This is a genomic window from Roseobacter weihaiensis (assembly GCF_020622345.1).
GTDB classification, from domain to species: Bacteria; Pseudomonadota; Alphaproteobacteria; order Rhodobacterales; family Rhodobacteraceae; genus Roseobacter; species Roseobacter weihaiensis.
This window is the reverse complement of sequence record NZ_JACNMO010000002.1, coordinates 340,802-391,062: the sequence shown is the minus strand read 5'-3', so window position 1 is coordinate 391,062 and position 50,261 is coordinate 340,802. Positions and strand designations below refer to the sequence as shown.

General features: G+C 60.2%; 50 protein-coding genes and 1 tRNA gene (1 of these 51 cut by a window edge). 30 read left to right on the top strand and 21 right to left on the bottom strand.

The genetic code is table 11. The features are described 5' to 3' along the window. On the top strand, positions 1-1,583 hold a 1,583-nt coding region (gene traG, locus H7847_RS04190; RefSeq protein WP_227268119.1), incomplete at its 5' end, for an IncP-type conjugal transfer protein TraG. 10 nt (positions 1,584-1,593) lie between these two features. Then, positions 1,594-2,013, top strand: a complete 420-nt coding sequence (locus tag H7847_RS04185; RefSeq protein ID WP_227268118.1) for a ribbon-helix-helix domain-containing protein — start codon at positions 1,594-1,596, stop codon at positions 2,011-2,013. Positions 2,014-2,135: 122 nt separating this feature from the next. On the opposite strand, the gene H7847_RS04180 is transcribed toward H7847_RS04185, so the two are convergent. After that, positions 2,136-2,696, bottom strand: coding sequence for a nuclear transport factor 2 family protein (locus tag H7847_RS04180; RefSeq protein ID WP_227268117.1), 561 nt, complete (start codon positions 2,694-2,696; stop codon positions 2,136-2,138). Between the two features lie 82 nt (positions 2,697-2,778). Further along, positions 2,779-3,564, bottom strand: a complete 786-nt coding sequence (locus tag H7847_RS04175) for an SDR family oxidoreductase (protein ID WP_227268116.1) — start codon at positions 3,562-3,564, stop codon at positions 2,779-2,781. 119 nt (positions 3,565-3,683) lie between these two features. Between H7847_RS04175 and H7847_RS04170 the strand changes: the two genes are divergently transcribed. The 12 genes from H7847_RS04170 to H7847_RS04115 all read left to right on the top strand — a co-directional run bounded on the left by H7847_RS04170 (position 3,684) and on the right by H7847_RS04115 (position 14,421). Then, positions 3,684-4,583 (top strand): LysR family transcriptional regulator, encoded by a 900-nt coding sequence (locus H7847_RS04170; RefSeq protein ID WP_227268115.1) that lies wholly within the window; start codon positions 3,684-3,686, stop codon positions 4,581-4,583. A gap of 275 nt (positions 4,584-4,858) precedes the next feature. Beyond that, positions 4,859-5,794, top strand: a complete 936-nt coding sequence (trbB, locus tag H7847_RS04165) for a P-type conjugative transfer ATPase TrbB (protein ID WP_264479457.1) — start codon at positions 4,859-4,861, stop codon at positions 5,792-5,794. Then, the gene (locus H7847_RS04160) at positions 5,791-6,123 is read left to right on the top strand and encodes a TrbC/VirB2 family protein (protein WP_227268113.1); all 333 of its coding nucleotides are present in this window, start codon (positions 5,791-5,793) and stop codon (positions 6,121-6,123) included. The genes trbB and H7847_RS04160 overlap by 4 nt, the downstream gene beginning before the upstream one ends. Continuing rightward, positions 6,120-6,389, top strand: coding sequence for a VirB3 family type IV secretion system protein (locus H7847_RS04155; RefSeq protein ID WP_227268112.1), 270 nt, complete (start codon positions 6,120-6,122; stop codon positions 6,387-6,389). Before H7847_RS04160 ends, H7847_RS04155 begins: the two co-directional genes overlap by 4 nt. A 4-nt stretch (positions 6,390-6,393) precedes the next feature. Continuing rightward, entirely contained in the window at positions 6,394-8,892 is a 2,499-nt protein-coding gene (gene trbE / locus H7847_RS04150) for a conjugal transfer protein TrbE (RefSeq protein WP_227268111.1), read from the top strand. Further along, positions 8,870-9,649 (top strand): P-type conjugative transfer protein TrbJ, encoded by a 780-nt coding sequence (gene trbJ / locus H7847_RS04145; RefSeq protein ID WP_227268110.1) that lies wholly within the window; start codon positions 8,870-8,872, stop codon positions 9,647-9,649. Before trbE ends, trbJ begins: the two co-directional genes overlap by 23 nt. A 6-nt stretch (positions 9,650-9,655) precedes the next feature. Next, positions 9,656-9,934 carry a putative entry exclusion protein TrbK-alt gene (gene trbK-alt / locus H7847_RS04140; RefSeq protein ID WP_227268109.1) on the top strand — a complete coding sequence of 93 codons (279 nt, stop codon included), beginning with the start codon at positions 9,656-9,658 and terminating at the stop codon, positions 9,932-9,934. A 3-nt stretch (positions 9,935-9,937) separates the two neighbouring features. Beyond that, positions 9,938-11,227, top strand: coding sequence for a P-type conjugative transfer protein TrbL (trbL, locus tag H7847_RS04135; RefSeq protein ID WP_227268108.1), 1,290 nt, complete (start codon positions 9,938-9,940; stop codon positions 11,225-11,227). Further along, a complete protein-coding gene (gene trbF, locus H7847_RS04130) occupies positions 11,221-11,910 on the top strand; it encodes a conjugal transfer protein TrbF (RefSeq protein WP_227268137.1) in 690 nt (229 codons plus the stop codon). The genes trbL and trbF overlap by 7 nt, the downstream gene beginning before the upstream one ends. Then, positions 11,907-12,947, top strand: a complete 1,041-nt coding sequence (trbG, locus tag H7847_RS04125; RefSeq protein ID WP_227268107.1) for a P-type conjugative transfer protein TrbG — start codon at positions 11,907-11,909, stop codon at positions 12,945-12,947. The genes trbF and trbG overlap by 4 nt, the downstream gene beginning before the upstream one ends. Positions 12,948-12,952: 5 nt before the next feature. Then, positions 12,953-14,176: a TrbI/VirB10 family protein gene (locus H7847_RS04120; protein ID WP_227268106.1), complete on the top strand. Its 1,224-nt coding sequence runs from the start codon at positions 12,953-12,955 to the stop codon at positions 14,174-14,176. Continuing rightward, positions 14,173-14,421, top strand: a complete 249-nt coding sequence (locus H7847_RS04115; RefSeq protein ID WP_227268105.1) for a DUF2274 domain-containing protein — start codon at positions 14,173-14,175, stop codon at positions 14,419-14,421. Before H7847_RS04120 ends, H7847_RS04115 begins: the two co-directional genes overlap by 4 nt. Here the strand turns inward: H7847_RS04115 and H7847_RS04110 are convergent. Both H7847_RS04110 and H7847_RS04105 read right to left on the bottom strand, forming a co-directional pair. Then, on the bottom strand, positions 14,372-15,310 hold the full coding sequence (locus H7847_RS04110; RefSeq protein ID WP_227268104.1) for a LysR family transcriptional regulator: 939 nt from the start codon (positions 15,308-15,310) through the stop codon (positions 14,372-14,374). The genes H7847_RS04115 and H7847_RS04110 overlap by 50 nt on opposite strands. 193 nt (positions 15,311-15,503) lie before the next feature. Then, positions 15,504-16,184 (bottom strand): isochorismatase family protein, encoded by a 681-nt coding sequence (locus H7847_RS04105; RefSeq protein WP_227268103.1) that lies wholly within the window; start codon positions 16,182-16,184, stop codon positions 15,504-15,506. Between the two features lie 505 nt (positions 16,185-16,689). Here H7847_RS04105 and H7847_RS04100 point away from each other — a divergent pair. The 6 genes from H7847_RS04100 to H7847_RS04075 are packed head-to-tail and all read left to right on the top strand — an operon-like array spanning position 16,690 to position 20,455. Next, positions 16,690-17,571 carry an NAD-dependent epimerase/dehydratase family protein gene (locus H7847_RS04100; protein ID WP_227268102.1) on the top strand — a complete coding sequence of 294 codons (882 nt, stop codon included), beginning with the start codon at positions 16,690-16,692 and terminating at the stop codon, positions 17,569-17,571. A gap of 9 nt (positions 17,572-17,580) precedes the next feature. Beyond that, positions 17,581-18,021, top strand: coding sequence for an AtaL-like protein (locus H7847_RS04095; protein WP_227268101.1), 441 nt, complete (start codon positions 17,581-17,583; stop codon positions 18,019-18,021). Next, a complete protein-coding gene (locus H7847_RS04090) occupies positions 17,981-18,859 on the top strand; it encodes an alpha/beta fold hydrolase (protein ID WP_227268100.1) in 879 nt (292 codons plus the stop codon). Before H7847_RS04095 ends, H7847_RS04090 begins: the two co-directional genes overlap by 41 nt. Before the next feature lie 11 nt (positions 18,860-18,870). Continuing rightward, positions 18,871-19,422, top strand: coding sequence for a nuclear transport factor 2 family protein (locus H7847_RS04085; RefSeq protein ID WP_227268099.1), 552 nt, complete (start codon positions 18,871-18,873; stop codon positions 19,420-19,422). Continuing rightward, the gene (locus tag H7847_RS04080) at positions 19,419-19,970 is read left to right on the top strand and encodes a hypothetical protein (protein ID WP_227268098.1); all 552 of its coding nucleotides are present in this window, start codon (positions 19,419-19,421) and stop codon (positions 19,968-19,970) included. Before H7847_RS04085 ends, H7847_RS04080 begins: the two co-directional genes overlap by 4 nt. Beyond that, entirely contained in the window at positions 19,967-20,455 is a 489-nt protein-coding gene (locus H7847_RS04075; protein ID WP_227268097.1) for a ferritin family protein, read from the top strand. The genes H7847_RS04080 and H7847_RS04075 overlap by 4 nt, the downstream gene beginning before the upstream one ends. Here the strand turns inward: H7847_RS04075 and H7847_RS04070 are convergent. The 11 genes from H7847_RS04070 to H7847_RS04020 all read right to left on the bottom strand — a co-directional run bounded on the left by H7847_RS04070 (position 20,452) and on the right by H7847_RS04020 (position 30,445). Beyond that, a complete protein-coding gene (locus H7847_RS04070; protein ID WP_227268096.1) occupies positions 20,452-21,342 on the bottom strand; it encodes a helix-turn-helix domain-containing protein in 891 nt (296 codons plus the stop codon). The genes H7847_RS04075 and H7847_RS04070 overlap by 4 nt on opposite strands. 545 nt (positions 21,343-21,887) lie before the next feature. Continuing rightward, positions 21,888-21,964, bottom strand: a tRNA-Arg gene (locus tag H7847_RS04065). A gap of 236 nt (positions 21,965-22,200) precedes the next feature. Then, positions 22,201-23,421 (bottom strand): cysteine desulfurase, encoded by a 1,221-nt coding sequence (locus H7847_RS04060; RefSeq protein ID WP_227268095.1) that lies wholly within the window; start codon positions 23,419-23,421, stop codon positions 22,201-22,203. Further along, positions 23,414-24,007, bottom strand: coding sequence for a YIP1 family protein (locus tag H7847_RS04055; RefSeq protein ID WP_227268094.1), 594 nt, complete (start codon positions 24,005-24,007; stop codon positions 23,414-23,416). Before H7847_RS04055 ends, H7847_RS04060 begins: the two co-directional genes overlap by 8 nt. Continuing rightward, on the bottom strand, positions 24,004-24,492 hold the full coding sequence (locus H7847_RS04050; protein ID WP_227268093.1) for a YIP1 family protein: 489 nt from the start codon (positions 24,490-24,492) through the stop codon (positions 24,004-24,006). Before H7847_RS04050 ends, H7847_RS04055 begins: the two co-directional genes overlap by 4 nt. Further along, positions 24,492-25,772 carry a SufB/SufD family protein gene (locus H7847_RS04045; RefSeq protein WP_227268092.1) on the bottom strand — a complete coding sequence of 427 codons (1,281 nt, stop codon included), beginning with the start codon at positions 25,770-25,772 and terminating at the stop codon, positions 24,492-24,494. Before H7847_RS04045 ends, H7847_RS04050 begins: the two co-directional genes overlap by 1 nt. Further along, positions 25,772-26,527, bottom strand: a complete 756-nt coding sequence (gene sufC, locus H7847_RS04040) for a Fe-S cluster assembly ATPase SufC (RefSeq protein ID WP_227268091.1) — start codon at positions 26,525-26,527, stop codon at positions 25,772-25,774. The genes H7847_RS04045 and sufC overlap by 1 nt, the downstream gene beginning before the upstream one ends. 73 nt (positions 26,528-26,600) lie before the next feature. Next, entirely contained in the window at positions 26,601-26,915 is a 315-nt protein-coding gene (locus tag H7847_RS04035; protein WP_227268090.1) for a YbjQ family protein, read from the bottom strand. Between the two features lie 331 nt (positions 26,916-27,246). Beyond that, entirely contained in the window at positions 27,247-28,785 is a 1,539-nt protein-coding gene (gene sufB / locus H7847_RS04030) for a Fe-S cluster assembly protein SufB (RefSeq protein WP_227268089.1), read from the bottom strand. Positions 28,786-28,800: 15 nt separating this feature from the next. Then, positions 28,801-29,931, bottom strand: a complete 1,131-nt coding sequence (locus tag H7847_RS04025; protein WP_227268088.1) for a cysteine desulfurase family protein — start codon at positions 29,929-29,931, stop codon at positions 28,801-28,803. Between the two features lie 40 nt (positions 29,932-29,971). Continuing rightward, a complete protein-coding gene (locus tag H7847_RS04020; protein ID WP_227268087.1) occupies positions 29,972-30,445 on the bottom strand; it encodes a Fe-S cluster assembly transcriptional regulator IscR in 474 nt (157 codons plus the stop codon). Positions 30,446-30,639: 194 nt separating this feature from the next. On the opposite strand from H7847_RS04020, the gene H7847_RS04015 reads away from it, so the two are divergent. From H7847_RS04015 to typA, 7 genes are all read left to right on the top strand, one after another. Beyond that, positions 30,640-31,293 (top strand): alpha/beta hydrolase, encoded by a 654-nt coding sequence (locus tag H7847_RS04015; protein WP_227268086.1) that lies wholly within the window; start codon positions 30,640-30,642, stop codon positions 31,291-31,293. A 4-nt stretch (positions 31,294-31,297) separates the two neighbouring features. Continuing rightward, the gene (locus tag H7847_RS04010) at positions 31,298-31,540 is read left to right on the top strand and encodes a hypothetical protein (protein ID WP_227268085.1); all 243 of its coding nucleotides are present in this window, start codon (positions 31,298-31,300) and stop codon (positions 31,538-31,540) included. Further along, a complete protein-coding gene (locus tag H7847_RS04005) occupies positions 31,533-32,117 on the top strand; it encodes an HD domain-containing protein (protein ID WP_227268084.1) in 585 nt (194 codons plus the stop codon). The genes H7847_RS04010 and H7847_RS04005 overlap by 8 nt, the downstream gene beginning before the upstream one ends. Before the next feature lie 107 nt (positions 32,118-32,224). Further along, positions 32,225-33,439: an NADP-dependent isocitrate dehydrogenase gene (locus tag H7847_RS04000; RefSeq protein WP_227268083.1), complete on the top strand. Its 1,215-nt coding sequence runs from the start codon at positions 32,225-32,227 to the stop codon at positions 33,437-33,439. Positions 33,440-33,558: 119 nt separating this feature from the next. Further along, positions 33,559-34,173, top strand: coding sequence for a YitT family protein (locus tag H7847_RS03995; protein WP_227268082.1), 615 nt, complete (start codon positions 33,559-33,561; stop codon positions 34,171-34,173). A gap of 180 nt (positions 34,174-34,353) precedes the next feature. Further along, positions 34,354-34,683, top strand: coding sequence for a DMT family transporter (locus H7847_RS03990; protein ID WP_227268081.1), 330 nt, complete (start codon positions 34,354-34,356; stop codon positions 34,681-34,683). A 107-nt stretch (positions 34,684-34,790) separates the two neighbouring features. Then, positions 34,791-36,608, top strand: a complete 1,818-nt coding sequence (gene typA / locus H7847_RS03985) for a translational GTPase TypA (protein WP_227268080.1) — start codon at positions 34,791-34,793, stop codon at positions 36,606-36,608. 13 nt (positions 36,609-36,621) lie between these two features. Here typA and H7847_RS03980 read toward each other — a convergent pair whose 3' ends face one another. From H7847_RS03980 to guaB, 6 genes are all read right to left on the bottom strand, one after another. Beyond that, positions 36,622-36,909: a DUF1330 domain-containing protein gene (locus H7847_RS03980; RefSeq protein WP_227268079.1), complete on the bottom strand. Its 288-nt coding sequence runs from the start codon at positions 36,907-36,909 to the stop codon at positions 36,622-36,624. 3 nt (positions 36,910-36,912) lie between these two features. Continuing rightward, entirely contained in the window at positions 36,913-39,606 is a 2,694-nt protein-coding gene (alaS, locus tag H7847_RS03975; RefSeq protein ID WP_227268078.1) for an alanine--tRNA ligase, read from the bottom strand. A gap of 141 nt (positions 39,607-39,747) precedes the next feature. Then, positions 39,748-40,827 (bottom strand): recombinase RecA, encoded by a 1,080-nt coding sequence (gene recA, locus H7847_RS03970; protein ID WP_227268077.1) that lies wholly within the window; start codon positions 40,825-40,827, stop codon positions 39,748-39,750. 450 nt (positions 40,828-41,277) lie between these two features. Further along, the gene (locus H7847_RS03965) at positions 41,278-43,608 is read right to left on the bottom strand and encodes an ATP-binding protein (RefSeq protein WP_227268076.1); all 2,331 of its coding nucleotides are present in this window, start codon (positions 43,606-43,608) and stop codon (positions 41,278-41,280) included. Between the two features lie 72 nt (positions 43,609-43,680). Next, positions 43,681-44,841, bottom strand: a complete 1,161-nt coding sequence (locus tag H7847_RS03960) for an RsmB/NOP family class I SAM-dependent RNA methyltransferase (protein ID WP_227268075.1) — start codon at positions 44,839-44,841, stop codon at positions 43,681-43,683. A gap of 50 nt (positions 44,842-44,891) precedes the next feature. Then, the gene (gene guaB / locus H7847_RS03955; RefSeq protein ID WP_227268074.1) at positions 44,892-46,340 is read right to left on the bottom strand and encodes an IMP dehydrogenase; all 1,449 of its coding nucleotides are present in this window, start codon (positions 46,338-46,340) and stop codon (positions 44,892-44,894) included. A 160-nt stretch (positions 46,341-46,500) separates the two neighbouring features. On the opposite strand from guaB, the gene speB reads away from it, so the two are divergent. From speB to H7847_RS03940, 3 genes are all read left to right on the top strand, one after another. Then, positions 46,501-47,511: an agmatinase gene (gene speB, locus H7847_RS03950; protein WP_227268073.1), complete on the top strand. Its 1,011-nt coding sequence runs from the start codon at positions 46,501-46,503 to the stop codon at positions 47,509-47,511. A gap of 121 nt (positions 47,512-47,632) precedes the next feature. Next, positions 47,633-49,678, top strand: a complete 2,046-nt coding sequence (locus H7847_RS03945; protein WP_227268072.1) for an ASKHA domain-containing protein — start codon at positions 47,633-47,635, stop codon at positions 49,676-49,678. Continuing rightward, positions 49,675-50,261, top strand: the 5' portion of a protein-coding gene (locus H7847_RS03940) for a class I SAM-dependent methyltransferase (protein ID WP_227268071.1). Its footprint extends 268 nt past the window's final position; 587 of the gene's 855 nt are visible here — the first part of the coding sequence; its start codon is at positions 49,675-49,677; the stop codon falls past the right edge of the window. Before H7847_RS03945 ends, H7847_RS03940 begins: the two co-directional genes overlap by 4 nt.

The window sequence follows — 50,261 nt, the reverse complement described above, 5'->3', positions numbered from 1 at the left end:
TCGGGCGCTACCAGTCCCGCTATCTTCGACACGATGGTCCCGAGCATGTGCTCTGCTTCGCGCCGACGCGGTCCGGCAAAGGGGTTGGGCTGGTTGTGCCCTCATTGTTGACCTGGCCGGGCTCGGCGATCATCCACGACATCAAGGGCGAGAACTGGCAGCTCACGGCGAACTACCGCTCCCGCTTCAGCCGCGTGCTGCTTTTCGATCCGACCGATCCCAGCTCAGCCGCCTACAATCCGCTGCTGGAAGTGCGGCGCGGAGACAGTGAAGTGCGCGACGTCCAGAACGTCGCCGACATCCTGGTCGATCCCGAGGGCCTCCTCGAACGGCGGAACCATTGGGAGAAGACCAGCCACTCGCTCCTCGTCGGTGCGATCCTTCATGTGCTCTACGCCGAAGCTGACAAGACGCTCGCTGGCGTCGCGGCGTTTCTCTCCGATCCGAAACGGCCCATCGAGTCGACACTTGCGGCGATGATGCAGACGCCACATCTCGGCGACCACCCGCATCCGGTCGTCGCACAGGCCGCGCGCGAGCTTCTGAACAAATCCGAGAACGAACGCTCGGGCGTGCTTTCGACCGCGATGAGTTTCCTCGGGCTCTATCGCGACCCGGTGGTGGCCAAGGTCACGCGCCAATGTGACTGGCGGATCGACGATCTGGTCACCGGTGGTCGTCCGGTGACGCTCTATCTCGTGGTTCCGCCATCCGACATCTCGCGGACCAAGCCACTCATCCGTTTGGTACTTAACCAGATCGGCCGTCGCTTGACCGAGGATCTGCATGCAGACCGAAAGCACCGCGTGCTGCTCATGCTTGACGAGTTCCCGGCACTGGGCAGGCTCGACTTCTTCGAAAGCCAGCTCGCCTTCATGGCAGGCTACGGCATCAAGGCGTTCCTGATCGCCCAGTCCCTCAACCAGATCGAGAAGGCCTACGGTCAGAACAACGCGATCCTGGACAACTGCCATGTCCGCGTCGCCTTTGCGACAAACGACGAGCGGACCGCCAAACGCGTGTCAGATGCGCTCGGAACGGCGACCGAGATGCGGGCGATGAAGAACTATGCCGGGCATCGGCTCTCGCCCTGGCTCGGGCATTTGATGGTCTCGCGGCAGGAGACGGCGCGACCGCTTCTGACGCCGGGCGAGATGATGCAGCTCCCGCCAACAGACGAGATCGTTCTGGTTTCCGGCGCGCCACCGGTGCGCGCGGAGAAAGCTCGCTACTATGCCGATCCGCAATTCAAGGCCCGGATCGGACCGCCACCGAACCGCACTGCCAGCGATGCTTCAGTTAGCAGCACGGCAGACGATTGGAGCGACCGCGAACCGATCGCCGCGCCACCTCCGAAGAAACGAAAGGTATCGAGCGAAGATGCCGACGGCGGCGTTCGGCGACAGCCTGATCTTCCGGAACACGAGGACATCGCACCCGAACCAGCGCCGCCGCGCAGCGAATTTGCCGATCTCGATGACGACCCGGACGACGATATGCAGCGGGCTAAATCCATGCGCGACCGGTTCGGAACCGTCGCGCGGCAGGCCTCGCTCGATCCCGATGACGGGATCGAGTTGTGAGGCATCCGGCATGAAGAAAGATCGCCTCAATGTGTATTTCGACCCGTCACTCAGCGCTGAACTCGACGCGCTGGCGGCGCGGCGGAAGGTCCCGAAGTCGCAGATTGTGGAGGCGGCGCTTGCCTCTTTTCTTTCGCCCGATGGAGCGGACCAACGCGAGGCGGCAATCGTCCGACGGTTGGATCGGTTGACCCGGGCGGTCGAGCGGCTGGACCGCGATGTTTCGATCGGCAACGAAGCCGTCGCACTGTTCGTGAAGTTCTGGCTTACCACCACGCCGCCCCTGCCGGAAGATATGCGCGAGGCCGCTCAGGCTACAGGCAAAGATCGGTATGGCGGTTTCGTAGAGACGCTTGGGCGTCGGCTGGCAAAGGGGCGCACGCTGACAAAAGAGGTTTTGGAAGACTTGGAGCCCAACGCCCACAAATGACCGCATCGAACTATAGTAACGAGTTACTTCAACGCAGCGAATGTCCGAAAATGCGCTGCACATGAAAAATCCAAGCACTGTTTCGTCTTCAAGAAAGTTTGATAGTTACCTTTGCCAAGTGCTTATTCACTAATTCCTGCCGCCTTTTCCACGATGTACCAGTTGCCTTCGTTCCATGTGATCGTCTGCACCATCTTGGTGATTTTCCAACCTGCATCTGTCCGCACCAGCCAGTTGTCGTAGTAGCCGATCATCGTCTGCACCGGCGCTCCCTTCGTGTTGGGTAGGTGATGCTGGGCATGGAGCATGGATCGGACATAGGCGGTGTCACCTTCGATGGTGATCGTCAGTGGCATCGCGATACGCTGCGAGCCTTCAAGATTGGCAAAGAACGGCTTGACCGCATCTACCCACTCATCGGCTGTCATAGTTTGCAGACCGCCGCCAAGCGATGCGGTAAAGTCCATCTGGATCTCGTCCGTGAATACGGAGCGATGCAGGTCCCAATCCTGCATGTCGAAGGCCAGCCCGTAATTCGTGATGACCTGGCCGATCTCTTCGCGATCCAGAAGGAGCTGCAATTTGACGTCCGTTGAGCTCGCGGGATCTACAATCGGGCCCTGTTGTGCGAGGGCGAAGGTCGGCAGCAGAGCGGCAGCAAAAAATGTGGCAATGCGGTGCATTGAATTTATCCTTGTGATGTGTTGGTGGAGGTCTCGGCGCGGCAACCTTGGTCGTCGCACCGAGTTTTGTGTGTCCGATCCATCAACGGGCCAGAAAGCCGCCATTGATGAACAAGGTCTGCGCGGTAACCCACTGGCTGCTGTCCGAGGCGAGAAAGTCGATCAGCGGTACGATGTCGGTGATCTCGCCCAGCCGACCAGCCACACTCATGTTGCTGAGGTATGCGGTGGACTGTTCAGTCTCTTCGCCGTGGAAGAACTCTGTGTTGATCGGTCCGGGGGCCACGACGTTCACGGTTATGCCTCGGGCACCGATCTCTTTTGCGAGCGCGCGGCTGAAATCCTCAAGCGGGGCCTTGGACCCGGCATATACGCCATACATGCCAGTCGTCGCACCCAGCAGGGTTGTGCCCATATTGATGATCCGGCCTCCATCCTCGATGTGCTTGGCCGCCTGCTGCATGGCAAAGAAGGCCGCCTTGGTGTTGATGCCGAAGGCCCGGTCAAAATCCGCCTCGGTGATCTCTGCAAAGGGCTTCTTGATGACGACGCCTGCATTGTTGATCACGATGTCGATCCGCCCGAATGCTTGCTTTGCATTGGCAAAGATCGCTTCTACCGCAGATGCGTCTGAAAGATCGCCGCTGGTGATCAGGGCCCGCACACCGTTTTCTTGAACCAGGCGTGCTGTTTCTTCAGCGTCGGTTTCGGATTTGGCTGAGTGGTGGTGCACGACGATGTCGGCACCGCGTGCGGACAAGGCAACGGCGAAGGCGCGGCCCATGTTGCGAGAGGAACCAGTGATCAGAGCGACTTTGCCCGTCAGGTCACGGCCATAGTTTGCGGATGTGTTTGTCTCGGTAATCATTGTCTTTCTCCATCTGATTGGAGGCAGGTTCTTTCCTGCCTCGATGAAGAAGATGGCGTATCGGCTGAGAATCATGTAGATATTGAATCTACATCAACTACATGCAAAATTCGCATTTAATGAACGAGACGAACGAACAACTCTTCCTGCGGGTCGTCGAGGCCGGAAGTCTCAAGGCTGCTGCCGAACAGGTAAACGCGGACCCGTCGGCCGTGAGCCGCAAGATCGCCGCACTCGAAGATCGTTTGCGTGTCAAATTGCTGCAACGCTCGACGAAGCGCTCTGTCCCGACCGAAGCAGGAACGGAATACTATGAGGGTATGCGTGCCCTGATCGAACAGCAGTCTGCACTCGAGGCAAGGATCGCCGGAGCCGTCGATACGCCAACCGGCAGGCTCCGGATTACGGCGCCGGTGGATTTTGGATCTGAGTTTGTCGCCCCGGTGCTGAGTGCATTGCAAGAACAGGCCCCGGACTTAAAAGTCGAACTCCTGCTGGGCAGCACGTTTTCCGATCTCGTTGAACAGAATATCGATGTCGCCATCCGCATTGGCCGCCTGCCGGATTCAAGCCTGATTGCGAGAAGGCTCGGGGCTGTGCCGAGAGTGATCGTGGCATCGAAGGGCTATGTGGAGAAGAACGGCGCACCAAAAACGCCCGATGAGGCAGAGGCGCATTCGTTCATCATCTACCGCCCGGACCAGAACAACACATCCATAAAGCTACGCCGAGACGGAAAACAGTTCAGTATGCCGATGTCGGGCAACCTGACTGTGAATAGTGTGTCGGCGATTCGAAAGCTGGTCTCCGATGGCAAGGGCCTACACATGGGCCCAACATGGGTATTCAAGGACGGACTTGCCGAAGGGTCTCTCGTGCAACTCCTGCCGAAGTACGCGTTGGAAGCGTTTCCTCTGCATGCAGTCTACGTTCCAACGAGCTATGTTCCGGCGAAAGTCAGGGCGTTCATTGACATTATGAAGACCTCGGTTCGTGCCAACACAGCAATTGCCGAGTGACAAACGAAATGAATGATTGACGGAGTGGTAAAAGCACACAATCGCGTGACCCAGTTAAACCCCAGTGCAGTCTGCCAGCCGGACATCTAACTTCGACAAAGGAAAGTGGATCCAATACGCCACAGCCTGCCTCTCCACGCCAGCATACTACTACGCTCAGTCCCCTGTTGCTAATGAAGTAATTCCGGTCTTCTTGATCGACCCCGTAACCAGATGCGGGGCCGCGAATGACCGTCCACACTCTCAAATCAGAAGCGATCGAGCGCGGTTCCCGCATGCTCCGGACGGCACTTGGCACCGATATCGCCGCCTGGCTCGACGAAGATGCGGTTGTCGAGGTGATGCTCAACCCGGACGGTCGGCTCTGGGTCGACCGGCTCGGCGATGGCCTCGGCGATACCGGCATTGGTCTGTCGCCCGAGGATGGCGAGCGCATCGTCCGCCTTGTCGCGCACCATGTCGGTGCCGAAGTCCATGCCGATGCGCCACGCGTGTCGGCCGAGTTGCCGGGAACAGGTGAGCGGTTCGAAGGCTTGCTGCCACCTGTCGTTGCGGCCCCGACCTTCGCGATCCGCAAACCGGCCGTCGCGGTCTTCACGCTCGACGACTACGTCCGGGCCGGAATCATGGATGGTTCCGCCGCCGGTGCATTGCGCGAGGCGGTCGCATCACGCGCCAACATTCTCGTCGCTGGCGGCACCTCGACCGGCAAGACCACGCTGACCAACGCGCTGCTTGCCGAAGTTGCCACGACCTCCGACCGCGTCGTCTTGATCGAAGACACGCGCGAACTGCAATGCACGACCCCTAATCTGGTCGCGCTGCGCACCAAGGATGGCGTAGCGACGCTCTCCGAGCTCGTGCGCTCCTCACTCCGCCTACGCCCGGACCGAATACCCATCGGTGAAGTCCGCGGACCCGAGGCGCTCGATCTCCTCAAGGCGTGGGGCACCGGCCATCCGGGCGGGATCGGCACGATCCATGCAGGCTCGGCCATCGGTTCCCTGCGCCGTCTCGAACAGCTCATTCAGGAAGCTGTCGTCACCGTCCCGCGCGCGCTGATTGCCGACACAATTGACGTGCTCGCGATCCTGAAAGGCCGCGGCTCGGACCGCCGGTTGGCCGAACTCGCGCGAGTCACCGGATTGACCGACGACGGCGATTACGCGCTCGAACCCATTCTCAGTAATGCGAAAGGAAACACTCGATGATCCGAACACTCCAGCTCCATCCACGCCTGCCGATTTACGCCTCGGCGCTCGCCCTAGGCTTCCTGCTCGTCGGCGGTCAGGCCGAAGCTGCGGGGTCCGGGATGCCCTGGGAGGCGCCCCTGCAGGCGATCCTGGAGTCCATCGAAGGCCCAGTCGCCAAGATCGTCGCGGTGATGATCATAATCATTACTGGTCTGACGCTCGCCTTCGGTGACACGTCAGGCGGCGCGCGGCGGCTCGTACAGATCGTCTTCGGTCTGTCGATCGCCTTCGCGGCTTCGAGCTTCTTCCTGAGCTTCTTTTCCTTCGGCGGCGGTGTGCTCATATGAGCGATCACACCGACATTCCCGGCTTCACCGCCCCTGTGCATCGCGCACTCACCGAGCCGATCCTGCTTGGCGGTGCCCCGCGCACCATCGCGATCGCGAACGGGACGATTGCAGCCGCCGTTGGTCTGGGTCTGCGCCTTTGGCTCGTCGGCATCGTTCTCTGGGCCGTGGGGCATCTGCTCGCGGTCTACGTCGCAAAGCGCGACCCGCAGATCGCCGATGTCGCGCGCCGTCACCTTCGCTATCCGACCTGGATGGGGGTGTGATGCGATGATGCGCCTCGCCGAATACCGTTCCAAAGCCGCGCTGCTGTCGGATTTCCTGCCTTGGGCTGCGCTGATTGCTGACGGCGTCATCCTCAACAAGGATGGCAGTTTCCAGCGGACGGCAGCCTTCCGTGGACCGGACCTCGATTCCGCGACGCCTTCTGAATTGGTCTCGACCGCGGCCCGCCTCAACAGCGCGCTGCGACGCCTGGGGTCAGGCTGGGCCGTGTTCGTCGAAGCACAACGCATCCCGGCGCGCGAGTATCCGCTCTCGGAGTTTCCCGATCCGGTCTCGGCGCTGGTCGATGCCGAGCGGCGCGCGCAATTCGAAGAGGCATCATCGCATTATGAGAGCCGCTACTTCCTGACGCTGACCTGGATGCCGCCCGCCGACGATACGAGCCGGGCGAGCGGATGGCTGTTCGAGGATACGCCCAACAAGGGGGCAAACCCGCGCGAGCATCTTGCCGCGTTCCGTTCTCGCGGTGATCGGCTGCTCGACCTCTTCGAAGGTTTCATGCCGGAAGCGACTTGGCTCTCCGACGACGAAACACTGACCTATCTGCATTCAACGATTTCGACCCGGCAGCAAACCGTAAGTGTCCCCGAGACGCCGATGCATCTCGACGCCTATCTCGCCGATGAGCCGCTGGTCGGCGGTCTCGCGCCGCGCCTCGGCGACACGTATCTGCGCACGCTCTCCATCGTCGGCTTCCCGACGTCGACCTGGCCGGGCCTGCTCGACGAACTCAACGCGCAAGCGTTCGAGTATCGCTGGACGACCCGCGCCATTTGCCTCGACAAAACCGACGCGACCAAGCTCTTTACCCGCATCCGTCGCCAATGGTTCGCAAAGCGCAAATCAGTGGCCGCGATCCTCAAGGAGGTGATGACCAACGAGGCCGCGACGCTCGTCGACAGCGATGCTGAGAACAAGGCGGTCGATGCCGATGAGGCGCTGCAAGAGCTCGGCTCAGATATCGTTGGGGCCGCCTGTGTTACCGCGACGATCACGGTCTGGGACGAGGACGAACGCGCGGCGGACGCGAAGATCAAAGCCGCCGAGAAAGTCGTGCAGGGCCGCGATTTCACCTGCATCCCGGAAACGCTTAACGCGGTCGAAGCCTGGCTTGGCTCGCTGCCCGGGCATCTCTACGCCAATGTTCGTCAGCCGCCGATCTCGACACTGAACCTCGCGCACATGATCCCGATCTCCGCCGTCTGGGCGGGACCGGCGCGCAACGATCATCTGGACGGCCCGCCGCTTTTCTATGCCGAGACGCAAGGCGCGACGCCGTTCCGCTTCTCGACGCATGTGGGTGATGTCGGCCACACGCTCATGGTCGGGCCGACTGGTGCGGGCAAATCCGTCCTGCTGGCGCTCATGGCTTTGCAGTTCCGACGCTATGAAGGTGCCCAGATCTTCGCCTTCGATTTCGGCGGCTCGATCCGCTGCGCGACCATGGCTTGCGGCGGCGACTGGGAAGATCTCGGTCTCGCGCTGTCGGACGACGAGGATGCCGTCCAGTTGCAACCGCTCGCCAGGATCGACGATCCGGCAGAGCGCGCCTGGGCGCAGGACTGGCTTGCCGGACTGTTGACCCGCGAAGGCGTAACGATTGAGCCTGTGGTCCGCGATCATCTTTGGTCGGCGCTGACCTCGCTTGCTTCCGCTCCAATCGAAGAACGCACGCTGACGGGCCTCTCGGTCCTCCTCCAATCGAACGATCTCAAACGCGCGCTCGCGCCGTTCTGCCTCGGCGGGCCGTTCGGGCGATTGCTCGACGCCGAGTGCGAAGCACTCGGAACAGCGGATATGCAGGCCTTTGAGACCGAAGGGCTGATAGGTTCCGCCGCAGCGCCCGCCGTGCTCGCCTATCTGTTCCACCGCATTGAAGCCCGCCTCGACGGACGACCCAGTCTCATCATCGTCGATGAAGGCTGGCTCGCACTTGATGACACCACCTTCGGGTCGCAACTGCGCGAATGGCTGAAGACGCTCAGGAAGAAGAACGCTTCCGTCATCTTCACCACCCAGTCGCTTGCCGATATCGACGGCTCCGACATCGCGCCCGCCATCATTGAAAGCTGTCCGACCCGCATCTTCCTGCCGAACGAGCGCGCCTTCGAGCCGCAGATCGCCGCGACCTATCGCAGTTTCGGGCTGAACGATCGCCAGATCGAGATCATCGCGCGGGCGACGCCGAAGCGGGATTATTACTGCCAGTCGCGGCGCGGCAACCGGCTCTTCGCGCTAGGGCTTGGCGAGGTCGCGCTTTCCTTCACTGCGGCGTCTTCCAAGTCCGATCACGCCGCGATCGACGCGATCCTCGAAGAGCATGGCCGCGACGGCTTCGCCGCTGCCTGGCTGGCCCGCCGCGATCTAGGCTGGGCGACCGAACTGCTCGTTCCCTCCGATGCCGTGATCGAGGCCACCCCATCCGCAATCCCAGAAGCAAACGACGAAAAGGAGAAGACTCATGTTAAGACCGAAAACACGTAAACTCGCGGGGCGCGCAGCCGCGACCCTGCTGCTGTCGAGCGCGATCGCGCTCTCACCGGTGACCGCGCCGCCTGCCCATGCGCTCTTCGGGGGCGGGTTTGGTGGGATCGTCTACGACCCCACCAACCACGCCGAGAATCTCCTGACCGCCGCGCGGACTCTTGAGCAGATCAACAACCAAATCGCCCAACTCCAAAACGAGGCGCAGATGCTGGTCAACCAGGCCCGCAACCTCGCGAGCCTGCCTTACTCGTCGCTGTCGCGGCTGCAATCTTCAGTTCAGGAAACGCAGCAACTCTTGGGCGAGGCCCAGCGTATCGCTCACGACGTGGCGACGATCGACGAAGCATTCACGCAGGATTACGGGTCAGCCGCCGCGCGCGGCGATTTCGACGAGATGATCGCGGGCGCGCAAGACCGCTGGCGCACCTCGGTCGCAGGATTCGAAGACGCACTCAAGGTCCAGGCCGGCGTGGTCGGCAATATCGAGACCGCGCGCGCCGAGATGCAGGCGCTCGTGGGCCGCAGCCAAGCCGCGACAGGCGCCTTGCAGGCGACCCAGGCCGGCAACCAGCTCCTCGCGCTCCAAAGCCAACAAATCTCCGACCTGACAGCGGCCATTGCCGCGCAAAACCGGGCGCAGTCGCTCGAAGCCGCGCGGGTCGCCTCTGCCGAAGCGCAGGCGCGCGAGAATCTCTCGCGCTTCCTCGATTACGGCTCCGGCTACGAGCCGATCACCGTTCGGATGTTCCGGTAGGTCGCGATGAAACTGAGCGCCGAGACCACCCTCAAAGGGATCGCCATCGCCATGGGCGCCATCGCAGCGCTCATGGTGGCGGTCGAGTTCCAGACCGTCCTTGAGACGCAGCATGCCGAACGCCCCGCTGCCGTGGTCTCGGACGATACACTACGGGCCACCCTGCAACTCTGTCGGACGCTGACCCCGGAGGAGTTGGAGACCGACACGACCTGCCAGGCGGCGTGGGAAGAGAACCGTCGGCGCTTCTTCGGCCTCACGCCCGATGATCTGGAGACGGAGTAAGCCATGGGCGATGTTGGCATCATCGATCGGTTCCTGGAGGTTTTTACGACCTATATCGACAGCGGTTTCGGGCTGCTGGGCGGCGACGTCGCCTTCCTCGCAACCACGCTGATCGTCATCGACGTCACGCTCGCAGCGCTCTTCTGGGCTTGGGGCGCCGACGACGATATCATCGGGCGGCTCGTCAAGAAGACGCTCTTCGTCGGCGTCTTCGCCTACATCATCAGCAACTGGAACACGCTCGCCCGGATCATCTTCGAGAGCTTCGCGGGGCTGGGCCTCGTCGCCACCGGCGGTGCCCTAGGCGCAGGCGAGCTGCTGCAGCCCGGACGCATCGCGGCGGTCGGGCTTGAAGCGGGTCAGCCCATCCTGGAATCTGTCGCCGACCTGATGGGCTTCGTCGCCTTCTTCGACAACTTCATCCAGATCATGATCCTGCTCTTCGCCTGGATCGTGGTACTGCTGTCCTTCTTCATCCTCGCGATCCAGCTCTTCGTCACGCTGATCGAGTTCAAGCTGGCGACGCTCGCAGGCTTCATCCTCGTGCCTTTCGGGCTATTCAACAAAACCGCCTTCATGGCCGAGCGCGTGCTCGGTCTCGTTATCTCCTCGGGCGTCAAAGTGCTTGTCCTCGCGGTCATCGTCGGTATCGGCTCGACGATCTTCAGCGAGTTTACTACGGGCTTCGTCGGCGAGCCGACCATCGGTGACGCAATGGCCGTGGTTCTCGCCGCCCTCTCCATTCTCGCGCTTGGTATTTTCGGCCCCGGCATTGCCAACGGTATCGTCTCCGGCGGTCCGCAACTTGGCGCGGGCGCCGCCGTCGGTGCTGGCCTTGCCGCAGGCGGAGTCGTCGCTGGCGGTCTTGCAGGCGCGAAGATGGCCGGGACGGCTGGCGGCGCAGCCTTGCGTGGCGGCTCTGCTGTCGCAGGCGGAGCCTCCACCGCGTTCCAGATCGGCGCCGCGTCCGGAGCGACAACGGCCGGAAAGGCTGCGAGCGGTATGGCCGCGGTCGGTCAGGCCGGGATGTCGGCTGCCGTCAGCCCGCTTAAGCGCGCCGTCGGCGACAGCTACCGCTCCGGCTCACGCGCCGCTTTCGAAGCCACCGGCGGCAAGTTCAGCAATTCCCCATCTTCCATGCCGACCCCTGCCAATGACGGCCCGCCCGCCTGGGCGCGCCGCATGAAACGCCAGCAAAGCCTGCAACACGGCACCGCCGTCGCCGCCCATGCCATCCGCTCCGGTGATGGCGGCGGTGCGGGCACGGCCATCAGCCTTTCGGAGAAATCATGAGATTCAAGCGACCCAGCGTGCGATACGCCAAGACCCCTGAGCCCGTGACCCCCTACCAGAAGGCCGCGCAAGTCTGGGACGAACGGATGGGCTCTGCCCGCATCCAGGCCCGCAATTGGCGGCTCATGGCCATCGGGTGTCTCGCTACGACAGCGACTTTCGGCCTCGCGCTTGTCTGGCAATCGACCCAGGGCACGATCGTGCCCTATGTCGTCGAGGTCGACCGGCTCGGCGCAGCGCAGGCGGTAGCGCCTGCCACGGCCAACTATCGGCCGACCGATCCTCAGATCGCTTTCCACCTCGCGCGATTTATCGAGAACGTGCGCCAGGTCCCGGCCGATCCCATCGTCCTGCGCGAGAACTGGCTGCGCGCCTATGACTTTGCCACCGATCGCGGCGCCGTCGCCCTCAACGACTTCGCCCGCGAGAACGACCCCTTCGCCCGCGTCGGCGAAGTTCAGATCGCCGCCGAGATCTCCAGCGTCATCCGCGCCTCAGACTCGAGCTTCCGCGTCGCTTGGATCGAACGCCGCTACGTCAACGGACAACTTGCCGGAACCGAACGCTGGACCGGCATCCTTTCCGTTGTCGTCCAGCCGCCGCGCGACGCGGAGCGCCTTCGCAAGAACCCCCTCGGCGTCTTCGTTCACGCCATCAACTGGTCCCGGGAGAACGCCCAATGACAAACAAATTTTGTTCGACACGCCTATTCGCCACCGTCGCATCCCTCGCGATCCTGAGCGGCTGTGCCACCTTCAAGCCACCCGAGATCAGCTACGACGATCCGGTCGAAGCGACGCTGATCGCAGACCCGCCAGGACCCGTTCGGATCGTCGAGCGGCCCGAGCCGCTCCCGCTTCCCGGCCAGCTGATGCGGGTCAATGCCGATGATCGCCCACCCGAGGCCGCAGAGCCAACGGAGCGCATCACCAATGCCAATGCGGCTGCGCGGATCGAACCTGTGCGCGACGGCTTCATCAACGCTGTCCAGCTCTATCCCTACAGCTCAGGCGCGCTCTATCAGGTCTATACTGCGCCCGGTCAGGTGACGGACATCGCGCTGCAGGCAGGCGAAAGCCTCGTCGGCTCCGGCCCCATCGCTGCCGGAGACACGGCCCGCTGGATCATCGGCGACACAGAGAGCGGGTCCGGAGACAGCCGCCGCATCCATGTACTGGTGAAGCCGACAAGGCCCGATCTGGTGACCAATCTGGTCATCAACACCGATCGGCGGACTTATCACCTCGAACTGCGCGCGACCCCGCAGGCCTATATGGCCTCGGTCTCCTGGCAATATCCGGAGGACGAATTGATCGCGCTGCGCCGTCAGAATGATCGCGCCGAGGCAAATTTGCCGATCGGCCGCAATGTCGATCTCGAAGACATCAACTTCCGCTACCGCATCACCGGCGACCGCGCCCCCTGGCGGCCGCGCCGCGCCTTTGATGACGGGCGGCAGGTCTTCATCGAGTTCCCGCGCGGGATTGACCAGGGCGAAATGCCACCGCTCTTCGTCATCGGACCAGAAGGAGAAGGCCAGTTGGTCAACTATCGCATCCGCCGCAATTACATAATTGTCGACAGGCTTTTCGCCGCCGCCGAGCTCCGTCTTGGTGACCGCCAGCGTGTGGTCCGGATCGTCCGGACGGATGGTGTACGGCGCAGCGCGCAGCGGGAGGAGCGTGTGGTGTCCGCGTGGCGCCCCGGCGAGGATCGGTGAGCGCGATGAGCGATAGTGAAGCAGACCCGCATGAGGAGAGCGGCGAAACGACGCCGCGCTCCGAGCAAGACATCGCCAAGGAGCTACGGCTGCGCCCGGACCCGCCGCGCGTCATGCGCCTCTCGCGCAAGGCGATCACGGTTCTGACCGTCGTTGGTGGACTCGGGATCGGTGCGATCCTCATCGTCGCACTGCAAGCCCCTGACCAGAGCGACGGGCCTTCGGAGCTCTTCTCCACCGAACGCGTGCAAGAAGCCGAAGGTCTGTCGCAATTGCCGCGCGACTACGGATCAATCCCGCAGCTTGGACCGCCGCTCCCAGGCGAATTGGGCCGTCCCGTCCTGTCCGCCCAGCGGCGCGGGGAGCCGGTGCCCGCCGTGCCTGCGACAGGTCCGGCCGTCGATCCCGTTGAGCAGTTGCGACTGCAAGAGGCCGAGGCCGCACGGCTCGCAACGCTTTTTGCCGATGCACAAACCAGCGGCGCAGCGACTGGCCCTCAATCAGCAAGGCCAGCGCCGCCGCCATCGTCCGGGCTGCAGGGATTGTTTCCAACTGCAGCGGGAGCGACGGATCGACCTGACGCCGTTGAGCGTCGAGAAGCGTTCCTGGACAGAGAGGTCGACCGTCGCACAACCGCGTCCGATCGACTCCAGCCCCCCGCTAGTCCGTATGTCCTGCAAGCGGGCTCTGTGATCGAAGCGGCGCTCCTCACAGGGCTGCGCTCGGACCTGCCGGGCCAAATCAGCGCGCAGGTCACCGCCAATGTCTATGACGGCCTGACCGGGCGCGTCCTGCTCGTGCCGCAAGGCGCACGTCTTCTCGGTGAATATGACAGCCGTGTCGCAACAGGCCAGCGGCGCCTGCTGCTCGCCTGGACACGGCTCATACTGCCCGATGGTCGCTCGATCGTCCTCGAACGCGAGCCAGGAACGGACGAAGGCGGATATGCGGGACTCGAAGACGGCGTCGACAACCATTGGAGGCAGCTGTTCCGCGCCGCAGGTCTCGCCACGATCCTGAACATCGGCCTCGAAGCGGGCGAGGACAATGGTGACGAGATCGCCCAAGCCATTCGGGACGGGACCCAAGACACGATTGGCCGCGCTGGTGAGGCTATCGTCCAGCGTCAGCTCGGCATCCCCCCAACTCTTACCATCAGACCGGGATTTCCGGTGCGCGTCATGGTGACACGCGACTTGGTAATCGAACCACACGGAGATGCGCGATGAGCAAGCTGAAGCTGGGTAATATCCACGACGACAAGCCGGTTAAATTGACTACTGAACTGCCTGCGCAGGTGCATCGGGATCTGACGATCTATGCGGAGCTTCTCGGTACCGAGCTTGGGCAAACGATTGAACCGGCAAAGCTTGTCGCGCCTATGTTGGAGCGTTTCATGAAAACCGATCGTGGGTTCGCGAAGCTCAGGAAAGAACGCCGTTCCGTTTCGCCTCAACCCGCGCCAGAGAGATGAAGCGTCTGAGGGCGGGATTGTCGTTCTCTGGACGCCAAATAAGAGAAAACGGGACCCTTTCAGTGAACGATCCTATCGGCACGAAACTTACGTTCGGATAGCGAATGCCTCGCCAATGATCGCAAACGAGGCTTACACCAAGCCCAAGCCCGACTAAATTCATGATACCGCCCCTTGAGAGGCGATGTCGCCTAACAACTGGCCTGCGAGCGAATGATCCCACTTTACTCATGATAAAATCATGGATCTCCGGACCAGGTTCTCGCGCGCCCACGACAAAAGTTTCAGTCCTGATGTCTTCCCAAGAGATAAGATCGCGTTCGGCAATTTGTCTATCACTCGGAACAGCAAGCCAAATCTTCTCCTCAGTCAAGATCAGTCCTTCACCGTATTCGGGCACTGGAGGACCTGCGGATATCACAACATCTATGCTTCGGTGGCTGAGCAGCGTCATGAGTTCACTTCGATCGGATTCAACTAGGCACAGATCAACGTCTGGATGTGCTTTTGCAAAACCTGCAAAAAGGTCTCTCGTCGCGCCATGTGAAAGCGACACGATCAATCCGATCCGAAGGTGTCCGTTCCCCGCGAAACCAGCAGCTTGAGCGGTCTCCATCGCCGCCTTGAAATCGTCGACAATTGTTCTGGTACGTGACACGAAACGTGATCCCGCGTTCGTAACCTTAGCACCTGATGGACGGCGCTCGAAAAGCGAAACACCAAGCGAATCCTCCAGTTTGCGAACACGGCGTGTAACGGCTGATTGACCAATCCCTATCGTTTGGCCAGCTTTGCGGAAGCTGCCAGTTTCTGCCACCGCCAGCAAAACGTGAAAGTCTTGCAATGAGAATGATTTACCCAACTCAAGTGAATCGTTTCGCTTCGACATGTCAGGATCCGAACCCAGACTTTCTCAGGGTATTCACGCCTATCCAGTCCACGTCTCATCCCTTCTTTAGCTGAGTGTTTACAACAAACGCTGATCCAATTCCTTCACTCCGAGACTTTGCATCACTTCTCGAGCCCGCCACGCAGTCATCATTGGTGTGAAGGCTGCGTGGCGGGGTCAGGAAGCATGCTGTTTACTTCGCCATTGGGATCGGGGGGTGCCCGGTAAGCCCAACACCCTTCGCAACATCATCAGCGGTGACGGCGCTGCCCAGGAAACTGTTCATGGCGGCGTAGTACTGCCCCATATGCTCACTCAGCAGCAGGCCGATGTGCTGACCATTCTCAGAGGTGTTTTTCGCAAGCTCTGCAAGCACAGCCACCCATGTCGTCACAATGACCCCGGCGGTGGCCAGGCGCGTCATTGTCACCTGCTGGATGAACGGATTGAAGTCAGCGCTCGCATCCATCACGACATAGACTTCATAGCCTTCGCGCAGTGCTGCAAGAGCTGGGAAGGCCGCACAGACTTCCGTCGCAAGACCGGAGATCACCAGCTTTTTCCGGCCCGTCGCCTCGACGGCTGCTTTTGAGTCCGCGTCATTCCAGAAGTTCACGAACGGTCGGTCGATTACATCGACATCTGGAAAGATTGCCTTGAGTTCCGGCATTGTCGGACCGTTCGGTCCAGTAGGCCAGCTTGTGCCCATGATGACGGGAATGTCGAATGCCTTCGCCGTCTTCGCGTGGCCGAGAATATTGTTCTTCAGGAGCATCGGATCGATCGATGTCAGGAAAGACATGAGACCGACCTGGTGGTCGATCATCATGAAGACGCAGTTGTCCGGTGTAAGTTCGCTGGAGGGCAGTGTCATGATTGGCTCCGTATTCTGAGATGTGAAAGCAGATGCGATCCGACCGGTAGGCCAGCAGGATCCTGCTGCTGTGTCTCATTTCAAAATGACACCGTATTCCATCAATGACCTCGATTCTGGATTCCTGACAGATGGCCGCTCCTCATGGGCAACGGGTTTTTCAGTTCCCGGTTATCAAGAAGATGTGTAATTCTTGCTGACCCATTCCTTCATCAAAGCCGGTTAACGCCACTGGTGAAGACGCTGAAACAGGCAAATACTGGCTGGATGGATTGCTGCCACTCGTCTTCGATGTGCCAGAATGGTCGACAGGTCGAGGCAAGTGTTGGACCACTCGGCGGTGGAACCTCGCATGACAGGCAGGTGACACTAAACCTAACGTTCGGTGTCGCCTTTCCAGAATCCGAGCAAAATCTGGAATACGCCAAAAACGTTGTCCTGCAGTTTGTTTGGCAGAAATGCGATGTCGACTGGAGGCATGTGCATCGAGAGTGAGGGATAAAGCGTGCGCGTTCTTCTGACCGGATCATCAGGATATGTCGGATCATCCGTCGAACGTGCGCTTCGCTTGCGCAACCACAAGGTACATCGTCTGCAGCGCCCCGGCAGTGATAGCGGCGGGGATGATCAAGTGATCTTTGCAGACCTGTCGGACACGGCGGCGCTTCGCGACGCAGCGCACGATGTAGATGCGGTCATCCACTGCGCAGCAAGCGATAATCCGTCATTCTGGCCAATCAGCCAGGCTGCGGCAGGGGCGCTCATAGCTGGCCTGCAGGCTGGCGGCGCTTTCGCGTCGCATAGCGGGACCATCGTGTTCGGGGATACCGGTTCAAACCCGTCCGACCCAGACAGGTTTGCACCCCCACCGCCGCTTGCCGGACGGGCGACGCTCGACGAGGCGATCCTTGAGCACGAGGGGAATGGTATCACCATCCATATTGGCTACGGCGCGTTCGTTTACGGTCGTGGCCGCGGGGCGGCACTCCCCACACTTTTGATTGGGGCCGCAAAGTCAGCTGGTGCCGCGCTCTATGTCGGGAATGGCGACCAGATTTGGTCAACTGTGAATATCGATGATTTCGGCGCGCTGCTTGTTGATGCCATCGAAAGTAAGTCCACCATCGGCGGCAAATGGTTCGCAGCGGAAACCGCCATTACCATGAAAGGTATCGCCGAGCGGATCGGCCAGGCGCTTGGGCTTCCCGCGCGCCCTGCGACGACTGAGGAAGCGCAAGGCTTGTTTGGTCCATTCGCTGGCGCGCTCGCCATCAACCAGAATTTCAGTGCTGCACGAACCAGAGAAGGTGTTGGCTGGGCGCCTCAGGCCAGCAGTCTGTACGCCCTCGATCAAGCGATCAACGACCTGATTTTGATGAACATCTAGGAGAGACTTATGCCCTTCACCAGCCACAAGACCCGGATCGACTGCGCGGCGGATAAACTCTGGGACATGATGAAGGACAAGATACGTCGACCTGACAAATATGTGCCGGGTGTCATCGATGTTGAAATCGTGCAGGAATTTGGCCCGGATTCTGTTGAGCGCCGCATGGTGGCCAAGGATGGTGACGGTCAGAAAACGGTGCATGAGACTATCACCGCAGACGACGCCACACGAACCGTCATTTTCAAGCTGAAAGACGATCCTGACTATACCGGATACGTCATCAATATGATCTTCGAAGAAGATGGTGTCGTGGAGCTTGATTACACCATGCACTGGACCCAGAAGGACCCGACCAAATCACTGTCGGAACCAGACTGGGCCAAGGCCATTGAGGGCGCCGTTCGGCATGCCAAAGACCTCGCCGAAGGCAAAGCCGGTGCAGCCTGAAAGCCATCGCATACCTGTCGAGGGCGGAACGATTCACGCCGTAGCGATGGGTGCAGGCGCGCAAACAATTGTGCTTTTGCACGGTTGGCCGCAAACGTCCGCCGAATGGCTGGAGGTGATGGCGCGGCTCGCCGACCGATATCGCCTGATCGCACCGGACCTGCGCGGATGCGGTGACAGCCTCAAGGCTTTCGCTGGCTACGACGCGACCGCTCAGTCCGAGGACATCACTAGGATCCTCAATCACTTTGCGATCGAAGACGCCCATGTGGTCGGGCATGATATCGGCGGGCCGGTTGCCTATGCTTTTGCCGCGACAAATCCTGAACGGTGCAAGTCTTTGGCCCTCTTCGAGGCACCGTTATGGGGCGTGACCAGCGACGAGGTTCCTGATCTGACGACACTTTTCTGGCACCTCAAGTTCCATCAGGATGTCGATCTGGCGACACTGCTGATCACATCAAACCTCCAGGCATATCTGGACCATTTCTACCGGGATTTTGCCTACACGCCTAATGCGATCTATCAGGAAGACGCAGCGCGTTATCATCGCGCCTACGCTGCCCCCGGCGCTCTTCGCGCAGGTCTGATGCACTACCAGGCGATACCCGAAACGGCCAAGCAACTGACCGATCTTGCCAAAACGAGGCTGGCCATGCCCGTCCTCGCCTATGGCGGATCGGCCGTGATGGGCGACTACGTCGTCAAGGCCGCACGACTGGTTGCAAGTAACGTAACAGGCGGGATCATCGACGCATGCGGTCACTGGGTGGCCGAAGAACGGCCCGATTTCGTTGCTGATGCTATTGCCACGCATGTTGCCGGGGCCACAACCTGAGGAGAGCGCCAATGAGCGTGAAATCCAAGACTCAGACAGGACATCCCGAAGCGAAAGACGCACTCCTCGATAGGTTGGCGATAGTGGAACTGGCAGCACGATTTGCCGATGCTGCAAACCGGATCGACACGGCTGTGTTTTCCGACCTTTGGACAAACGATGGCGTTTGGGAAATCGGGCCGCCAGTCAATCAACGATTTTCCGGCCGCGCGGCAATTGTTTCAGCCTTTGAACAGCTGCTCAAGGACAGATGGCAAGTGTTCATCCAACTGCCATCAGCATCCTACGTTGCCGAAGTCGATGGTGACCGGGCAACGGGCCGCGGCTATGTCAATGAAATTGCCAAATCCAAAAATGCAGAGTCCAACGACAACTTCAATCTGTCCATATACGAGGACATTTGCGAGCGGCAGTCCGGCGTCTGGCGGTTCCGACAGCGTCGCTACCGCGTGCTCTACCTCGATGAAACACAACTGGGCGGGCATGGAATTGAAGGACAACCCAGCACCTTAATGGAGCCGACGTCCGACCCTGTCGTTCCAAAAGACAGGGGGACGCAATGAACGATCAATCCTCCTCGCCCTACACGCGCGAACAGCTGGCTCGATACTGGGCCATCATCGGTACCTTTTTGCTTGTCGCCGCAATCGCACAGCCGATCGTGTCCAGCCAATTGCGTGATATCCCGCCGGAAGACCTGCTGCGCCCCATGACACTGATGACAGGTGGGGCGCCGTTGCCGGATGAAGTGACGTCTCTGTTCGCGGGCGTTTTTGCGAATATCCAGTTTTCGCTCGCCTTCGCCGGTTTGAAACTCGTCGTCGGAATTGCCGTCCTCGCAAGCGTCCGGGCGCTTAACCAAAACATCCCATGGCCAAGACAGGTTCTGCACGCTGTGGCAGCGGCTGGAGTACTCGCCTTTGCGGGGATTGGCGCATTTTTTGTCTATTCGACATTCGTCATTGCCACTGCGATGGATGTCCCCCTGATCCTGTCTTTGATCATGGCTGCGCTTGGCATTGTCTTCGCCTTCATTCCAGCAAGATGGCTGGTTCGAAACATCAAAAGTCTCAAGACGCTTGATCCTGCAAGTGTTAGCGAAGCGACATGACCGAAGCAGTTGGAGATCGCGATCGGATCATAGGCGGGGGTCTCCTGAGGCTCCTGGCCGACATTCTGGTCCTCGAGTTCAAAGTTCGCCACCTCGGATGGACGATGAGCGATGGGAATGATTTGATGAGGGGAACGCTACTCGTCTCGGCACGCCAGCACCTTGATAGCAGCGCAGATGAAATTGCGCGCCATGTCCACCTAAAGGCCGTTCGCATTCCGTCCATGTTCAATGATCTGTCAGTCATGTCATCGGTCAAACCAGCCAAGGCTGGTGAAGCCCTGGAGGCTGCGTTGCGGGAAATTGCCGAGGACCACGGTCAAATCGCGCAAGATGCAGAAACACTGCGCGTGACGCTCCCGATTGAGGAGGATCAGCCGACCTCGAGCCTTATCGAAAGCCTTGCGTGCTGTCATAGGCAGCGTTGCGATGAACTGCGGGAACTGCTTGATGTGGTTCACCCAGACCAAAGTGACCGGCACTAAGAGACGATCTGAGCTCTGTATCGGCCGGGTGTAATGCCCAATTTATCGCGGAAGACGTCTGTCATGTGGCTTTGCGAGCTAAATCCGCAGGCATAGGCAACGTCGACCAGAGACAGCTTTGGGTCGGAAAGCAATTCACGTGCCTTCAAAATGCGCTGCTCAACCACGTACTGGTGTGGCGTAGTCCCGGTTGTCTTCTTGAAATCACGAGCAAACTGAAACTCTGTTACCCCCGCAACGGCCGCGAGTTCCTTTATCGTCAGTCCAAGAAACTCCTGTTCGTCAATGTACTCATCAATCGCTGCCAATGCTTTGTCTGAAAGCTTGTGGGCGCACGCAGTCATCGGCTTGTTGGTACGTCTTAGTAATTGGGCCAAGACTGTCTGTTGTAACCCATCGACCATAAGGCTTGAGGCTCGGTCAGGCTTGGCGCTATCTGCCCACATACGAAGAAGCGCAGCCCGTATGGTGTCATCCCGGAAAACGTTCCCGTAAACCGGATTAAATGAGTCCGAACAATTATACTGGAACTCGTCGAACAGATCGTCGATCCCATCCGCTGGAACGGCCACCATCAATAGATCATGATAGCTTTCACACTGATATCTGATCTCAGTGTCAGCCGGGGAAATCCCAAGGCATCCGGTTTGCAGGCGGCCCGCTGATTTCCAGCCATCTCCTGCGTCGTATCTGAAATCCATGTCAGAATTGAGTGAAAGATGAAAAACCACCTCGGGGACTGCAGCATTTGTAAAACTGTGTGCTTCCTGTTTTGCTCGAATAAAGGTCGTCGGGAGCGACCCCTGAGAGCGAAATTCAAGCGGAAATTTCGCATAGTCTGAGTTCTGGTAGAACTCGGAAAAAGAGTTGAAACGGCCTTCAGGCATGACGCTCTGTGACCAAACTCATGGATTGAAGTGCGAACACAGATGCCATCACCAGTGCCTCTAAAACAGAACCAAACAGGTCCGACACATCCGAACTGACCGCGGTGAAGTCGCCCTTTGGCAACCTAGCAACTATGGACACCGACTCCTGCAACGGTGGGTCTCCTTCGTCTTCGAACAGTGACGTCTGCATGCTGACTTAATGATGCAGTTGCAAATCCCCTGATTTTCTCAGCTAATCTACGCGTCATGATACATGAAACGATGTTGTTATTCCACTCACTAAGCAGGCGAAGCAAGATGCTTGCGTTGTACAGGCGCTAGATGATGGTAAGGCGCTATTTTACCGTTTATTCGCGCTGACCGGCTACACGCAGTGGTCAACTGTTTGGCCAGATAGCTACAAACAGCAACTAACGAGGTCGTTCGCGTTGATTGATATGCTCAAGTGACAATGGTGAGGACGGTAATGACGCCTCAAATGCACATTCGCGGCTGAGCATCGTTCTTCAAGAGGACGTAAAAAATTGATTTCTTTGAAGAAATGGCGCACCCGACAGGATTCGAACCTGTGACCTTCGGCTTCGGAGGCCGACACTCTATCCAGCTGAGCTACGGGTGCTCTATTTCTTCCTACTGCTTACGCAGTGCTTACGCGAACTTTTGGCCGGTTTGAAGGGCGATCCGAACATCTGCCCAAGCCTTTGTTTCGCAAATTACTTTTGCCAGCACCTTCAGCTGTCGCCAGACTTGACATCCGCCTTCGGAGGGCGGCGCTCTATCCAGCTGAACTAATGGTCCACGTCAGGCGGTATAGACCGGAGCACGGGGACCCGCAATTGCAAAATCTTTGATCGGTCAGGCAAAAAGATCATGCGCGAGCTCGAGCGCTTCGACCAGGACATCGACTTCGGCCTTGGTGTTGTAGAGACCAAAGGACGCGCGGCAGGTCGCCGTCAGGCCCATATGCTCCATCAACGGTCCGACGCAATGCTGCCCGGCCCGCACCGCCACACCCTTCTTGTCGAGAATGGTCGAGATGTCATGGGCATGGGCCGCGCCGTCCAGGGTAAAGCTGAAAATCGCGGCTTTGTCGGGGGTTGTGCCCTGAAGTTGAAGCCAGTTCAGACCGCTGAGGCGCGCGCTGGTGTAATCCCGCAGGCCGTCCTCATGGGCGGCGATATTCTCCATCCCCAACTCCATCATATACTCAAGTGCGACGCCGAGACCGATGGTCTGTACGATCCCCGGCGTGCCGGCTTCGAACATCATCGGCGGGTCGTTATAGGTGACTGTCTCTTTGGTCACTTCCTTGATCATATCGCCGCCGCCGATGAAGGGGCGCATCTCGGCCATGCGGTCCGCCTTGACATAGATCGCGCCTGATCCCGACGGTCCGTAAAGCTTGTGCCCGGTGATGGCATAGAAATCACAGCCCAGATCCTGCAGATCGACAGGCTGATGCACGGCGGCCTGCGAGCCATCGACCAGAACCGGCACGCCGCGGGCGTGGGCTTCGGCGGTGATGGTTTTCACATCCACCCGTGTGCCCAGCATATTGGACAGATGCGTGACGGCGATCAGCTTTGTCTTGGGGGTGATGGCATCGATCACCGCCTGCGGGTCCAAGGCGCCGGTGCTGTCCACATCCACCCATTTCAGCACGACACCCTGCCGTTCGCGCAGGAAATGCCAGGGCACGATATTGGCGTGGTGTTCCATCACCGACAGGATGATCTCATCCCCCGCTTCCAGACGTGGCATCGCCCAGCCATAAGCGACCATGTTGATGCCTTCGGTGGTGCCTGAATTGAGCACGATCTCATCTTCGGATGCCGCGTTGAGAAACCGCGCGATCACCCCTCGGACGCTTTCGTATTTGTCGGTGGCCAGGTTCGACAGGAAGTGCAGACCCCTGTGCACATTGGCGTATTCGTGGGCATAGGCGTTGCTTATGGCATCGATCACCACCTGCGGCTTTTGGGCCGAGGCCCCATTGTCGAGATAGACCAGCGGTTTGCCATTGACTTCGCGGCTGAGGATCGGGAAATCGCCCCGGATTTTCTCTACATCATACATTTGGAGGTCCTCCTACCGGGGTAAAGCCGATCAGGGACAGCAGAAAGCTCAGACCGGCAACCAGCGCCACAGCACTGATAACCAACACGACAAGTGCGCGCAAAATGGATTCCAGATGCAGACCGATGCTGATGAACTGAACAAAGATCCAAAGCGTGGCGACCGCAACAAACAACACCAGAAAGCTTGCCAGTACCGGCGCGACCAGCAAGGTGAGCAGTACCGCCACCTGAGCGGCGGCGCGGAGCGCCTGGAGCCATAGGATCAGCAGCATCAGGTCCTCGACCGTGCCACGCCCGCCCAGCATCATACCGGTCCAGTAAACCGCATAGACAGTCGCCACAAACCCGCCCGCCGCGACAATGAAATACATCAGCGGATTACCCACGACGGCATTCAACGGCGCGGGTACGGGAAAGGCCAGGTTCGACAGTGTCGACAGGATTGTCACGATTACACTGACCAGCGCAATGGCCGTCCAGAGAGCTTCGCGAGATATATTCCAGCCGAGAATGATCTCTGCGGCAGCGCGCGGGTCCCGCAGCGTCAGCAGGGCCAGTTCCGGGAATGTGGTGGTCTGGGTCATGATACCTCTGCACGCTCCGCCGCGATCAGCCCGCCCAGCCAGAACCAGACGAACACCACAAACCAGATGAAGCCCACGGCCTGCAGTTCAAGTCCCGGACCTATAAAGCCTGCAACAAGACCATTCAACAGCATCAGCGGCGACGCGGCCAGAAGCGCCCAGAACAGCGCCAGTCGCGCCCCGTAATGAGTGCCCTGCCCCTTGAAGAGCCTGGCAATCAAGTGGCTGATCCCCGCCAGACAATAGAGCACCAGCGGGGCAATGAAGATCCACGCCAGCAGCGTTCCCCCCATCATCATGTTGAGATCCTGCCCGGTCAGATGCGCCTCGCGCGCCAGACGGGGCATCTGAGCGATGAACACCACGACGCATCCGGCCATGAGATAGGCCAGCGCCCGGTCTTCCCTCTGCCCCAGAGCCAAAAGCCCGGCCACAACGCGACCGGGCCCTCGATATGTGGCCGTTATGTTGCGGGTGACCGCCATCAGCTTCGATGCCGCTCCAACCAGGCTGCCAGGCGCCCCGTGATCTCTTCGCGCAGATCTTCATTTTCAATTTCCTCGACCGCTTCGGCGAGAAACGCCAGCGTCAGCAAATCCGTTGCCGGGCCTTCCGGGATGCCGCGCGAGCGCAGGTAAAACAGCGCCCCTTCGTCGATCGCGCCCGAGGTGGAGCCATGCGAACAGGCCACATCATCGGCATAGATTTCAAGCTCGGGTTTGGCAAGGAACTGGCTGTCATCATCCAGCAGCAGCGATTGGCTGATCTGGTAACCATCGGTTTTCTGCGCGCCGGGTTGTACGAGGATCTTGCCCTGAAACACACCCGTCGCCCCGTTGCGGAGCACTTTCTTGAATACCTGACGGCTTTCGCAGTTTACCGCATCATGGGTCACAAAGACCGTGTCATCGTGGTGAAAATCCCCGTCCCCCACACAGGCACCCGCGACATGGGCAATCGCGTCATCACCGGTCAGCTCGATGACACACTCGTTGCGGGTCATCACGCCGTTCGCCGTCAGGGTGAAGGATTTGAACGTGCTTTCCGCCCCGAGGCGTGCAAAGATATGTGTCGCTGCCCGGCGTTCGTGATCCCGCCCCTGTGCCCGCACATGGTGGAACACGCCGGTGTCGGCGATGTCCACTTCCATCACCTTGTTGAACCGGGCCGCTGCGGGACCGTTCTCGAGGAGGGTGACCTCGGCACCCGCATCCACGCGAATCACATGATGAAGGATCGCGTCCGAGGTTTCGGATTGGTGGAAGTACTGCAGGCTGATCGGCTTGCTGATCTTCCCGGTCACATGGATCAGTATCCCGTCGGTGGCGTAGGCGGTGTTCAGTGCTGCCAGCGGACGCGGCACCGGGGTCTGGCCTTTTTCCTCCAGCGTGCCGTAGAGATCGCGCGCCCAGTGCAGATCGCTGGTGGCGTTTGCCAGACGCTCGATGCTGACACCCTCGAGGCTCAGGTCATCCGACGCCTCCGCGTCAAAGACACCGTCCACAAAGACGATGCTCAGACGGTCGATCTCGCCGAAAATCGGCGTTTCATCATTGTTAAACAAGGCGGCGGGCACAGCAATTGCCTGTGTCAGCGTCTCCGGACGGGTGTAGCGCCAGTATTCGTCGCGCCGCTCGGGCAACCCCATCTTGCGCAGGCGGGCCTCTGCCTGCTTGCGCGCGACCTCGGACCATCCGCCTGTGGGCAGGGTCAGTGACGCAAGACGCGCGTCGGTTGTGGATTGTTGAACTGCTGCTTCGGCCATCACGCCACCTCTGCCAGGATGTCGCCGTAGCCGTTGTTTTCAACTTCCAGCGCCAGCTCGGGCCCACCGGTTTTCACGATCTTGCCGTCCGCCATGATGTGCACATAGTCCGGTTTGATGTGGTCCAGAAGGCGCTGATAATGCGTGATGACCAGAAAGCCACGGCCCGCATTGCGCAGCGCATTCACGCCCTCTGCCACCAGTTTCATCGCGTCGACATCCAGACCGGAATCGGTCTCGTCGAGGATGCACATCTTGGGCTCCAGCATCGCCATCTGCATGATTTCATTGCGTTTTTTCTCGCCGCCTGAAAAGCCGACATTCACGGGGCGTTTCAGCATATCCGCGTCGATCTTCAAGTCCTTGGCCCGGGCCCGGATCAGCTTGAGGAAGTCGGCCGCCGACATTTCCTCTTCGCCGCGTGCCTTGCGCTGTGCGTTCACCGCGGTGCGCAGGAACGTCATGTTGCCGACACCGGGAATTTCCACCGGGTACTGAAAGGCCAGGAACAGGCCCGCTGCCGCGCGCTCTTCGGGTTCCATCTCCAGCACGTCCTCGCCCTCCAGCGTTGCCGTACCCTCGGTGACCTCATAGCCGTCCTTGCCCGACAGCACATAAGACAGCGTGGATTTGCCCGACCCGTTTGGCCCCATGATCGCATGCACCTTGCCTGCCTCGATCTCAAGATCGACCCCCTTGAGGATTTCCTTGTCTTCTTCTTCCAGTTTCACGTGCAGGTTCTTGATGCTCAGCATGTCTTTCTTCCCTTATGTTAAACCGCACAGAGGCGTTCTATTTCAATGCCTTTCGGCGTGTTCTTGAAGTTGTTTAGGAGACGGTGACCGCGGTGCCGGACACGGAGACCATCAGCATACTGTCCCCGATCACCTCATAGTCGAGATCGATCCCCACCACGGCATTTGCCCCCAGTGCTGCGGCCCGTTCGGCAATCTCCTGCATGGCCTCATCACGGGCGTCCTTCAGCTTGCTCTCATAGGCCCCCGAGCGCCCGCCGATCACATCCGTCACGGAGGCAAAGAAGTCGCGCACGATGTTGGCGCCCATGATCGCCTCGCCCACAACGATGCCCTTGTAGGCGGTGATGGGTCGGCCTTCGACGGTGTTGGTGGTGGTCAGGATCATTGGCCACTCCCAACTGCCAATACCATGACGGCCAACGTTACCATGCTGGTCCAAACCGCCATTCCACCGGGCGTCGCACTCGCAGAAATATAACGTTCCTGCGAACTCGAAAACTGTGTGCCGGCGTGGTAAGTGAAGAAAGAGTAGGCTGCCCAGATCCAAGCCAACGTGATTGGACCAAAAAACACCACAGAGCCAAATGTGCTTTCCGGAAATCTGGTACCCGCAAAAGAGCAAAGCCCCGCACTCACACCGAAGAGCACTGCGGCAGATTTTGATACAAGCAAGGCGCCGACCCGTTCCATTAGGCTAACCTCAGCAACAGCGGATATCACCCAACCGACCCCTCCAACGAAATCGCCACCAGCTGCTGTGCTTCCATGGCAAACTCCATCGGCAGCGCCTGCAGCACGTCCTTGCAGAACCCGTTGACCACGAGGGCCACGGCCTCCTCCTCGTCCATCCCGCGCGAGCGGCAATAGAAGAGCTGGTCGTCATCCACCTTGGAGGTTGTCGCCTCATGTTCGACCCGCGAAGAGTTATTCTTCACCTCGATATACGGCACTGTATGGGCACCGCATTTATCGCCAATGAGCAGGCTGTCGCATTGCGTATAATTCCGCCCCTCTTTCGCCTTGGGGTGCATGGAGACCAGCCCGCGATAGGTGTTCTGCGCCTTGCCCGCCGAGATACCCTTGGAGACGATCCGCGACTTGGTGCGCTTGCCCAGATGGATCATCTTGGTGCCGGTGTCGGCCTGCTGCATGTTGTTGGCGATGGCGATGGAGTAGAACTCGCCCTGGCTGTCGTCGCCGCGCAGGATGCAAGAGGGATACTTCCACGTAACCGCAGAGCCCGTTTCCACCTGCGTCCACATCACTTTGGCGCGGTCGCCGCGGCAATCGGCGCGCTTGGTCACGAAGTTATAGATGCCGCCCTTGCCGTTCTCATCACCGGGATACCAGTTCTGCACGGTGGAATACTTCACCTCCGCGTCTTCCTCCACGATGATCTCGACCACCGCCGCATGCAGTTGTGCAATGTCGCGTTGGGGTGCGGTGCAGCCTTCCAGATAGGACACATAGGAGCCCTTGTCGGCAATGATCAGTGTCCGTTCGAACTGACCGGTGTTCTCCGCATTGATGCGGAAATAGGTGCTGAGTTCCATCGGGCAGCGCACGCCCGGCGGCACATAGACAAACGAGCCATCCGAGAAAACGGCGGAGTTCAGCGTCGCGTAGTAGTTGTCGGACACGGGCACAACGGTGCCGAGGTATTTTTTCACCAGTTCGGGATGATCCTTGATCGCCTCCGAGATGGAGCAAAAGATCACACCGGCTTTCTTGAGTTCCTCCTGAAAAGTCGTGCCGACAGAGACGGAGTCAAACACCGCATCCACAGCCACCTTACGCGGCGCATCGCCCAGCTCTTCGGCGCCTTCGACACCGGCCAGGATCATTTGCTCCTTCAGTGGAATGCCAAGTTTCTTGTAGGTTTCCAAGAGCTTGGGGTCGACCTCGTCCAATGACTTGGGCTTGACTTCCATCGATTTCGGACGCGCATAGTAGTATTGGTCCTGGAAGTCGATCTCTGGATAATCGACCATCGCCCATTTGGGTTCTTTCTTTTGCAGCCAGCGGTCGTAGGCCGCCAGACGCCATTCCGTCATCCACTCGGGCTCTTCGTTTTTCTCGGAAATCAGCCGCACGATATCGGGGCCCAACCCCTTTGGCGCGTATTCCATCTCGATGTCCGTGGACCAGCCATGTTTATACTTGCCACCCACTTGACGCACGGCATCGACGGTCTCCTGATCAACGCCTTCTTTCACCTGCATATCCGGTGCAACGGTCTGGTCGAGTGCTGTCATGGTATCCTCCGATTTTCAGGCCGCGCGGGCGCGGAACTTCTTCTCTTTGTCAAGCCAGGTCTGCGCGAACCGCATCACCTGCTCTTTGGTTGTCTCCAGCCCCAAGGAGACGCGGATCGCGCTGCTTGCGGTCAGTTCGTCGTAGCCCATCGCCTGCAAAACCGTGCTGGCTTTGACCTTGCCGCTGGAGCAGGCAGAGCCCGCGCTGATGGCAAAACCGGCCAGATCCATCTGGATCACCTGGGCCTCTCCCTTCCATCCAGGAGTGGCGAGGCACAGGGTGTTTGGCAAACGTGGTGCGTCTTTCCCGACAAAAATAGTTGTCTTTGCGTCGGCTGCAAGGGCATTTTCTAGAATCTTTCTAAGTTCTGCAATTTCTTCCCATCTGCCCGACGCAACATCTCGTGCTGCGGCCTCTGCAGCGGCCCCAAATCCGGCAATGCCGATGACATTCTCGGTGCCCGAGCGTCGCCCCATCTCCTGCCCGCCGCCGCGGATACGGGCTTTGACGTCAATGCCGTGTTTGACAATCAACGCCCCAACGCCCTTTGGACCTCCGAGCTTGTGGGCTGAGGCCATGACAAGGTCAGCACCGGTGTCGGCAAACGAAAACGGCACCTTGCCAAGGGCCTGCACCGCGTCCACCAACACCTTGACATCGCGTTTCAACGCCCAGAACGCCTGGGCATGTTTCAACGTATCCTGCATCACGCCGGTTTCGCTGTTGGCGGCCTGCAGGGCAACGATATCATCCCAGATCCTCTCTTCGAAGCAACCACCCTGCGCGGTGCCGGTCAGAACACCGTTCCGGTCGACATCCAGCAGAGGCGTCAGATCGGCACCGTCCTTGTGCACCCAGCTCAGCACCGCGTCATGCTCAATGCCCGCGCTCGACACACTGGCGTCTTCAGGGATCGCGAGGCTCGCGGCCTCTGTCGCACCGGACGTGAAAATCACATCACCCGGCGCGCACCCCAAAAGACCCGCAACCTGTATCCGTGCACGCTCAACAACGCCTTTGGCCGCCCGTCCCTCCGCATGCACAGACGACGGGTTGCCCACCAGATCCATGGCCGCCCGCATCGCCTCACGCGCCTCCGGTCTCAGCGGGGCTGTGGCATTATGATCCAGATATACCCGCTCCATGATGTTTCAGGCTCCGATTGTTCTAAAACGGCGACAGCGCTCAGACGCCGGCCGGTTCTTCGTCCACGACGTTGAAAAGGTTCGGCACCGCAGGACAGGGCGCCAGTTCGTTGGCGACAACATCCGACAGGCGGGTCTGATGCAGAAACACGTAAACATGCGCGCTGAGGCCTTCCCACAATCTGTTGGTCAGCGATTGCGCGCGGCTGCCTGATTCCCCTCCCGAGGCCCCTGCCCCTTTGTGCATCGCATCCACCGTCTCATCCACAGCCGCGAGGACGTCAACCACACGGATGTCCGAGCTGCGCTGTGCCAGCCGGTATCCGCCGCCCGGCCCGCGCACCGATGTGACCAGCTCAGCCCGCCGGAGTTTGACAAAAAGCTGCTCGAGATAAGGCAACGAAATTGACTGCCGCGTCGAGATATCCCCCAGCGATACAAGCGTTCCTTCGGGTTGCAGGGCGATGTCTGCCAGTGCGACCATCGCATAGCGGCCTTTTGTCGAAAGCTTCATCGCCTGTCTCCCAATCTGTCAGTCTCAAGTCGTGCGCCGCCGTCAAATGATTGACGCCGAGAGTATAAATGCCTAAGTCCAAAGCTCGCAGTCGCAGATGCGCCCTGCGCAAGATTTAGAACCGTTCTAAGGTACCTGGCAGACCTCGTCAAGAATGCGAGACAGGACCAAGGACATTGCATACAGGGACACTCATGCCTGAGGTCATTTTTCCCGGACCCGAAGGCCGCCTCGAAGGCCGCTACCACCCCCAGAAAGAACGCGACGCACCGATTGCGATCATCCTGCACCCGCACCCGCAGTTCGGCGGGACCATGAACCATGTCATCGTGCACCGGATGCACTACGCCTTTTACAACATGGGGTTCACGGTACTGCGGTTCAATTTTCGCGGCGTCGGGCGCAGCCAGGGCGAATATGACCAGGGCGTTGGGGAGCTGTCGGACGCAGCCTCGGCGCTCGATTACCTGCAATCGATGAACAACAATTCCAAGCATTGCTGGGTTGCGGGTTTTTCCTTCGGGGCCTGGATCGGGATGCAGCTCCTGATGCGGCGGCCCGAGATCACCGGCTTTATCTCTGTGGCCCCCCCTGCGAACATGTATGACTTTTCCTTCCTCGCGCCCTGCCCGGCCTCTGGCCTGATTATCAACGGCACGGCGGATCGGGTCGCCCCGCCCGCCGACACCGAAAATCTGGTGGCCAAGCTGCATGAGCAAAAGGGCATCACGATCACCCACGAACAGGTCGAAGGTGCCGGGCACTTCTTTGAAGAACCCTATCAGGACACGCTGATCGACAAGACAACCGAATACGTCAAACGGCGTCTCACGGAAACGACGCGGTAAGCCGATGGGGATTGTCGAAGACGTCGCGGACGAATTGGCGCTGGAAAGCCTCAAGATCATCAATGCCACCGGCGATGATGCCTTTGTGCAGCGGATTGCCGATACCATTGGCGGGTCGTCCCAGACCATGGAAGAGGCCTATCTGACCGCCGTGCGGGTCCGGCGCGCCGAGCAACGGGCACGCGAGCTTCTGGCCAAGCTGAAAGAGGATTTGGCAAACGCGCAGGCGTCATCGTCGGATGACTGAACGCCTGGAGGCTCAGATCGCTTTTCTGAGCGAGGCGGACAAGCTGAAATCGGTGCTGCGCGCCTCGCGCCTGCATGACGGATCGCGGTTTGAAAACTCGGCTGAGCATTCGTGGCACGTCATGCTCTACGCCTATGTTCTGGCGGATCAGGCGGACCCGGCGGTTCAGATCGACCGGGTTCTGAAAATGCTGCTGCTGCACGATATCGTGGAGATCGACGCAGGCGACAATCCGATTCACGGGGTGGTAGACAAAGCCGCCCAGGACGCGCAGGAACAGGCCGCCGCTGACAGGTTGTTCGGGTTGCTGCCCGACGATCAGCGTGCGTCCTTCCGGGCCCTCTGGGAAGAGTTCGAAGCCGCGCAGACGCCGGACGCGATCTTTGCCAAATCCATCGACCGGTTGCAGGTCCCCGTCGGCAACCTCGCCAATGGCGGCGGATCGTGGCGCGATTACAATGTGACACTGGCGCAGCTTGAGGCGCGCGTGGGCACGCCGATCCGGCGCGGTGCGCCAGGGCTGTGGGATTGGATTCTTCCCAGACTAAAGGGTTTTTTTGCAAAATCGCCCAGCTAAACGGCAGAAGGGAGAGATCAGTATGCAACAGTATACAAATCACTTTCCCCGCAAGACCAACTGAGCTAAACCGCGCCCAAGCCCGCCCCCAGCCTCAGGAGCCCCTAATGACAAAGATCAAAGTGGAAAACCCCGTTGTCGAACTCGACGGTGACGAAATGACCCGCATCATGTGGGACTTCATCAAGAAAAAGCTGATCCTGCCCTATCTGGACATCGATCTGAAATACTACGACCTCGGGATGGAGGCACGCGATGCCACGGATGACCAGATCACCGTGGACGCCGCGCTGGCGATCAAGGAACATGGGGTTGGCGTGAAATGCGCCACCATCACGCCGGATGAGGCCCGTGTCGAAGAATTCGGTCTCAAGCAGATGTGGCGCTCGCCCAATGGCACAATCCGGAACATCCTGGGGGGCGTGATCTTTCGCCAGCCGATCATCTGCCGCAACGTGCCGCGTCTGGTGCCGGGCTGGACCAAACCGATTGTGGTGGGGCGTCACGCCTATGGGGATCAGTATCGTGCCACGGATTTCAAATTTCCGGGCAAGGGAAAGGTCACGCTGAAGTTTGTCGGTGAAGATGGCACCGAGATCGAACGGGAGGTCTTTGATGCCCCCGACAGCGGTGTGGTCATGGCGATGTACAATCTCGACAAATCCATCATCGATTTTGCCCGCGCCTCGCTGAACTATGGTCTCAACCTTGGCTGGCCGGTGTATCTGTCGACCAAGAACACGATTCTCAAGCAATACGATGGCCGCTTTCTCGAACTTTTTGCCGAAATCTACGAGACCGAATTCAAAAAGCAGTTCGAAGCCGCGGGCATCTGGTACGAGCACCGGCTGATCGACGACATGGTCGCCTCGGCGATGAAATGGTCGGGCGGCTATGTCTGGGCCTGCAAGAACTATGACGGCGACGTACAATCCGATACGGTCGCCCAGGGTTTTGGCTCTCTGGGGCTGATGGCCTCGGTGCTGATGACGCCCGACGGCAAGATCGTTGAATCCGAGGCGGCCCACGGCACCGTGACGCGGCACTACCGCCAGCATCAGAAGGGCGAGGCCACCTCGACCAACTCCATCGCCTCGATCTATGCTTGGACCGGCGGGCTCAAGCACCGCGCCAAGCTGGACGACAACGCGCCGCTGATGAATTTTGCTGAAACGCTGGAGCGTGTGGTCGTCGATACGGTGGAGAGTGGCTTCATGACCAAGGATCTCGCGCTGCTCGTCGGCCCTGATCAGCGCTGGCTGACCACGCAAGGCTTTCTGGAAAAGCTGGACGAGAACCTGAACAAGGCGCTTGTCGGCTGACGCAGCAAGGAGGCCCGGGCGCTGAATTTTTAGCCACACGGGTGATTTGCCGCCGTTTTGGAGCATCAAACGCAGCTTACGGCATGGACAGACGCGGGGATGCAACCGTAGCTCGGGGCATGCAAATCTCATCCAACGATCCGATCAAACATACCCGCTGGGAAGACATACAAGGGCTGGGCGTCGGCATTTTTCTGTGCAGCCTTGGCGTGCATGTTCTCACCACTGTTGGGCTGATCACCGGTCAGACGGCGGGGATCGCGGTGATCCTGTCCTACCTGACGGGCTATTCCTTCGGCGTGATATTCTTTATCGTCAACCTGCCGTTCTATCTGCTGGCCTACCGCCGGCTTGGGCTTGAGTTCACACTGAAATCCATCGCTTCCGTGACGCTGATGTCGGTGCTGACGGAACTCATGCCGGGGGGGCTGCAGTTTGCGTATATCCACCCGGCCCTTGGGGCTGTGGCCTTTGGCGCAATGGTCGGGATTGGCCTCTTGGCCATGTTCCGGCACAACGGCTCGATGGGGGGCCTCGGCGTGGTGGCCTTGCTTGTGCAGGACACCACCGGGTTCAGGGCAGGCTGGGTGCAACTGATCGTCGATGCGGTCATCTTTGCCGTGGCGCTTTTGCTGTTTCCGCCCTCTGTGGTGCTCTACTCCCTGCTGGGGGCTGTGGTTCTGAACCTTGTGATCACCTTCAATCACCGGCGCGACCGCTATATCGCCACATGAGGCGCTGTCCACCGGGCCAGTGACTTGATCCGCGCGGGGCGGGCGGATATGCCGGGGCACAAGAGCTTGTCTCATTTCCTCATCCGGCGCCGTGCTTTGCCGAGGTCCTTGCCCCGCTTTGCGATGGGACCCAGAAAGGCACGCACGGCCTGCCGGGCCCACCGCGAAAGGCCGCTGCCGATGCCCTATCTCTTTCTCACGCTGGCCGTTCTGTTCGAGACCGTTGGCACAACCGCGCTGCAGGCCAGCCAGCAGTTCACCCGGCTGGGCCCGACACTGGTGGTCATCGTGGCCTATGCCATCGCCTTTTACCTGCTGGGTTTGACGCTGAAATTCATGCCCGTGGGCGTGGTCTATGCGATCTGGTCCGGTCTGGGGATCGTGTTCATCGCCTGCATTGGCTTTGTGGTGTTTGGCCAACGGCTGGATTTGCCGGCAATCATTGGTCTGGTGCTGATTATCGCGGGGATTTTGGTCATTCATCTGTTGTCCAACACGACCCAGCATTAGAGGACACGGCAACCGGCAATTATCGCTGGCCTTCTGCCGAGGCGCGCGGTATGCGCCCCCCAAAGCTGCGCGTTGATGCGCATATCCAGTTAAAATGAGGCGCTCCCATGGACCTGCGGAACATCGCAATCATTGCTCACGTTGACCACGGCAAGACCACGCTGGTGGATGAATTGCTCAAGCAATCCGGCACATTCCGGGAAAACCAGGCCACTGCGGAACGGGCCATGGACAGCAATGATCTGGAACGCGAACGCGGGATCACCATTCTGGCCAAGGCCACCTCGGTGGAGTGGAAAGGCACGCGGATCAACATCGTGGACACCCCCGGCCACGCCGATTTCGGCGGTGAGGTGGAGCGGATCCTGTCGATGGTCGATGGCGTTGTGCTGCTGGTCGATGCCGCCGAAGGCCCGATGCCGCAGACCAAATTCGTCACCTCCAAGGCGCTGGCGCTGGGGCTGCGGCCCATTGTGGTGCTGAACAAGGTCGACAAGCCCGACGCCGAACCGGACCGCGCCCTGGATGAGTGTTTCGACCTTTTCGCCAACCTCGGGGCGGATGACAACCAGCTGGATTTCCCGGCGATGTATGCCTCCGGCCGCAACGGCTGGGCCGATATGGAGCTGGACGGACCGCGCAAGGACCTCTCTGCTCTGTTCGATCTGGTGCTGGCGCATGTGCCCGCCCCTGCCCAGATCGCAGACCGCGTGGCCCCGTTCCGCATGCTGGCGACCACATTGGGCGCGGACCCTTTCATCGGCCGCATCCTGACGGGTCGCGTTGAATCCGGCACGTTGAAAGCAGGCGAGACGGTCAAGGCCCTGTCGCGGGATGGCGACCTGATCGAAAACTTCCGCGTTACCAAGATCCTTGCGTTTCGGGGGCTGACCCAGCAACCCATTGATCTGGCAGAGGCAGGCGACATCGTGAGCCTTGCCGGCATGTCCAAGGCCACCGTGGCCGACAGTATCGTGGCGCCCCAGGTCACCGAGGCCCTGCCCGCGCAACCGATCGACCCGCCGACCATCACCGTCACTTTCGGGATCAACGACAGCCCGCTGGCAGGACGCGACGGCAAGAAGGTCCAATCCCGCGTGATCCGCGAGCGTTTGATGAAAGAAGCGGAAAGCAATGTCGCGATCAAGATCAGCGACACGCCGGGCGGCGAGGCTTTTGAGGTCGCGGGCCGGGGCGAGTTGCAGATGGGCGTGTTGATCGAAAACATGCGCCGCGAAGGGTTCGAGCTGTCGATTTCGCGCCCCCAGGTGCTGTTTCGCGACATCGAAGGGGTGCGGCATGAACCGATCGAAGAGGCCACCATCGACGTGGATGATGAATACTCCGGTGCCGTGATCGAAAAGATCACCGGCGCACGCCGCGGCGAGCTGGTCGAGATGAAACCGGCCGGTGCGGGCAAGACCCGCATCGTGGCGCATGTCCCCTCGCGCGGTTTGATCGGCTATCACGGCGAGTTTCTGACCGACACGCGGGGCACAGGCGTGCTGAACCGCGTGTTTCATGGCTGGGCCCCGCACAAGGGGGCGATCCCGGGCCGCCGCGCCGGGGTTCTGATCTCCATGGAAAACGGCACCTCGGTGGCCTACGCGCTATGGAACCTCGAAGAGCGCGGCAAGATGATGATCGGGGCGCAGGCGGACGTCTACACCGGCATGATTATTGGCGAACACAGCCGCGAAAATGACCTTGAAGTGAACCCGCTCAAGGGCAAAAAACTGACCAATGTGCGGGCATCCGGCACCGATGAGGCGGTGCGACTGACGACGCCGATCACGCTGAGCCTGGAAGAGGCGATTGCCTATATCGACGACGATGAGCTTGTCGAGGTCACCCCGAACGCGATCCGGTTGCGCAAGCGCTATCTCGACCCGCATGAGCGCAAGCGGATGGCGCGTGCAGGGTAAACCCCCCTGCGCGCTACTCGTCGACCTCGATAATCATCAGCTCGCGTTCGGAGGCATCGCGGGCGTGGTTTAAGGCGCGCTGATAAATATCTGAATTATAGCATTTTTCCGCAGTTTCAATATCGGGAAAACGCGCCACCACATTGCGCGGTCGCGCCTGCCCTTCAAGCTGCACAAAGCGCCCGCCGCGCGCGATGAAATGCCCGCCGTGCGCCGCAATGGCTTGTGTGGCCAGGGCTGCGTATTTGGCGTAAGCCGCATCATCCGTGACGGTCACATGCGCGATCCAGAGTGCCCCCATGGCCTATCCTTTCAGTATGGTTTCGACAGCCGCGATGGCGGCATCCGCTTGGGTGGCATCCTTGGCCCCGCCCTGCGCCATATCCGGGCGCCCACCGCCACCCTTGCCGCCCAGGGCCGCCACGGCGGCCTTGACCATGTCCACGGCAGACAAGGCGCCGGTCAGATCCTGGGTGACACCGGCGGCCACGGCGGCCTTGCCGTCCGCCTCCGCGATCAGCAACACGGCACCGCTGCCCAGCTTTTCCTTGAACTGGTCCACCAGTGCGGGCAGATCCCGGCCCGTCACCCCGGCCAGCACCTGCGCCATGAAGGCGGTTCCGCCGACATCGCGCGCCTCTGGCGTGGCGGTCCCGCCGCCACCCGCCATGGCAAGCGCGCGGCGCAGTTGCGCGACCTCACCTGCCAGCGCGCGGCGTTCCTCCATCAGGCTGCGGACCCGCTCCGGCACGTCGGCAGGCTGCGCCTTGAGATCTAGGGCCACGGCGGCAAGGCGCTGGTCCTGGGTTCGCAGGTGTTCCATCGCGGCGGCCCCTGTCAGCGCCTCGATCCGGCGCACACCGGCGCTGCTGGCACTGTCGCCCAGCGTCACAAAGGCCCCGATATCGCCGGTCTGGCGCACGTGGGTGCCACCGCAAAGCTCCAGCGAATAGGTATCGCCCGAGGCCCCCTTGCCGGATCCCGCCTTGTGCCCCATGGAGACCACGCGCACCTCGTCGCCGTATTTTTCGCCGAACAGCGCCTGTGCGCCCATCTCGCGCGCGTCATCGGGTGTCATGATGCGGGTCTCAACCGGTGCGTTCTGGCGGATATAGCGGTTCACATCTGCCTCAACCTTGGCCAGTTGTTCGGGGCTGAGGGCGCTGCTGTGGCTGAAATCGAACCGCAAACGGTCTTCGGCATTGAGCGAACCGCGTTGTGCGACATGGTCGCCCAAGGTCTCGCGCAGCGCTTCGTGCAGCAAATGTGTGGCGGAATGGTTGGCGCGAATGGCCGTCCGACGGTCATGGGTCACCGCCAGCTGGACCGCATCGCCCACATCAAGACGCCCCGTGTCGACGGTGACGTAATGGGCAAAGAGACCCCCGCCGCGTTTCTGAACATCGCTGACATGTCCCGAAAACCGGGTTTCTGACACCTCATGCGTGCCCTCCACGATCCGGACATAGCCGTGATCGCCAACCTGGCCGCCGGATTCAGCATAAAAAGGCGTCTGGTTGAACACCACCCAGGCGGCATCGCCGACCTTCTCCAGGGCATCGGTCTTCTTACCATCCGAAACAATGGCCAGCACGACACCCTCCGCCACCTCCGTGTCGTAGCCCAGAAAATCGGTTGCGCCGTGTTCATCCGCCACATCAAACCAGATCGTCGCATCTGCTGCTTCGCCAGACCCGGACCAGGCCGCACGCGCCTTGGCCTTCTGCTCCGCCATGGCGATGTCGAACCCATCCGTATCAACACCACGCCCCTGTTCGCGCAGGGCGTCCTGGGTCAGATCAAGCGGGAAGCCGTAGGTGTCATAGAGCTTGAACGCCGTCGCGCCAGGCAAGGCCGCCCCATCTGGCAAAGCGCCGATCTCGTCGTCCAGCAGTTTCAGGCCCCGCTCCAGCGTCTGTTTGAACCGGGTTTCTTCCTGCAGCAAGGTCTGCTCGATCATGCTTTGCGCCTGCCCCAATTCCGGGTAGGCCGCGCCCATCTGTCTGACCAATGCGGGCACCAACTGATGCATCAACGGGTCTTTCGCGCCGAGCAGATGGGCGTGCCGCATGGCCCGGCGCATGATCCGCCGCAGCACATAGCCGCGCCCGTCATTGCTGGGCATGACCCCGTCCGCCATCAGGAACGACGTGGAGCGCAAGTGGTCCGCGATCACCCGGTGGTGCGTGATAACGCTATGCTCCGTGCCGGTAGAGGTTGCATCGGCGGAGGCTTCGACCAACGCCCGCATCAGGTCCGTTTCAAAGACGTTATTGGTGCCTTGCAACAGCGACGATATCCGCTCCAATCCCATGCCTGTATCGATTGACTGCATGGGCAGGGGCTTCGTCGTCCCGTCATCAAACTGTTCGTCCTGCATGAACACGACGTTCCAGATTTCGATGAAGCGGTCGCCATCTTCCTCGGGCGAGCCGGGAGGACCGCCCCAGATATGCTCACCATGGTCGTAGAATATTTCGGTGCAGGGGCCGCAGGGGCCCGTCGGCCCCATCCGCCAGAAATTGTCGTCCGTTGCGATCCGAATAATCCGATCCTCCGGCAATCCCACAACCTCTTTCCAAATGCGCGCGGCTTCGTCATCCGTATGGTACACCGTCACCAGAAGCTTTTCCTTCGGAATGTGCAGTTCCTTTGTCAGAACCTCCCAGGCGTATGGGATCGCCTGTTCCTTGAAGTAGTCGCCAAAGCTGAAATTCCCGAGCATCTCAAAAAACGTCAGGTGACGCGCTGTCATGCCGACATTATCGAGATCATTGTGTTTACCGCCCGCGCGTACGCATTTCTGGCTGGTCGACGCCCGCGAATAGGCGCGGGTCTCGACACCGGTAAAGAGGTTCTTGAACTGCACCATGCCGGAGTTCGCGAACATCAGCGTCGGGTCATTGCGCGGCACCAGCGGGCTGGACGCCACGACCTCATGGCCCTGATTTTTGAAATAGGACAGGAAGGTGGAGCGGATATCGTTCAGCGTTTGCATGGTGGGGCGGGCCTTCGGGCGTGAAATTCAGTTCCCGATCAAATAACCTTGCTAAGCACGGCTGTCCACAAGCTGGCACAGGATAAACGCAAAACGGAGCGCGGGGGCCTCCCACGCTCCGTTTTTCCAGAATAAACCGGGTCAGGCTTCGAGGATATCGTCATCCTGTTTGCGCTCATGCGCGGGCATGTCGAAATCGAGCCCGTGGGCGGCGCGGATCTTGTCCTCGATCTCCAGCGCCATCTGGACGTTCTCACGTAAAAAGCTCTTGGCGTTCTCACGTCCCTGTCCGATGCGTTCATCACCATAGCTGAACCAGGATCCGGATTTATCGACCACACCGGCGGCCACCCCCAGATCGAGCAACTCCCCCATCTTTGAGATGCCTTCGCCATACATGATGTCGAATTCAACCTGTTTGAACGGGGCTGCAACCTTGTTTTTCACCACCTTTACGCGGGTATGGTTGCCGACCACCTCATCCCGGTCCTTGAGGGCGCCAATGCGGCGAATGTCGAGCCGGACAGATGAATAGAATTTCAGCGCATTCCCGCCGGTTGTTGTTTCGGGGGAGCCGAACATCACGCCGATCTTCATGCGAATCTGGTTGATAAAGATCACCATGCAGTTGCTGCGGCTGATGGAGCCCGTGAGTTTGCGCATCGCCTGGCTCATCAGACGCGCCTGTACCCCGACGGAGCTGTCGCCCATATCGCCTTCAAGCTCGGATTTCGGCGTGAGCGCCGCCACGGAGTCGACGATGACCATGTTCACAGCCCCCGACCGCACCAGCGTGTCGGTGATCTCAAGCGCCTGTTCGCCCGTGTCAGGCTGGCTGATGAGCAATTCATCGATATCGACACCAAGTTTTTTGGCGTAGGTCGGATCCAGCGCATGTTCTGCGTCAACAAACGCACAGACGCCGCCCGCTTTTTGCTGCTCGGCCACGCAATGCAGCGTTAGCGTGGTTTTGCCCGAGCTTTCAGGGCCGTAGATCTCTACGATTCGGCCCATGGGCAGACCGCCGATGCCAAGGGCGATGTCGAGACCCAGCGATCCGGTGGAGCTGGATTTGATATCCTGAACAGCGCCCTCGGCGCCCAGTTTCATGATCGAGCCCTTGCCGAATTGCCGCTCGATCTGTGCCAATGCGGAATCGAGTGCCTTTTGCTTGTCTGCCGATTTTTTGCTGTCCATGCTGAGTAGATCTGCCGTTGCCATTGCGTTTCCTCTTACTGTCACAGTTCGAAACCCTGGGCAATCATTGCCATGGATCGCTGTGTCTATGTTCTCATTACGTTCCTTATGAGATCAAAAAGAGAACATTTCAATCAAAATTTCCATAACTCATGTTTTTCCGAAACTGGTTAAGGAGTGGTTTAAGAAACCGTTTTGTTTAGGCCGTGGTCCGGAAGTACTTCTAAACAGACGGTTTTTAATTGGTTGGTTGGTCTCGAAACCACGTGATCTCGATCAAAACCTGATGTCATGGACATTCGGGATGGGATCTATTCCGCCCTATCCTCACTCAGGTTTTCAGTTAGAAATTCTTTGCACACAGGTGCCATCCAGATCTGCAAGTCGTCGGCAATGGCAGGCGAGTGCGTGCTCGGCACCGCTCTTACCACCCTTACAGCAGCTCTGGATCGCATGTCCTTTACGGCCCAAATCCTAGTGGAGCTGTCGATGAACTGTGTCCGTCAAGTCATTGAGCGAAAATGGCTTTGGCAGGAAGACGGAATTGGGAATTTTCATCTGCGCTTCGCCAAAGCTGTCCTCCGCATAGCCGGACACAAACACAACACGCACATCAGGACGGTCTTTCAGCGCCTCCTTGACCCAACTTGGGCCGTCCATACCCGGCATGACCACGTCTGTCACAAATACATCCACGTTCAGGCTTTCGTCTTCCAGCGTTTTCAACGCGGCTTCAGCAGAATCGGCCTCCAGAACCGTGTAGCCCCGAAGCCTCAACGCGCGGCTTGCAAACGCCCGTACCGGTGCTTCGTCCTCGACCAGCAGGATCACCCCATCGCCATGTTTGCCGGTTGGTTTTGCCACCTCCTGCCGTGGTGCCACAGGGATAATCTCGCTGTGTTCGAGCACGGGGAAAAAGAGCGTAAAGCAAGTGCCGGATCCCACGGTGCTATCGACGAAGATATACCCGCCCGTCTGTTTGATGATGCCATAGGCCGTCGAGAGGCCCAACCCCGTTCCCTCGCCCGTCCGTTTGGTCGTGAAAAACGGCTCGAACACCTTTTGCAACTTGTCAGATGGAATGCCAACGCCCTCGTCCGAGACCCTTACGGTGACATATTTGCCGACAGGAACGGTCACGCGGTCCCGGTTAAGCGGCTCCTTGAGGCGCTTGCATTGCGTATCAATCCGGATTTCCCCCCCGCCGGGCATCGCATCGCGAGCATTCACCACCAGATTCATCAGCACCTGCTCGAGCTGCCGTTTATCCGCCCGGATCGGCAAAAGCACAGGGTCATGCTTGAGCGTCAGCGTCACCTTTTCCCCAACCAGGCGGTTCAGCAGATGCGTCAGATCCGACAGCGTGTCGCGGATATCAAGCGTTTCGGGGCGCAAGGTCTGTTTGCGGGAAAACGCCAGCAGCTGACCTACCAGAGCGGCCGCCCGGTTCGCGTTCTGATTGATCTGCACCAGGTCACTGAAATCCGGATCCCCCTGATCGTGCCGCAACAACAGCAAATCGCAGTGGCCCGAGATGGCCGTCAGAAGGTTGTTGAAATCATGCGCAACACCGCCCGCCAACTGGCCGATAGCCTGCATTTTCTGACTTTGAACGAACTGTGCCTCCAAGGATTTCAGTTCTGTGGCGTCATTCAGAACGGCGATCAAAGCGGGCGCACCGCCCTGCGTGATCCGGTTCAGGGTCACTTGCACAAAAACTTCCTTGTCTATCCGCTTGAGGCGCAAAAACTCGGAGGTTTGCGATGTGCGCCCGGCGAGCGTTTCCTTCAGCCAATCCGTGATCGAGCGGCCCAGGCCCTCCATCAGTTCGGACAGATGGACCTCACCTTCCAGTGAGACACCGATCAGATTTGCCGCCATGACATTGAAAGCCTGCACATTGCCTTCGGGGCTGACCCGCAGCAAGGGGACAGGCAGGTTCTGGAACGCATTCCAGCCCTCTTCCGCGACAGTATCCGCAGCGGCGGGGAGCAAAAACAGCGCTCGTTTGTTATCACCTGCCGCAAGCTCACTGACCATGACGCGCACCTGCCCGTCATCGGTCGTCAATTCCTGTGTTTGACCGATCACAACGGGCAGGTTTTTAAAAAGACGGTCCAGCGTGTTGACGCGCCCGCCGATCAAGTTCCGTGCCGCCTCGTTCATATTAATCACGGCGTCATCGGCCCCGACCACGATCATCGGCAAGGTCGGCTCATCACTGTTTGCAGCAGCCTCGGCAACGTCGCTCAGACGCCAGATCAGCGTCCCAAATTCGGCCTGGTGTACATTCAGACGCCAGTGGCCCTTGCGTGTCACGATATCCTCATGCGCCGCCCCATCGCGGACCAGGCGGGTCGTTAAACCTGAAATCATTCCCGTGGGATTGGCGACGGTCTTGTCCAGCGTCTCGGCGACGGTCTCCTCCACCCCGGGGGCAAAACGGTTCTGTGCTGCTTTATTGCTGGCCAGGATGACGCCGTCAGCGTTGGAGACAAAGCTGGGCATCACATCCTTTGCAATCAGCGCCGACAACACGGTCAGGAACGCTCTGCTCTTGTAAGCATGCCGGACCACGAGGATCGCCAAGGCAGAACACAGCAGCACGAGCGCGGCGGCGGCTGCAAAGAGCGCCTTGCGCATGAGCGCATCCGGAGCGGCAAGCGCAATCACGCAGAGGGTTGCGGCCACGAGGATCACCGCGCCAAACTTTGCCTGCGCCCCAAGCGCAAACTGGGTCAGGCGTGAGGGAACTAAAGCGCTGGTGGACAATTTCCGGCTCCTAACAACGAATCGCACTGCCATCAAAGCGCTTGAGGGGTTAATCCCGGCTTAACTACGATCCGCCGTGCTCGCTTGAGTTGAATACGGCTTGCGCTATACCTGCGTCAAGTGTGCTGTGAAGAAGCCATCCCCATCCGGCGACACGTCAAAACGCCGCTGCAGGGTCGCCTCCCAGCCTGGGTTTGCTGCAAGAAAAGCCTCGACCTGGTCTTCGTTTTCCCGACGCAACACCGAACATGTCGCATAAATCAACCACCCCCCCGGGCGGACAAGACTGCCCGCCTGTGCAAGGATATCCTGTTGGAGATGGCACAGCTGTTTCAGTCGGTCGGGCGTCAGCGCCCACTTGCCACCAGGGGAGCGCCGCCACGCGCCGCTGCCGCTGCAAGGTGCATCGCAGAGCACCAGATCGAAGGGGGCCTGCTGTGTCACCTCTGCGCGGCTGAGGGCTTTGATCTCAACCTCTGCCCTCTCGGCGCGCCCGGGCAGGTCCTTCATGCGGGTCTTGTCCACGTCATGGGCAAAGACCCGGCGCTCGGGGTGGACTGCCAGGGCGAGCGCTTTGCCGCCGCCGCCGGCACAGTAATCAAGGCAGGTCTGCGCGGGCGGGAGCCCCTCCACCACCGCCTGGGAGGCGGCGTCCTGCAACTCCACCAGCCCGTCGGCAAAGGCCTTGGAAGTCCTGATCCTGCGGGCGCCTTCGGTCACGGTCAACGCGTGGTCTGCGCGCGGGTTATCCCGTGTTATGATGCCTTCTGCCTCAAGCCTCTTGGCAGCCTCCGTGCGTGACGCCTTGCGCGCACTCACCCTCAGGGTGACCGGCGCGCGGCCCTGCAAGGCCTGCGCTGTCTCAAGGGCCTGATCTGCAAGGCTGAGTTCAAACTCGGGGATCAGCCAGTCCGGCAGGTTCCAGCTTGCTTCGGGCCGCGCGGACTGGTCTGCCCTGCGCTGTTCGTCGGGGCTGAGCGGCGCTGGCGCGTAGCCTTCTCCGGTAAAAATGGTGTCGGGATCGATACCTTGGGACCGCATCAGCCCGATCATCAGGCCCCGCCCGGTCGCACCGCCGCCCAGAGCCGCCGCAGACTGTTTGACGCGCAACACGTCAAAAACGTGATCGCGCACGACCGCACGGTCCTTGGAGCCTGCAAAACGGCTTTGACGCGCCCACCGGGTCAAGGCTTGCTCCGCGGCCAACCCCTGCGCAATCGCATCCAGTATATCAATGGCAGCGGCGACGCGTGCGGCAGGTGTCACGGAGGCACTCCTTACATGAAGAATAGAATCTATCCTGCTGATACCAAACACTAACCAATGCGGTAGTTCGGACTCTCCCGGGTGATCTGTACGTCATGCACATGGCTCTCTTTGAGGCCCGCGCCGGTAATCTTGACGAAATTGCAATTGCGGCGCATCTCATCCACCGTTGCACATCCGGTGTAGCCCATGGCCGCCCGCAACCCGCCCACAAGCTGGTGCAGCACCGCTCCGGCAGAACCCTTATAGGCCACCTGCCCCTCGATCCCCTCGGGCACAAGCTTGTCGCTGGCCGCGTCTTTCTGAAAGTACCGATCCGCAGAGCCGCTGGCCATCGCCCCCAGGCTGCCCATGCCCCGGAAGCTTTTGAAGCTCCGACCCTGATAGAGAATGACATCGCCAGGGCTTTCATCGGTGCCCGCAATCATGCTGCCCACCATCGCGCAGGAAGCTCCAGCAGCAATCGCCTTGGCAAAATCGCCCGAGAACTTGATGCCCCCATCGGCAATGACGGGGGTGTCACCTGCCGCCGCCGCGCAATCCATAATCGCCGTCAGCTGCGGCACGCCAACGCCCGCAACCATCCGTGTGGTGCAGATCGAACCGGGACCGATGCCGACCTTGACCGCATCGGCCCCCGCATCGATCAGCGCGCGCGTCGCCTCACCGGTGGCCACGTTGCCTGCCACGATCTGCACCTCATTGCTGAGGGCCTTGGCACGGCGTACAGCAGCAGCGACCCCGTCGGAATGCCCGTGCGCGGTGTCGATCACGATCATATCCGCACCCGCGTCCACCAGCGCCTCGGACCGTTCAAACCCCGCGTCCCCCACGGTGGTGGCTGCCGCCACCCGCAGCCGCCCCAGATCGTCCTTGCAAGCCGTGGGGTTCAGCACCGCCTGTTCGGTGTCCTTGAGCGTCAAAAGCCCGGTCAGCTTGCCATTTTGGTCCGTGACAAGCAGCTTTTCAATGCGGCGCGCCTTCATCAGGCTGATGGCTTCTTCGCGGTCCGCGGGCTCGTGCAGGATGGCAAGATTGTCCGTGGTCATCATTACCGACACCGGCGTCTTGTCATCACTGGCAAAACGCATGTCGCGGTTGGTCACGATGCCCTGCACCCTGCCCTTGTCATCGACCACGGGAAAACCGGTCACCCGGTAGCGGTCCTGCAAGGCCTTGGCATCGGCCAGCGTCTGGTTTGCCTTCAGCGTGATCGGGTTGTAGACAATGCCGCTCTCAAACCGTTTGACACGCCGGATCTCGCGCGATTGCTCTTCGATGGAGAGGTTGCGGTGCACCACGCCAATACCGCCCGCCTGCGCCATGGCGATGGCCATGCGCGCCTCGGTAACCGTGTCCATGGCGGAGCTTAGCAGCGGGATGTTCATGGAAATGCTGCGGGTGACCCTGGTGCGGGTATCTGCGGTGGACGGCAGGACCGATGAGGCACCGGGCACCAGCAAAACGTCGTCAAAGGTGAGAGCCTCGCGAATCTCCATGGTCTACCTCGCAGGTGGAGTGTTCATTTGGCAGTTTCCTATTTCATGGGTCCGGCCAAATGGAAAGGGGCAAATTTTATCGCAAGGGCCTGCGCGCGCCATTGCCAAAAAGCGCCGCGAGGCGCAAAGCTGAGGGGAACCACCGCACCGGAGGCAGGGCATGACAGAGCACGGGTACGACAGCGGCAGGCTTGACCTGCCCTTTGTCGGGATTTCCACCTTTGCCAAGCGGCCCTACTGCGCAGACTGGCAGAGCCTTGAGGCTGAGGCCGCCATTCTGGGCGCGCCCTTTGATGCGGGCACTCAATGGCGGGCGGGAGCACGGTTTGGCCCGCGCGGCGTGCGCGAGGCCTCGACGCTCTTTAGCTTTGGACATGCCGGGGCCTATGACCACGAGGATGACGCCACCTACCTGCCCGAAGCGGTGCGGATCGTCGATATGGGGGATGCGGATATCATCCACACCGACACCGTGCAAAGCCACGCCAATATCGAAGAGGGCGTGCGCGCGGCCTTGAAGGCCGGGGCGCTGCCCGTGGTCATTGGCGGCGACCACTCAGTGAATATCCCTTGCATTCAGGCTTTTGGAAGCCGATCTTACAGTGGCGACCCATTTCACGTCCTGCAAATCGATGCGCATCTGGATTTCGTGGATGAACGTCATGGCGTGCGGCACGGCCATGGAAACCCGATGCGGCGCGCGGCAGAGCAGCCCTTTGTCACCGGGCTGACGCAGATCGGCATTCGCAATGTCAGCTCCACCGCCCGCGAGGGTTACGCGGATGCGCGCGCCATGGGCTCCGAGATCATCTCGGTCCGGCAGGCACGGCAGCTTGGCACAACCGGACTGGCCGAAAAAATCCCGGCACATAAACCCCTTTACATCACCATCGATATTGACGCGTTTTGCCCGTCGATCGCGCCTGGAACCGGCACGCCGAGCCACGGCGGATTTCTCTACTACGAAGTGCTGGAGCTGTTGCAGGCCGTTGCCAAAGCCCACCCGATCATCGGTCTTGATCTGGTCGAGGTGGCCCCGGATTATGATCCAACCGGAAGCACCTCGATCCTGGCCGCCCAGCTCTTGCTGAACACGCTGGGGTTCATCTTTCATGCGCGCGATCAGTCCCCGGCGCTGGTGCCACAGGGGTTCTCCTCACCCGCTTCATGAAGTTTATGACAAAAACGAAGAGGGAATGCCGCGCCAGATGCATTATGTGACGCGGATCGGCCCTCGCCCGCGGCATCGTAGGCTATCCTATGACCAATGAGTTTTTAAGGTGACAGCATCCATGACCAACGACCCTCTTGTGGTATTCACCCCCTCCGGCAAGCGCGGCCATTTCCCCACCGGCACCCCCATTCTGACGGCCGCACGCCAGTTGGGGGTTGATCTCGATTCGGTCTGTGGCGGTCGCGGCATCTGCTCCAAATGCCAGATCACGCCAAGCTATGGCGAGTTTTCCAAACATGGCGTGACCGTCGATGCGGATGCCCTCTCGGCGTGGAACAAGGTTGAGCAACGCTACAAGGACAAGCGCGGCCTGATCGACGGTCGGCGGTTGGGGTGTCAGGCCACGGTGCAGGGCGATGTCGTCATTGATGTGCCCCCCGAAAGCCAGGTGCACAAACAGGTGGTGCGCAAACGGGCCGAAGCGCGCGAGATCGTGCTCGACCCCTCGACCAAGCTCTACTACGTCGAGGTGGCCGAGCCCGACATGCATGACCCTTCCGGCGATCTGGAGCGGCTGCGCGAGGCGTTGCGGGCGCAATGGGGTCTGGAAAACGTCGCGGCGGATTTGCACATTCTGCAAAAGATGCAGCCCATTCTGCGCAAGGGCGGCTGGAAGGTCACCGTGGCGGTGCATCTGGGCGATGCGGAAAACACGCCTCGCATCATGAGCATCTGGCCGGGGTATTATGACGGCACCGTCTACGGCCTCGCGGTCGATCTCGGCTCCACCACCATTGCGGCACATCTGTGTGACCTGCAAACCGGGGAGGTGCTGGCCTCCTCCGGTGTGATGAACCCGCAAATCCGCTTTGGCGAGGACCTGATGAGCCGGGTCAGCTATTCGATGATGAACCCCGGCGGCGCGGATGAGATGACCCGCGCCGTACGCGAAGGCATGTGTGGCCTCTTTACCCAGATCGCGGCGGAGGCGGAGATCGACAAGGACCTCATCGTGGATGCCGTCTTTGTCTGCAACCCGGTGATGCACCACCTCTTTTTGGGGATCGACCCCTTTGAGCTGGGTCAGGCGCCGTTTGCCCTGACCACCAACAACGCGCTAAGGCTGCGCGCCGATGATCTGGATCTCAACATTCACCCCTCGGCGCGGATTTACCTCTTGCCCTGCATCGCGGGGCATGTAGGTGCCGATGCCGCGGCGGTCGCGCTCTCCGAGGCGCCGGACAAATCGGAGGACCTGGTGCTGGTCGTGGATGTGGGCACCAACGCGGAAATCCTGCTGGGCAACCGCGAAAAAGTGCTGGCCTGTTCCTCCCCGACCGGGCCCGCTTTCGAGGGGGCGCAGATCAGCTCCGGTCAGCGCGCGGCCCCCGGTGCCATCGAGCGGGTGGAGATTGATCCGGTGACCAAGGAACCGCGCTTCAAGGTGATCGGCTGTGATCTGTGGTCCGATGATCCTGCGTTCGCGGCTGAGGTGGGCCCGTCAGGCATCACCGGCATCTGTGGTTCCGGCATCATCGAGATGGTCGCCGAGATGCGGATCAACGGCATCGTCGATGCACCGGGCCTGATCGGTGCGCCCGAGCAGACCGGCAGCGCGCGGTGCTTTCTGGATGGGCGCACCTACTCCTATCTGGTTTATGACGCCACCGCAGAGGGCGGCCCCCGGATCACCATCACCAACCGCGATATCCGCGAGATCCAGATGGCCAAAGCAGCGCTTTATTCCGGGGCGCGCCTGCTGATGGACAAATTCGGGGTCGATACGGTCGACCGCGTCGTGCTGGCCGGTGCTTTCGGGGCGCATATCTCGCCCAAACATGCCATGGTTTTGGGGATGATCCCGGACGCCCCCCTCGACAAGGTCACCTCCGCCGGCAATGCGGCCGGAACCGGGGCCCGGATCGCCCTGCTCAATACCACCGCGCGCGCCGAGATCGAGGCAACCGTCAGCGCCATTCACAAGATTGAAACCGCGATTGAACCGCGCTTTCAGGAGCATTTCGTCAACGCGTCCGCCATTCCCAACGCCGTGGAGCCCTTTCCGATCCTGCGGTCCATCGTGAGCCTGCCCGACGACACCTTCAACACCGGCGGCGGTGATGACGGTGCGACCGGCGGGCGGCGACGGCGACGCCGGGCATGAGCGTCGCGCCCTCCGATCAGGCGGCCTTCTGGACGGGTGAGGCGGGTGAGGTCTGGGTCCGGCAGCAACGCTTCCTTGATGCCTTGATGGCCCCGGTTCTGGAGGGCGTTCTGGCACGGGCCGATTTGCAGCCCGGCCAGACTGTGTTGGACATTGGCTGCGGGACGGGCGACAGCACGATCCGTGCCCGGCGATCCTTGGGGGAGACCGGCCTCGCGGTCGGGGCAGATATCTCATCAACCATGCTCGCGCTTGCCAGAGATCGCGCGCGCGGCATCAAAGGCCTGCGTTTTATCGACGCTGATGCGGCCAGCTACGGATTTGATGGAGAAGAGTTTGACCGTTTGATATCGCGTTTTGGGGTGATGTTTTTTCCTGATCCAAAATCCGCTTTTCTAAATATAATCAAATTTCTAAAGCCTGATGCTCATGTTTCATTTGCCTGTTGGGGCACCATCGAGAACAACCCGTGGTTCACCGTCCCCGCGCGGGCCGCAAAGATGCATCTTGGAGCCCCTCCAAAGGTTGATCCGGATGACCCCGGCCCGTTTGCCTTTCGTGACCCTGCCCGGGTCAGCAATAT

Excerpts from the sequence above, each read along its gene's own strand:
- H7847_RS04185 (WP_227268118.1), top strand. The coding sequence starts at position 1,594 with ATGAAGAAAGATCGCCTCAATGTGTATTTCGACCCGTCACTCAGCGCT.
- H7847_RS04180 (WP_227268117.1), bottom strand. The coding sequence starts at position 2,696 with ATGCACCGCATTGCCACATTTTTTGCTGCCGCTCTGCTGCCGACCTTC.
- H7847_RS04175 (WP_227268116.1), bottom strand. The coding sequence starts at position 3,564 with ATGATTACCGAGACAAACACATCCGCAAACTATGGCCGTGACCTGACG.
- H7847_RS04170 (WP_227268115.1), top strand. The coding sequence starts at position 3,684 with ATGAACGAGACGAACGAACAACTCTTCCTGCGGGTCGTCGAGGCCGGA.
- trbB (WP_264479457.1), top strand. The coding sequence starts at position 4,859 with ATGCTCCGGACGGCACTTGGCACCGATATCGCCGCCTGGCTCGACGAA.
- H7847_RS04160 (WP_227268113.1), top strand. The coding sequence starts at position 5,791 with ATGATCCGAACACTCCAGCTCCATCCACGCCTGCCGATTTACGCCTCG.
- H7847_RS04155 (WP_227268112.1), top strand. The coding sequence starts at position 6,120 with ATGAGCGATCACACCGACATTCCCGGCTTCACCGCCCCTGTGCATCGC.
- trbE (WP_227268111.1), top strand. The coding sequence starts at position 6,394 with ATGATGCGCCTCGCCGAATACCGTTCCAAAGCCGCGCTGCTGTCGGAT.
- trbJ (WP_227268110.1), top strand. The coding sequence starts at position 8,870 with ATGTTAAGACCGAAAACACGTAAACTCGCGGGGCGCGCAGCCGCGACC.
- trbK-alt (WP_227268109.1), top strand. The coding sequence starts at position 9,656 with ATGAAACTGAGCGCCGAGACCACCCTCAAAGGGATCGCCATCGCCATG.
- trbL (WP_227268108.1), top strand. The coding sequence starts at position 9,938 with ATGGGCGATGTTGGCATCATCGATCGGTTCCTGGAGGTTTTTACGACC.
- trbG (WP_227268107.1), top strand. The coding sequence starts at position 11,907 with ATGACAAACAAATTTTGTTCGACACGCCTATTCGCCACCGTCGCATCC.
- H7847_RS04120 (WP_227268106.1), top strand. The coding sequence starts at position 12,953 with ATGAGCGATAGTGAAGCAGACCCGCATGAGGAGAGCGGCGAAACGACG.
- H7847_RS04115 (WP_227268105.1), top strand. The coding sequence starts at position 14,173 with ATGAGCAAGCTGAAGCTGGGTAATATCCACGACGACAAGCCGGTTAAA.
- H7847_RS04110 (WP_227268104.1), bottom strand. The coding sequence starts at position 15,310 with ATGTCGAAGCGAAACGATTCACTTGAGTTGGGTAAATCATTCTCATTG.
- H7847_RS04105 (WP_227268103.1), bottom strand. The coding sequence starts at position 16,184 with ATGACACTGCCCTCCAGCGAACTTACACCGGACAACTGCGTCTTCATG.
- H7847_RS04095 (WP_227268101.1), top strand. The coding sequence starts at position 17,581 with ATGCCCTTCACCAGCCACAAGACCCGGATCGACTGCGCGGCGGATAAA.
- H7847_RS04090 (WP_227268100.1), top strand. The coding sequence starts at position 17,981 with ATGCCAAAGACCTCGCCGAAGGCAAAGCCGGTGCAGCCTGAAAGCCAT.
- H7847_RS04085 (WP_227268099.1), top strand. The coding sequence starts at position 18,871 with ATGAGCGTGAAATCCAAGACTCAGACAGGACATCCCGAAGCGAAAGAC.
- H7847_RS04080 (WP_227268098.1), top strand. The coding sequence starts at position 19,419 with ATGAACGATCAATCCTCCTCGCCCTACACGCGCGAACAGCTGGCTCGA.
- H7847_RS04075 (WP_227268097.1), top strand. The coding sequence starts at position 19,967 with ATGACCGAAGCAGTTGGAGATCGCGATCGGATCATAGGCGGGGGTCTC.
- H7847_RS04070 (WP_227268096.1), bottom strand. The coding sequence starts at position 21,342 with ATGCCTGAAGGCCGTTTCAACTCTTTTTCCGAGTTCTACCAGAACTCA.
- H7847_RS04060 (WP_227268095.1), bottom strand. The coding sequence starts at position 23,421 with ATGTATGATGTAGAGAAAATCCGGGGCGATTTCCCGATCCTCAGCCGC.
- H7847_RS04055 (WP_227268094.1), bottom strand. The coding sequence starts at position 24,007 with ATGACCCAGACCACCACATTCCCGGAACTGGCCCTGCTGACGCTGCGG.
- H7847_RS04050 (WP_227268093.1), bottom strand. The coding sequence starts at position 24,492 with ATGGCGGTCACCCGCAACATAACGGCCACATATCGAGGGCCCGGTCGC.
- H7847_RS04045 (WP_227268092.1), bottom strand. The coding sequence starts at position 25,772 with ATGGCCGAAGCAGCAGTTCAACAATCCACAACCGACGCGCGTCTTGCG.
- sufC (WP_227268091.1), bottom strand. The coding sequence starts at position 26,527 with ATGCTGAGCATCAAGAACCTGCACGTGAAACTGGAAGAAGAAGACAAG.
- H7847_RS04035 (WP_227268090.1), bottom strand. The coding sequence starts at position 26,915 with ATGATCCTGACCACCACCAACACCGTCGAAGGCCGACCCATCACCGCC.
- sufB (WP_227268089.1), bottom strand. The coding sequence starts at position 28,785 with ATGACAGCACTCGACCAGACCGTTGCACCGGATATGCAGGTGAAAGAA.
- H7847_RS04025 (WP_227268088.1), bottom strand. The coding sequence starts at position 29,931 with ATGGAGCGGGTATATCTGGATCATAATGCCACAGCCCCGCTGAGACCG.
- H7847_RS04020 (WP_227268087.1), bottom strand. The coding sequence starts at position 30,445 with ATGAAGCTTTCGACAAAAGGCCGCTATGCGATGGTCGCACTGGCAGAC.
- H7847_RS04015 (WP_227268086.1), top strand. The coding sequence starts at position 30,640 with ATGCCTGAGGTCATTTTTCCCGGACCCGAAGGCCGCCTCGAAGGCCGC.
- H7847_RS04010 (WP_227268085.1), top strand. The coding sequence starts at position 31,298 with ATGGGGATTGTCGAAGACGTCGCGGACGAATTGGCGCTGGAAAGCCTC.
- H7847_RS04005 (WP_227268084.1), top strand. The coding sequence starts at position 31,533 with ATGACTGAACGCCTGGAGGCTCAGATCGCTTTTCTGAGCGAGGCGGAC.
- H7847_RS04000 (WP_227268083.1), top strand. The coding sequence starts at position 32,225 with ATGACAAAGATCAAAGTGGAAAACCCCGTTGTCGAACTCGACGGTGAC.
- H7847_RS03995 (WP_227268082.1), top strand. The coding sequence starts at position 33,559 with ATGCAAATCTCATCCAACGATCCGATCAAACATACCCGCTGGGAAGAC.
- H7847_RS03990 (WP_227268081.1), top strand. The coding sequence starts at position 34,354 with ATGCCCTATCTCTTTCTCACGCTGGCCGTTCTGTTCGAGACCGTTGGC.
- typA (WP_227268080.1), top strand. The coding sequence starts at position 34,791 with ATGGACCTGCGGAACATCGCAATCATTGCTCACGTTGACCACGGCAAG.
- H7847_RS03980 (WP_227268079.1), bottom strand. The coding sequence starts at position 36,909 with ATGGGGGCACTCTGGATCGCGCATGTGACCGTCACGGATGATGCGGCT.
- alaS (WP_227268078.1), bottom strand. The coding sequence starts at position 39,606 with ATGCAAACGCTGAACGATATCCGCTCCACCTTCCTGTCCTATTTCAAA.
- recA (WP_227268077.1), bottom strand. The coding sequence starts at position 40,827 with ATGGCAACGGCAGATCTACTCAGCATGGACAGCAAAAAATCGGCAGAC.
- H7847_RS03965 (WP_227268076.1), bottom strand. The coding sequence starts at position 43,608 with ATGGCAGTGCGATTCGTTGTTAGGAGCCGGAAATTGTCCACCAGCGCT.
- guaB (WP_227268074.1), bottom strand. The coding sequence starts at position 46,340 with ATGGAGATTCGCGAGGCTCTCACCTTTGACGACGTTTTGCTGGTGCCC.
- speB (WP_227268073.1), top strand. The coding sequence starts at position 46,501 with ATGACAGAGCACGGGTACGACAGCGGCAGGCTTGACCTGCCCTTTGTC.
- H7847_RS03945 (WP_227268072.1), top strand. The coding sequence starts at position 47,633 with ATGACCAACGACCCTCTTGTGGTATTCACCCCCTCCGGCAAGCGCGGC.